Origin of the sequence: Nostoc sp. WHI (genome assembly GCF_015714725.1) — a bacterium.
GTDB lineage: Bacteria > Cyanobacteriota > Cyanobacteriia > Cyanobacteriales > Nostocaceae > Nostoc.
The window spans coordinates 1-56,552 of record NZ_WBKM01000193.1; the positions used below are offsets into that span (position 1 = coordinate 1).

Consider the following 56,552-nt stretch of genomic DNA (forward strand, 5'->3'; position numbering starts at 1 on the left):
CTCAGAACTCCGTTAACGAGTCTTTGATACTCATTCATCCACCTCAGAACTCCGTTAACGAGTCTTTGATATTCATTCATCCATCTCAGAACTCCGTTAACGAGTCTTTGATACTCGTTCATCCACCTCAGAACTCCGTTAACGAGTCTTTGATACTCGTTCATCCACCTTTAATACTCGTTCATCCACCTTTAATACTCGTTCATCCACCTCAGAACTCCATTAACGAGTCTTTGATACTCGTGAACAAGCATAAAAACTCTCCTCCCCTGTCTTTATTAAAAAGATGGCACTTTCACAAGCTTATTTTCGTGTGGATTTGCGAAAAATTAATGCTCCTGCTAGCCTCATCACCTACAAAACTGTAGCGGCTTCCCGTCCTTATGTCAGGTGGGCGATCGCTGACTAACACCATCAGGTTTAGTTTGTGACACCTCAATTAGGATAATATTTCCACCAAATTGCTGATTGACAAATTCTCTACTATCTTTGCCTGTCACAAATGCTTCTCTAGGTACTCATCACTCGGTTGCAAAACTTATTAAAATCAAACAAGAGCAATATGTTGATAAATTTAATTAATGACCGCAATCGAGTTCGACAATTTACCTAATACACAGCAACAGCAAAAAAGCACTCCACCGCACTTAGGGCTAGTTTGCATCACCCATGATAAACAAGTGCGCTTTCGGACGATGACGCGCACACGCTACTTAAAACTTACTCTTGAAGAACGTGAAAGCGCTCTCAGAGAACTTTATCTGCATAACTTATACCGTTTGCATGACGCTCTATCCTTTTGTCAGCAGAACAACATTAGGCTGTATCGGATGTCTTCTGCTTTGTTTCCCCTAAGTGATATAGAAGACGAAATCGGCGCAAATCTCTTAGAGGAAATGAGCGATAAACTAGCCAAAATTGGGGAACGTGCAGAAGCATTAAATATCAGAATGGTGCTGCACCCAGATCAATTTGTCGTGCTGAGTTCTGATTCCCCGGAAGTGGTGAAAACAAGTATCAAAATTCTCGAACGACACGCCCGCACCCTTGACTTATTAGGCTTACCCCAATCGCCTTGGTCATTAATGAACGTTCATGGTGGCAAATCTCAACGAACTGAGCAACTGGTAAAGGTAATCTTAGAATTACCAGAAGCAATTAAAAGTCGCTTGACTTTAGAAAATGATGAATACGCTTATAGTGCCAGTGAAATTTTAGCAGTGTGTCAGCAGGCAGGAATACCCTTGGTGTTCGATGCTCACCACCATATTTGTCACGAAAATCTAGACAGCTACGATCATCCGGGTGTAGCATCTATGTTGTATGCAGCACGAGAAACTTGGGCAAATCCAGATTGGCAATTAGTGCATATTTCCAATGGTGAAGAAGCTTTCAATGACAGAAAGCATAGCGATATGATTACAGCTATGCCCAGCGTTTACCACGAAGTACCTTGGATAGAAGTCGAAGCCAAACACAAGGAAGTAGCGATCGCCGATTTGCGTTCTTGGTGGCTAATGGAGAATAATCACAAATAAAGTAGCTTTGGTGTCTTGGCGGGAGATAGTAAATAAAATATGGCGATCGCAATCGATTTTGGTACTAGCAACACAGTCATTGCTCGTTGGAACCCTGTAACCCAGCAGCCAGAAACCTTGAATTTACCAGGTTTATCAATTAAACAAAGTCTCAATCCGCCACTGATTCCTAGTTTGGTTTATGTTGAAGACGCAAAACAAGGTAAAGTTTTAGTAGGTCAACAAGTACGCGATCGCGGTCTTGACCTTAAAGGCGAAACGCGATTTTTCCGCAGCTTCAAGCGAGGTATCGGTGCAGATATCCAAGGTTTCTTACCCGAATTAGATGGGCAAATTGTCACCTTTGAACAAGTAGGGCAATGGTTCCTCACCCAGGTAATTGAGCAACTAGCACCTTTGCAAGGTGGGTTAGATTCTCTGGTGTTAACCGTACCTGTAGATAGTTTTGAAGCTTATCGTCACTGGTTAGGAAAAGTTTGTCAAGCCCTCCCCGTCGAACAAGTGCGAATGCTGGATGAACCCACAGCCGCCGCCTTGGGTTATGGCTTGGCAGATCAAGAAATTCTCTTAGTAATTGACTTTGGTGGCGGTACTTTGGATTTGTCCCTTGTGCGGTTAGATCAAGGTGTGCAAGCAACCACAAAGCCATTAGGATTTCTCCTCAAATGGGGTAATAAGTCATTAGCTGAAGATTCAAAACAAAAAGTCAAAACTGCCCGTGTCCTGGCGAAAGCTGGGCAAAATTTGGGCGGTACTGATATTGATAATTGGTTAGTAGATTACTTTGCGAAAAATCAAGGGCTGGCGGTAAGTCCCTTGACAACAAGATTGGCAGAACGGGTGAAAATTCAGCTATCAACCCAGAACCAAGCTAGTGAAGTTTACTTTGACGATGAGACATTTGAAAGCTACGAACTGGAAATAAACCGCGACACTTTTGAAAATGTCCTCAAAGAACACGCATTTTTTGAGTTGCTGGATCAGTCGATGACGACACTGTTGCAGCAAGCAAAACGCCAAGGAATAGAACTTGCAGATATTAATGCAGTTTTGTTAGTTGGTGGTACAGTGCAATTGCCAGCAGTGCAAACATGGATCAAACAGTATTTTGAGCCAGAAAAAATCCGTTGCGAACGTCCCTTTGAAGCGATCGCTCAAGGTGCATTACAGTTAGCACAAGGCGTACAAATTAAAGACTTTCTCTACCATAGTTATGGTATCCGCTACTGGGATCGCCGCAATCAGCGCCACAAATGGCATTCTCTGATTAAAGCTGGACAGGCATACCCCATGAGTCAGCCAGTGGAATTAGTCTTAGGCGCTTCTATGGAAAATCAGCCCAGCATTGAATTAATTATGGGAGAATTGGGAGCAGATACAGGCAATACCGAAGTTTATTTTGATGGCGATCGCTTAATTACTCGCCGTCTTGACGGTAGTGAAACCAACGTCAAACCCCTCAATGATCAAGAAGGCGCGAGAACAATTGCTCAACTGACACCAACCGGATATCCTGGAAGCGATCGGATCAAAATCCTCTTTCAAGTTGATGAACAACGCTTTTTGCGAATTACCGTTGAAGACTTGTTAACAAATAATACACTTTTGGAAAATCAACTTGTGGCACAATTGAGCTAGATATAGCCAAATACTTTTCAAACATCCTCTTAGGTATTGTTAATATCTCTCGTATTTAGCCAGGTACTATGCAAAAATTACCAGAATGCGAACGTTGCCTGTTTTGCATCCATGACCCAAAGATTGAACTTTTTCTGGAGAAATATCAATGACCATTTCAATGTATCAAGCTTCAATACCTGTGTCTATTCGGACTCTGAATAACCTTCTAAGTATTCTTGAAAAAGGTGCTAAATATGCAGAAACAAAAAAAATAGATCCTTCTGTATTGATCAATAGTCGTTTATCCCCCGATATGTTTCCCTTATCAAGACAAGTACAAATTGCCTCTGACGTGGCAAAATTAGGTGCCGCCCGACTAGCAGGGATAGAAGCACCCAAGTTTGAGGACATTGAAACTACATTCACCCAACTTACTGACCGCATTCAGAAAACTATCTCTTATTTAGAAACATTTAAACCTGAACAAATTGACGGTTCAGAGGAGAGAACAGTTACCTTACAGATGCCTAACAACACTCTATCTTTTCAAGGAATGTCATATCTCCTCTATTTTGTTTTACCAAACCTTTATTTCCATGTCACAACAGCATATGACATTCTGAGGCACTGCGGTGTAGAAGTTGGCAAACAAGACTTCCTTGGTAAGGCTTAATATGGCTTTAAGCTGTTGCGCCTTTAATTTGCATTAATATTTTTTCAATATGATTGTCGGGTGGGCATCTTGCCATTGGTGTCAACTTAAGCGCAAACCCGTTTAAAACCTCGTTTCTAGCCTCTGGCTAGAAATGCAAATCAAAAGCGGCTCTGCCGCAAGTCTTGAGGCGGAGCCTCTCGGAATACATTCCCAGTCGGAGACTGGGAACGAGACAATCTCTAAAAGCTTTGTCTGGACTGGTTTTTACGTTAAGTTTACACTCGTGGCATGTTGCCCGCCCTGATAATGCAAGTTGTATGAGGGTTAAGTGACAATTGAGTTTGATTTTTGGATTTTATAATCCTGCACGGTCACAAGTTGCCAACTAGAATCTTGTGAGAGTTCCAAAACCCATTGATGATAATTAAACAGACTCTCTCGATGTCCAACACTGATAAATGTTGTTTTAGTTTCTTGTAACTGTTGATATAAATTTCCTTCATTTTTCAAATCTAAAGCACTCGTTGCTTCATCTAATATAGTGAAACTAGGACGAGTAACTAATAATCGTGCGAAAGCAAGACGCTGTTGTTCTCCCAATGATAATATGTTCTCCCAAGGAACTTCTGTATCAAAACTATCAACTCGACTTAACAAGTTTTGCAGGTTAACTTGTTGCAAAACATCTTTAAGTTCTGCATCGGTCATTTGACGATTTGTATTAGGATATATTAACTGTTCACGCAAAGTTCCCAAGATGATATAAGGACGTTGGGGCAGAAATAAAACTTCTTCTAAAGGAGGTCGCACTAGACGGCCAGATCCGGCATTCCACAAACCAGCGATCGCTCTTAACAAAGAACTTTTTCCTCGTCCACTAGGCCCAACAATCAATAAACCTTCTCCTGGTTGAACAGACAATGATAAGTCTTCGACAATTACCTGCTCATAATTGGGTGTTTGTAGGGTAACATCCTCAAAAGCTAGACGGTTTTCTTCTATAGTTTTAATCGTACTTACGCTCTCTGGTTGTTTGGTAACAGCTTCTAAAGCATCCGAAAACTCAGCTAAACGCTCAACGTAACTCGAAAATCGTCCAGAAGTCCCAAATTCATCTATTAATGTTGCGACACCATTAGCAAACATACTGCAAGCGATAACTGCTTGGTTAACTTGTCCGAAATCAATTTCACCTTGAATATACGCAGGTACGAAGATTAAAAACGGAAATATTTGGATAACAGATCGATATCCTCTATTAAAAATATCTTTATTTCTCTCCCAATCAATCTTGCTTGTAGAAGTTTTTAGGACATTATCAAATCGGCGCTGAATTATATTTAATTCTTTGTTTTCTCCCTGAAAAAACGCTATCGATTCAGCATGATTCCGAACATGAGTCAGGCTATAAGTGTAATCGGCTTTAAATTCAAGTTCATCGTGAGTAATTTTATCTAATTCTTGACTTAAGTAAACAGCAATCAAATTACCTATGATCGTATAAGTCAGCAGAATAGCCACGGCTAGTTGGGAAATTGACCAAAGAATTACTAAAAAAGTCGTCATTTCCAGGATTTTTTCTAACAAAGTAGCTGAAAAATTGAGAGCAGTCCTGGCAATAGGTTCGATTTCTTGAGATAGACGTTGATCTGGATTATCAACATCGGAGCTAAAATTAATTTTATAATAAGCTCGATTACTTAAATATTTTTCTAAAATTTGATTATTCAGCCATTGATACCAATCAAGGGCGATTTTTTTTCTGACAAATTTAGAAAATCCTGTCAAGAGCGTGATCGAGAGCAGTCCAACACCGTAGATTGATAATATCCTGAAAAACTTAGAAAGGTCTTTATCTTGAACAATGACATCGATTAAATAGCGATCAACAAAGCTATTAAGGGCAGTTACGCCTACAAGCCCGATGATTAATAAGATCAGAAGAACCAGCATCCCCCATGAGCGAATCACGTCTGAGAATGGTCTTCCCTTTGGATCTGTTGGATACCAATAAGGTAGAGTGAGCGTTCGGAGATTATCCCAAAATCGAGTCAAATTTGAAGCAGCAGGAGTATTTGTTAAAGGGCGATCGCGAACAACTTGAGTTTGCATATTCAATCACTATAGTAGTAGTAACCTGATAATTTTTAGGATTCACTGTGGTAATTTAGGGGAAACTAGCTGTCATCCAATTTCTCCTAGATTCAATTATTTCATACAAAAGAGTTTATGGGCGATGGATAGAATTGTTTAGGTAGTTTTATATTTTCTAGGAGCAAACTAGAATTAGATGTGGTTTGCTCCAATAGCTGAAAAAAGTTTTGGGCGATAGTAGTCAAAGGATCGATCGCTTTTATGGAATCAATTTTATTTAGCTTTAGAGATTTCGTAAAAAGATGGAATTCTGTACAACCAGAAATATACGAACGAGTATTATATTTATGTAACAATTCTTGGATATCTACAAGAATTGTGAGTGGGTCTTGTCCTCTTTTCAGCACTCTATAGATCATCTCATGAATTAGGTGTTGGTCTTTTTCTGATAGAGAAATAATCCGATCGGCAGCAGAACAACCGTCGTGAAATAATTTTTTGTGGTAAGTGCCTGTACTTGCCAACAAAAGGGCTGGTTCATCATGTTCTTGAAGTTCTTGATCGACAATTTTAATTAAGGAAATTACTTTATTAGTAAGATGTTCTGGAATATGAGGTAGAGCATAATGAGATGTACAACACCCAATCACTATCCGGTCAACAAATTTACTCATATTTTCCAAATGCAGCTGAATAAAATCAATAAACTCTTGCTCATTGCCACTTTCAATTGAACTCGTGCGATCGGGTGCAGAAGGAAGTGAAAAAACAATGACATTAGGCGCTTCTTGTTCGTGATCAAGAAACTGATTATATTCGTAGATAGATTTGAGAAAATCGACTGTAACTACAGGCCCCATCCCGCCTAGAATTCCCAGTATTGGTGTTTTTTGATTCATAAAAATTCTCCAATTTGGTTTCTATGCTGAATTATTTGGCTCTAAAAATTGAAATTTTCTGCAAAAATGTTGGTATCTTCTTTGTCAAAACTTTCTATGTTAAAAGACAGGTTTATTAATGCTGTGTCAGGAGATTCTACTATCTCTTTTATAATAACTTCTAATAACTTTAGGATCAATGAAATCCGTTCGCTTGCAAACATATCTGTATTGTAGATTAGCTTCAGATATAGTTCTGTTTCGTCAACAAAAGTGAATTCTATATCAAATTTGGCAGTAACAATTTCTTGCTGAATAGGGTTAACAGTAATTCCATCTAGTGCTAGGTCTACATTTTGATTATTTTGCAGAACAACGACAGTATCAAATAGGGGATTCCGGCTAGGATCGCGCTGGAGATTCAAATCTGATACTAGTTTATCAAAGGGATATTCTTGGTTGTCATAAGCCTCTAGAGTTGTTGTTTTGACTTTAGCGAGTAAAGTTGTAAAACTATCGTCTGCTGCGATTTGACTGCGTAAAACTAAAGTATTAACATAAAAACCTATTTGTTCTTCTAAATCGGGATGATTGCGTCCGGCTATGGGAGAGCCTACTGTAATTTCATTTTGTTCAGTATATCGAAATAGAAAACTCTTGACTAAAGTCAGTAAACCCATAAACAAACTTGCTTCTTGAGTCTTGACTAATAACCTAAAACGCTTGATTAATTCTTGATTTGGGTTCCATATAACCGCAGAGCCTGGGAAACTTTGCAGCACTGGGCGCGGATAATCTAAAGGTAAGTTAAGACGTGTGGGAGCAGGAGTCAGTTTAGCCAGCCAGTAATCACGTTGTGCTTGTAGTTCAGATGTTTTTAATCGCTTTTCTTGCCAGGAAGTATAATCTTTATAATGAATCCTTAAAGGTGTGGGCAATTCCACATTTTGTTGTTTGTAGGCATGATAAAACGTAAGAAAATCTTTAATTAAAACTCCTGCTGACCAACCATCTGAAATGATATGGTGCATATTAAATAAAACTATATAGCTCTGTTGACTTAGTTTGAGTAAGTTAACTTTAAGTAAAGTTCCTACTTCTAAATTAAAAGTAGTTTTGGCATTGTTTTTAACAGCTTCATCGATAACTTTTTCTTGTTCCTCTGACTCTATCAAGTCTATCTGCTTCACTCCAAAATTCATTTGCTCATGGACGATTTGACGCGGTTCATTATCTATTAAGGTAAATGTAGTACGCAATATTTCGTGGCGTTTAATTAAATCTTGAAAGGCATTTTCAAAAGCCGCAATATTGAGATCACCGTTAAATTGATAAGCGCTCGGCATTCCATAGGTATTATGGTTATGATCAAGGAATTCTAAAGCCCACAAGCCGCGCTGCCCATGAGACATAGGATAAGATTTTTGCTGAGTTATTGCTGGTATAGGTTCTTGAATATTGTATCGTGTTTTAGATACTAAAACTGCTAATCCATTGATTGTGGGAGTTCTAAAGAAGTCAGCCAATTTTACCAATACATTTAATTCTTTATGAACATAAGTTACCACTCTTGAAAGCAGCAGTGAGTGTCCACCAATTTCAAAGAAGTTATCAAAGATACCGATGGGGTGTTTAGTGAGAATTTTTTCCCAAATATTTACCAGATTGGACTCTAAATTATTGCGCGGGGCAGTGTAAGCTACCTGTGTTAATTTACCTGTTTCCTGGATATCAGCAAGCGATCGCAAGTCAATTTTTCCATGTCTGGTAAGGGGAAATCGGTTTAAGAAGATAAAGGAAGTAGGAATCATGTAAACTGGCAAAGAGTTAGATAGAAATTTTCTGATTTCGGAAATTTCTATATCTTTATCAGTTTGACAATAGGCAGATAATTGGGTTTGATTATCTACATTGATCGATAATACAATCGCCCTGTCAATCTGAGGATGGCGACTGAGTTGGTATTCTATTTCTCCTGGATCTATGCGATAGCCATTCACCTTAACTTGATTATCTTTACGCCCAAGAAATTCAATCACACCTGGGGCAATTTGTTTACCTAAATCTCCAGTTCTAAAGAGAACTTTTCCCTCATTTATAAAGCTAGGTTTAAACTTTTCTGCGGTGATTTCAGGGAGATTGTGATAACCAGCTGCTAATGCTACACCTTCTACGCAAATTTCACCTACTACATGAAGAGGCACGGTGTTATCGAATTCATCAAGGACAAATAATCGATTGTTATGGAAAACTTGACCAAGAGGTACATCTATATTAAAGTTTTCGTCTATTGTATACTGAGCTACTCCGACACAAGTTTCTGTAGAACCGTAGACATTGCTGACGATATCAGCTTGGAAGCGTTTTCGTAAAGCGATCGCAGTTTCTCGATCTAATTTCTCTCCCCCTGAAGAGATATATTTTAAGCTGGGGATAGTTTCTTCAGTGTCGAGTACACCCAATATCTCCCGATAAATAGATGGCGTTGTGTGCAGTGCATTAATTTGATTTTCCTGTAAAAAGGAAACTAAATCCCCTATATGCTTTACTTCATACATATACAAAGCAGCACCGATTGTTAGCGGGAGAAAAATATTCCGCAAAGATGGATCATGGGTAATAGGTGCGGTAAAGATATAGCGCCATTCAGGATGTTTATCTAAATCAAAGGTAAGTCGTAAACTCCGAATTACATTCAAAATAGAGATGTGACAACCCATAACTCCTTTGGGGTTTCCTGTTGAGCCAGAAGTGTATAAAATATAGGCAATTTGGCTAGAGTCTGGTTTTATTTGAGGTTCAGTAGTATCGAATTCTGCCAGAACATCATCGATTTTATCCAAGCAAATTGCTTCTATATCTTGAGGTAATTGGGAGACAAAATTACTCTCTGTGAGACACACCTGAGAGGCACTATCTTTTAAGATGAAATCGATGCGGCTACTAGGATATTCTGAGTCTATCGGAACATAGGTAGCTCCAGTTTTAAAAGTAGCTAGAATGCCAATAATTAAGTTTTGATTACGTCCGAGAATTAGAGCGATCGCTTTCCCGGAGCCAATCTGATATTTCTCATATAAGTAATTCGTTAACCGGTTTACTTTTTCATTCAATTCTCGATAGCTGAGACTAGTTTGCCCAACAATTAATGCTGGTGCATTTGGTCTAGAGTTAACTTTAGCAATAAAGTCATCAATAATTGTCATCTTTTGGGGCAATTCTATTGTTGTCCCTATTAAATCTGCCAGTAATTTTTCTTCTTGCGAGTGTGTTAACAAAGGCAACTGAAAAAGTAAACTATTGGCATTATTAATTACGCCCTCCATCAGAATTTCAAAGCTTTCTAGAAACTGTTTGATAGTTTCTGGTTTAAACAGTTCTGTATTGTAGTTACAGTAGATAATCAGCGCGTCATTGATTTCGATTAAATTAAAGCCTAAATCGAAAGGAGTGTATCCAATTGGCTGTGGTGGCAGCAATACTTGTAATCCCTCAAACTCAGGTAGAGTTAAGCTAGGGTCCATATTGAAAGATACGGATATCAAGGGAGAACGGGAAAAATCTCGTTGTAATTGTAAAGCTGCTAATAACTCTTCTAAGGCGTGACTTTGGTGTTTAAAGGCGGCTATAAGTGTTTCTTTAGTATGACGAAGATGTTCAACAAAAGAATCAGTGATATTTGTTGAGATCCGAACTGGCAAAAATTGGGAACAAAAGCCAACTAATTCTTCACTCCCTTCAAATTGTCGTCCAGAAATGGGAATACCAATTACTAAATCATCATGACCAGAAATTCGACGCATAAAAGCTGTGTAAGCAGCGAACATTGTCATAAATAATGTTGCTTGGTTTTTGCGTCCCACAGTTTGCAAATCTCGCCACAGTTGAGGAGCAATAATTTTACTTTCTCGCCCTCCCGTGTAAGTTTTTACAGCAGGGCGGGGAAAGTCAGTAGGAAGCTCAAATACAGGGATTTCTCCCTCATAGGTTTTCAACCAAAAATCACGATGCTCTTGCATTTGTGGACTTTGGGCTTCTTGGTGTCGCAAAGCTAGATATTTGCGAAACTGCATTGGTGTCGCTAAATTGTCTGTAGCAACACCAATTTTTACTGAATAAAGTTTGCCTATTTCATTCAAAATTAGCCCTAGTGACCAACCATCCGCAACGATATGATGGGTTTTTAAAGATAGAAGATGGTGTTCAGGTGCTAAACGCATCAGCACAGCTGCAAATAAGGGAGCGATACCCAAGTCAAAAGGCTGTTGAGACAACTGAGTTCTTAATTTTAAAGCAGTTGCTTCGGGATTTTCCTCATCTATCAAATTGATGAACGGCAGGTCAATGTTGACACTATTGATAACTTGTTGTAATTCGCCTTGTTCTAATATTTTGGTTCGCAAAGCTTCGTGGCGATTGACTACTTGATTAATAGCCTGCTGTAAAGATGAAAACTCTAGAGAACCACGCAATTCTAAGGAAGTAGTAAGATTATATGATGCTGAAGCTGTTGGATCTAATTCTGCCAATAGCCAAAGCTGACGTTGCGCTTCATTGGTAGGAAATGTCTGGTTTAAATTACTCCTACCATCTTCATCGTCAGAGCGATCGCTTTCTTCTCTTTTCTTTGCTTGCGGTTGTTTAGCATTTTCAAAAAAACCCGCTTGCCGCAGTTCGATAATAGCTTCTTTGACAGCAATTATTACTTTATCTATATCTTCATTATTATGATATGTGGAGAGAAAACAAACTCGTTTTTCCCATGTATACACACCTTTGAGATTTAGCAAGTAATAAAAAAGCGGCAATTCGATTGGTTGCAGAAAAAGACTATAAGCTCCAAAAGGTTCAAAGCGAAACAGAGAACCAAAATTAACGATTCGGATGGGAATTCCTATTTCTTGAAAGAATTCATTAACTTCTGTTGCTAATCGATTGGTTAATTGATTTACTCGTTCTTGAAGTGTTGCACCTTGTTCACGTAAATGTAGCAGCACTGCACGACAAGCAGCTAGAGCCAAAGGATGACGACAGAAAGTGCCACCATAACCAGTTAATTCTGTTTGCGGATGGGAATTATCTCCATAACTCCAGAAACCGCCGTCAATTGTATCCAAGAAATCGGCTTTACCGCAGATCAGACCGATAGGTAAACCACCGCCAATGGCCTTACCGTAAATTACTATATCTGCCTCAACATCAAACCATTCCTGCGCTCCTCTGGGAGCGATCCGAAATCCAGTAATAATTTCATCAAAAATTAGTGCAATCTCTTTTTGACGAGTTAATTTCCGTAATTTTTGCAGAAACTCTTTAGGCTGTAAATCGGGTTTACGACTTTGCACAGGCTCTACCAACACTGCTGCTAAATCATCAGCTTGAGCAGCAATTATTTCTAGACTTTCTTCAGAACCATAGGTAAGAACTATTACGTCTTCAACCATTCCTAATGGTGTGCCAAGACTCAATGGTTGAGCTGTTCCTGGTTCCTCTCCAACTCGCGCTAAAATACCATCAAAAGTACCATGATAAGAACCAGAAAATAAAACAATTTTTTGGCGTTTTGTCCGAGAACGAGCAATACGAACTCCGGCCATAACTGCTTCTGTTCCAGTATTGCTAAAAGCAACCCGTTCTACACCAGTTATTTCACTAATTAAAGCAGCCGTTTCTGCCGCAATATTCGACTGCATTCCTAAGCCAATTCCGTGTTGCATTTGCTGTTGAACTGCTTCTATCACGAAATCAGGACTGTGGCCAAAAAAGTTAACACCAAACCCCATTGCTAAGTCGATGTAATCATTGCCGTCAATATCCCGAAAATATGCACCTTGGGCTAATTCTGAAACAATGGGATATTGAAATTCTTTTAAAGCCATACGGAAGTCAATGGTAGGTTTGACATCAACCATTGTTTTACGGCTATTTTGTGAATATGCCTTGGATTTCGCAGTTTTTTGATTATAAATAATCTCTAAATTGCTGATAAAAGCTTGCTGCTTTGCCGATAAAGATTCATTCTCATTCAGCTTTAAGGCAAGTGGGTTTAAACTTGGAGAGCTAGTTTTTTTAGGTGAATCAGTTTTAATTTTCTGGGGGGGAGATGCAGTTTCTATTTTTGCTTTTTGAGCAGGAGCAACGGTTTCTATCTGATGAATTAATCCTTCTGATATCGGTACAACAGATGCAGATTGAAGTATTTCTAATTGCTTGATAATGGTTTTTTCATGGATATCTTTAAGGTCTTTCAAAGATTGCAGTTGAGCCATCATCAAAGCTTCTTTACCTGAGCTTTGTATTGATATAGGTACTGTTTTCGCTTGGCTAACAATAGCACTTTCAGCAACAGGCGACAGTTCAGCAGAGGCGGAAGCAATAATTAACTCTTGCCCATTATAGATACTGATATTGTTCTGTTTAGAAAAACTATTCGCAGTAGCAAAACCACAGCGTTTTAAAACAGAACACCAAGTTTCTCCACTTAACAAAGGAGTATCTAAACGTAACTCTTTATCTTGAAAGCGCCACCATCCTGGTGTGAGTCCAAAGGTTAAATCTAGCCAGGAATTATTTTCTACTGTTTCTAGTAGTACCAAGTAACCACCGGGTAGTAACAATTCTCGGATATGATTGAGTGTTTCTGTAATATTTCGGGTACTGTGAAGCACATTAGCAGCAACAACTATGTGATAAGAATGTGCTGGTAGTCCTTGAGAAACTGGTGATTTTTCAATATCTAGTTGATGGAAGTTGAGATTATCTTTGTATTTAAATTTTTGACGAGCTTTATTTAGTAAAACAGGAGAGAGTTCGGTAAAAGAATAAGTTATGTTATTGAGATTTAAGTCATTAAGAATTGCTTCCGAAGTCGCACCTGTACCACCTCCGACTTCGATAATTTGGTAATGGCGATCGCGGCTAGAAAAACTTTTTAAAATTAGGTTAATTTCTTGGGCTACTCGTTGATTCATCAAACGAGATACAGGAGAATTACCATATATGCTTTCGGCATGAATTATTGAACCTGCTGGGAAAATTAACTCCAGAGGATCTATATTTCCTTTCAGGACTTCTGCTAAGTTTTCTCCACAGCGTTGCAGCATTTCCAACTCAGGTTTCGCTGCGGGACTAGTTTTTTGCAGGTTTTCTAGTACTTCTGGTAAATCAAAAGGCGCAGGTAAGTTTTGTACTGTCCAAACATTACCTTGATTTTGAATAATTCCAGCTTGCTCTAAAGTTTTTAAATAACGAGTGACTAAAACATGATATTTTGGGGCAATAGGCAAAGTTTGCAATAAAGTTTCTGTTGTCCAGGTTTCTGTTTTATTTAGTCTCTTGCCTAATGCTTCTAAAGCTTTGAGAATATAAGCAACAGCAATCGGTTGTAATTGGGAAATTACCAACAGGTAATTATTTAATATATTATCTACTAATATTTGCTCTGATGTCTCTAATGGTTCTTGTTCAATATAATTAGACAGATAATTAGCTATATCAGCAATTGTTTGCAAATCGGTAAATAATTGATCTATCTTGACTTTTGCACCAAACTTTTCTTCAACTTTACGAGCAAAGTCGGTCAAAATGATAGAATCTGCTCCTAGATTTAATAAGGTTTCATCCTCTCTAATGTCAGTTTCATTTTCTTTGAGAAGCAGAGCTAAAATAGACTTTAACTTGTTGCGGATTTCCTGCTGATGTATTTGGCTTTTTGAAACTTTTGCTACGGTCATTTTAGTTTGCTCTCTTTCTATATACTCTTCGTTAATTTGGCTAGATTCAACTAAAACAGTGGGCTGAAATTGGAAACGTTTTCTTTGAAAGGGATAGGTGGGTAATTGGACATTTCTGTAGCCGTAATCTTCATTAAATTTTTCGGCATTAAAACTAACTCCATTAATGTAGAGTTGGGCTAGTGTGGAGAGCATTGTATGCCAGTTATCCAAACCTCTATTTAGAGAACTCAGCCAGATAACTTCATCGTTATAACGGCGACCTTGATCTGATAGTATTGGTCTTGAACCTACTTCTAAAAACAGGTTATATCCTTTATTTAATGCCGTAATGATACTCTGCAAGAATTGCACAGGTTGACGGCATTGTTGTCTCCAATAACTGGCATCGGGCGGATTTTCTAAAGGTTTTCCGTCAATTCCTGAAATTAGCAGAATTTGAGGATGATTGTAGGAAATATTATGAGCAGCATCTTCAAATTCATCTAAAATTGGCTCCATTAATGGAGAATGAAAAGCACCCGCAACTGAGAGGAATTGAGCAGTAATATTTTGGGTTTTGCAGTTGGTAATTATCTCATCAATGCTATTGCTTTCTCCAGAAATTACAATTTGTTGAGGATGATTAATAGCTGCAATTGAAACTGTATCACTGTAATTTTTGATCAGAGAAAGTACAGTTGCTTCATCTGCAAAAACTGAAGCCATTTTTCCTATGGGCGCAGTTTGCATTAATTGCCCACGTTTAACAACTAATTGTAGACCTGCTTCTAAATTAAATACCCCTGCAATACAAGCTGCTACATACTCACCAACGCTATGACCAATTAGTAAGCTAGGTTCGATTCCCCAAGATTGCCACAGCATGGCAAGAGAATATTCTAGAGCAAATATAGCTGGTTGAGCGTATGCAGTTTGATTGAGTAAATCTGTTTGATTACCAAACAATATATCTTGTAATGGATGCTCTAAATGATTCGCTAATATTTCGGCACATTTATCAATATATTTGCGAAATCTAGGTTGGGTTTGGTAGAGTTTATGACCCATACCTGCATAACAAGCTCCTTGACCAGTGAAGAGAAAAACGATTTTCGGCTGTTTTTCTCCTGCGAAGCGTTGATAAAAAGTTAGATTATCAATATTGTTTTCGTCGGCAAAAGCTGCTAATCTTTGTTGCAATTCTGGTAATGTATCTGCAACGATCGCTAAACGTTCAGGTAAGGGCGATCTACCAATAGCTGCACTATAAGAAATATCTCCGATTTCTGGATGAGATTTTAAATGGGTGTGAAAACGTCGAGCTAGTTCTTTGAGAGCAGTTTCGTTATGAGCAGAAATAGTTAACAGATAACTAGGAAGTTTTAGCTTAATTTCTGTTGTTTTTGCAACAGGCGCTTGTTCAACAATTACATGGGAATTGGTTCCAGAAAAACCGAAGGAACTAACTCCAGCTATGCGGACTTCGCCATTGTTAGACCAGGGTATCGTTTGACTAGGAATTTTGATCGGATATCCTTGCCAATTAATCAGGGGATTTGGCTGCTGAAAGTGAAGATGAGGCGGGATCTCACCATGCTGGAGGGCGAGAATTGCCTTGATCATTCCCGCTAAACCTGCGGCGGCTTCGAGATGTCCGATATTAGTTTTAACTGAACCGACATAAAGAGGTTGCGATCGCTCTCCATAAACAGCCGCGATCGCATTCATCTCTATTGGATCTCCTAAAGAAGTTCCAGTGCCATGTGCTTCTATATACCCGACTTTCTGGGGTGCGACTCTGGCATCAGCTAAGGCTTGACGGAGTAAATCTTGTTGTGCAGGGCCACTGGGAACTGTTAAACCGGCGGCTGCACCATTATGATTGACCGCAGATCCTCGTAATACAGCGAGGATGCGATCGCCCTTTTTCTGAGCCACAGATAAGCGTTTCAGCACTAAAACCCCACACCCTTCGCCCCGTACATAACCATTTGCAGCCGCATCAAAGGTCTTGCAGCGACCATCTGGAGACATCATCCCCGACTGGGAAAGGTTGATTGTAATTGCTGGATTTAAGATGAGATTTACCCCAGCTACCAAAGCCAGTTCGCACTCATTATTTCTTAAACTGCGAATAGCTTGGTGAACGGCTACCAGTGAAGAAGCACAAGCCGCATCAATAGACATGGAAGGGCCGCGGAGGTTTAAAAAATAAGATAACCTACCTGCTGCTGCACTCAGGGCGTTTCCTGTGCCAAAAAAAGAGTCGATTTCATCATAATTGCTTTTGTAGACCATCATGGCGTGGTCAACACTAGTGATACCAACAAACACACCAACGCGATCGCCTGCTAAATTAGTCGGTGGTATATTGGCATTTTCTAAAGCTTCCCATGTTACCTCAAGTAGTAACCTTTGTTGGGGGTCCATTGAGGTTGCTTCACGGGAAGATATAGAGAAGAAACGGGCATCAAATTCTGCAATATCTTCTTGAAGAAACCCTCCATAACGAGTATTCATTTTGCCGGGAGTGGGTTCTTCAGCATAAAATTTTGAGATATCCCAACGGCTTTTAGGGACTTCTACAATCGCATCAAGCCCTGCTTTACAAAAATTCCAATAAGCTTCAGGAGAATTTATTCCTCCAGGAAAACGACATCCCATCCCAACAACAGCAATTGGCTCACTTTGTCTCGTTTCTAATTCGGTAATGCGAGCCTGCATTGCCTCCATTTTTGTTAAGGTTGATGCTATTAATTTTTTATAATCTGTATTTTGAACCATAGAATTTATTTTTTAACGCAGAGGAACGCGGAGGTTTACGCAAAGGGACGCAAAGTTTGATTTGAGAAAGTTGAGATGACATTTATCTTGTTTGCGTGAAGTAATTTAATTCTTAAATATTCACTCTCCATATTTATCAAGCTCCGCTAACTTTTGATTAAGTAATATTGTAAGTTCATCTTCATCAAGGCTGTCATAAGGATTTATAGTATCTGTTTGTGAGTTTGTTTTTACCTCAAATTGTATATTATCAGCTAATATTTCTTCGCGCAGATAATTACTAAGACTTTCAAGATTAGGGTAATCAAATATTACAGATGAAGATAAAGTGCAAGCTAAATTACCTTCTAGCCTATTTTTAAATTCTAGTACCATTAGCGAGTTTAAGCCTAACTCTAAAAAGGAGGTTTGTTGAGGAATCACGCTAGTTACAGGTAAACCAGTCACTTCGCGGAATAGTTGCTCAATTCCTTGGGATAAAGTTGTGGCTCGCTCATCCACAGGTACAGACATTAACCGTTCCAACAATTTTGCATAACTCTCTTGGCTGTTTCCTTTTGGACTTCTTACTTCTGCAAAGAATGGTTGATTAATGTTAAAAGCTTGATTAAAAGTAGACCAATCAATATCAATAATCGCTCCTTGGGAAACTTTGCCTAAAATTAATTGACTGAGATATTTAAGGGCGGTATCAGAAGACATACTTTCAATACCCCAATTAGCAAAACGTTGTTTGTCAATTTCATTTCCTGTATCCCATGCTCCCCAATTGATGCTGATACCTGGTAGTCCTAAACTTTGTCGTTGCTGCATTAAAGCATCCATAAAAGCATTAGCAGCAGCGTAACTACTTTGACCAGGTGAACCGAGGATTACAGCCGCAGAAGAAAAGGCAATGAAAAAGTCTAAAGAGAGGTTGCGGGTGTAGCGGTCTAATAATAAAGTACCTTCTACTTTGGGACGCATGACATTTTGATATCTTTCCCAATTTTGATTGCTTAAAAGTCCATCATCCAAGACACCAGCCGCGTGAATTACTCCTCGTAAGGGGGGTAATTCTGTGCCAAAACGGGAGAAGATTTGTTCCATATCTGCTGCTGAGGTAATATCAGCGCTGATAACTGTAATTTGTGTACCATTTTTAGTTAATGATGCGATCGCTTCTAGTTTAGATTTGATCTGACGGCTACACAAAACTAAATGACTAGCCCCCATTTCTGATAGCCATTCAGCCACCAGCAAGCCAATTTTACCCAAGCCTCCAGTAATTAAATAAGCTCCTTCTTGGCTAACTAGCTGCTGCTTTTGTGCTGTGGGAATTGTTGCAGATACTAACCTTGCTCCATAGCGGTTTCCTTTGCGTAAAGCTAGACGTAACTCGCTGTTTGGAGTATGAAATTCGTTAAACAAAAACTTAGCTTCATCTGGCTCTCCAGTAGGTGATAAATCCAAACATACACAACGAATTTGGGGATATTCGTTATTAATTACTGCTCCTAATCCCCACAATGAAGACTGTTTAGGTTGCAAGGAAGTCTCAGCTAGCACTTGATTTGCACCGCGAGTTACTAACCATAAATCAGGTAATTTTTTCCAGTGAGCGGTGATGGTTTGGATTAAGTGCAATACCGCATTACAACTTTTGTAAACTGCATCTGCATCTTCTGTAACAGGTGCAGTTTCCCAAGCAAAAATCACCCCTGTGGGAAATTCTCCCGATGGATATGCTTCTTGATATAAATGCTGAAAATCAGATTTTTGAGATGGATTGATCACAAAATTATCTTGATTACAATATTCATAATCATCACCCAGTTCCACAGTAATAACTCGTTCTCCAGCTTTTTTAAATAAATTTATCAACTGCTTCAACGCTGTACCAGGATGAACAAACACTAACCAAGAATTTCGAGAGTCTCCTGCAACATCGGGAATTGAATTTAGCTTTTTCCATTGAACTTGGTAAAACCAATCTTTTTCAGTATCCTGCCATAAACGCTGTAAAACTACCGGATTAGTTCGCCGTGCTACTAAGTCTGTAAACCGAGCGCAAAGCTGTTCTTGTTCATCATAAACATCTACATCTACAGATATTTCACCGTTAGTATCAGATTTAATATAAACTCGTGTCCAAGCTTGATAACCAGGATTTCCAAAGAACTCCAATGAAGAAAAACCATAGGGTAAATGTAATTCCTTACCGTGAATTTCTGGGAAAGCCGCGCCAATACTTTGTAAGCAAGCATCTAAAAGCACAGGATGCAAACAATAGCGCTGATCTGCTAAACTGCGATCGATACTAATTCGAGCCTGGGAACCATTTCCTAAATAACGTAATTCTTGAATAGCTTGAAATCTCTCCCCATAGCTAATTCTCATCTGCTGATAAAGCTCATAAAATCTGAATATATCAACAGATTCTCCTCTGTCTTCCTCTGCGTCTCTGCGCCTCTGCGTGAGATTTTCATATCCATTTTTAGCTTTAATCTCACCACTGACATGAAGAATCCAATTATCTTGTGATGAATTACTACTAAATATCTCAAAACCATAGCCAGATGATTTTTTCGGCTTAAAAATCATTTGTAATATAGTTTGAGATTGAGATAATAACAACCCCTGATGAATTGACACATTTTGTATAATTACCAAATTATCAGCAAATATTTTCTGGCTGGCTGCTAAAATTGCTTCAATGAACCCCGTCGCTGGAAATAGGATTTTTTCAAATACCTTGTGTTCTTCAAGATATCCAGGATTATCGGCTTTTATATCTCCCTCAAAGATAATTTCTCCTGTAGCTAGTTTTTTGAAATCACTGATAAAAGGATGCAACTTAGTTTTTATTTCAGCTAGAGAAAATTCTGAGTTTGCCAACCAGTAGCGTTCTCGTTGAAATGGATAAGTAGGTAAAGAAATCCGCTTTCCTTGCCTAAATACCTCCGCCCATTCTATTGAGTAACCATTAACAAAAAGTCTCGCCAAACTTCTGTACATCTGGGCTTGTTCATCTTGTCCAGGTACGATGCTGGGTAGCCATAATGTTTCTTGGAGTTGAGAACTTAATCGCGCCATACTTAGTAACACAGGCTTCGGCCCCAATTCCAGAAAACAGCGATAACCACTGTCAATTAAGAATTGAAATCCTTTACCAAAATGCACAGTGCTGCGAAGATGGTGTAACCAATAATCAGCAGTGGCGATTTCTTTACCAATTGGTTTGCCTGTGACATTGCTAATAATAGTCAAGCTTGGTTCATGGAAAGAAATTCTATTTAAAACTTCAGCAAACTCATCAATAATTGGTTCCATTAAAGCAGAATGAAAAGCATGAGATACTGCCAAGCGTTTAGTTTTATAACCTTGTTCTATAAAAAGTTTCTCTTGTTGATCGATAATTTCATTAAAGCCAGAAATTACAGTAATTGAACCGTTGGCTGCGGCAATATTAACTTGACTGCTATAGGTTTTTACTGTTTCATAATCAGCATAAATTGCTGCCATAGCTCCATTTTGCGGCAGTTCTCCCATTAAGTGACCGCGTTGGGTAACTAATTGCAAGGCATCTTCTAAAGAAAAGACTCCAGCTAAACAAGCTGCAACATATTCACCAATGCTATGTCCTAAAAGTGCCGAGGGTTGTATTCCCCAGGATTGCCATAATTTAGCAAGTGCATATTCAAGCGAAAAAAGCGCTGGCTGTGTGATTTGAGTCTGTTCGAGCAAATCGCTATTTTGCAATTGGAAGATTAAATCTAATAGCGATTTTCCTAAAATAGGTTGCAGGATTTTGTCACAAATATCTAGAGTATTTTTAAAGACAGGTTCTTTGTTGTAAAGAGTTTGCCCCATCCCTGAATATTGAGAACCTTGTCCTGAAAATAGGAAAGCTATATTTGATTGATTCTCTGATGCAATTGGCGTAATTACATTATCAGAATTATTACCTTCTTCAAAATCAGCAAGTGCTTTCTCTGCTGTAGTGATTGAGTCAGCTACAATACACAATCGATGGCGGAAAATAGCTCTTCCTGTACTTGCAGTAAAACAAGCATCGGCTAAATTTCCAGATTCATTTAAAGCGGATTGATAGTTTTTTGCTAACTCTTGGAGTGATTTTTCGGAACGAGCCGAAAGAGGTAGAAGATAAAGCTGATTATCAGATTGCTGGGGAGAAGTAGATGCAATTTCTCCAACAATAATATGGGCATTCGTACCACTAAATCCAAAGGAGCTAACTCCCGCAATTCGTTCTCGTTCACTAGGATGCCAGTTTTTTCCATGTACTGGAACTTCAAAAATATGAGAACTCCAATCAAAACGGGGATTGGGCTGCTCAAAGTGAAGATGGGGAGGAATTTTATTGTTTTGTAAGGCTAAAACAGTTTTAATTAACCCAGCAATTCCGGCTGCCCCTTCTAAATGTCCTAAATTTGTTTTGACAGAACCAATAATTAAAGGTCGATTTTGGGGGCGATCGCTAAACACCGCAGCCATACTTTCTAATTCAATCGGATCACCGATCGCAGTACCGGTACCATGAGCTTCGATAAAGTCTATTTGCTCTGGTTTAAGTTTCGCTGCATTCAGTGCTTGATGTAACAATTTTTCCTGAGCATCACCATTAGGCACTGTCAGTCCACTACTTGGGCCATCGTGATTAACTGCTGTACCATAAACTCTAGCTAAAATGCGATCGCCATTCTTAACTGCTTGACTCAACCGTTTGAGAACAATCATCCCGCAACCTTCGCCCCGTACCATGCCATTGGCACTGGCATCAAAAGTTTTGCAACGTCCATCAGGTGCAAGCATGTGAGCGCGACTTTCAATTAAGGAAATTACCGGGGTTAAAATTACGTTGACACCACCCGCAAGGGCAATGTCACACTCACCATTACGTAAGGCATTGCAAGCTAAATGTACTGCTACCAATGAAGAAGAACAAGCAGTATCAATTGTCATTGATGGCCCTTGCAAGCCAAAGACATAAGATAGACGACCGGCTGCTACACTTACAGAAGTCCCAGAACCGGTGTAGGCATTGATTGCTTCTGGGGCATAACTCAATTGTGCATAGTCTTGAGTCATCGCCCCAACAAAAACGCCAGTTTGACTATTGCGTAACTGCTGAGGATTTTGTCCCGCAGATTCTAAAGCTTGCCAAGTAGTTTCTAGCAGCAAACGTTGCTGAGGATCTATAGCGATAGCCTCACGGGGGAGAATTCCAAAAAATTCGGCATCAAACTGATCTATTTGCTCTAGAAATGCTCCGTAAGAAGAAGATATTTTTCCTGGTGTATCTGGATCGGGATGATACCATGCTTGAATATCCCAGCGATCGCCTGGAATTTCTCTCACCGCATCTTTCCCCTGTTCTAAAAGTTCCCAGAAAGATTTTAGATCATTTGCACCGCCAGGAAATCGGCAAGCCATGCCTACAATGACAATAGGATCTTCTTCTTGTTGTGGTTTTTCTGAGGGGATGTTTAAAAAGTCATCAAGTTTACCGAAGAACCCCTCTCCAAACCTCTCCCCCACTGGGAGAGAGGCTTTGAAATCCCCATTCCCTTGTAGGGAAGGAGGTTTATTAGGATTTAGCTTTTGTCCAGGAATTTCCACCTCGGAGATAGTTAAAACTTCCCGCAGTAGATAATCTGTTAAAGTTTCCACGTTGGGAAAACGAAAAGTAATTGTTGTGGCTAAAGAACAGTTAAAATCGGTTTGTAGAAGATTGCGAAGTTCTGTTGAGGTAAGCGAGTCCATCCCCAAATCAAAAAAGCCTTGTTGGGGAGAAACTACTTCATCGGTTGATAGTCCTAATACAGTGGAGACACGGAAACTAAGGTGACGAATTAGTAAATCACGACGCTGTTTTACAGGTATGGTTTGCCACTGCTCTAAAATATTTGATGTATTTTGAGATTTAGTTTCTACTAAGGGTAAGAAGTTTTGATAAAAGCTTTGGTTAATGTAGGGGAAACGTTGCCAATCAATTGCAATTACACCAGCACGGACAATCTTATTAAACAAGATTTTTTCTAGAGTATTTAGTGCTAAATCAGGTGCGATCGCATCATAACCTTTAGTTGCTAATCTCTCTAAGACATTGCGATCGACTGCTGCACCAATTTCACTCCACGGCCCCCAATTGATGACTGTGGCAGGCAAATTATGTGCATGACGAAAATAGGCAAAGGCATCCTCAAAGGCATTAGCAGCAGCAGCATTAGCTTGTCCAGCCGAGCCAATCAGCGACACAGCAGAGGTATAACAAACAAAGAAATCTAAAGGATCGTTGAGTGTTAATTGATGAAGTAACCAAGTTCCTTTCACCTTGGGCGCTAGAACATGGTTAAAACGTTCTGGTGTGAGTCGCAATAATGTTGTATCGTCTAAAGTGCCGGCGATGTGGAAAATCCCCCGCACAGGATACTGGGAACGACATTCTTCTAGTAAGGTGTGAAGTTTCTCGGCATCTGTGACATCAACATCTTTGATTTGGATGTCTGCGTTAAGGGATTGCAGATTTGTAAGAATTTCGGGAGTGATAGCTTTGGCACCACTGCGACTGCACAATACTAAATGACGAGCGCCACATTCTATCATCCATCGGGCAGTGGCTAAACCTAATCCGCCTGTACCACCGGAAATTAAATAAAAGCCATCTTGATGGAAATTGATGTTTCCTTCTTCTAGTTTTTTCTCTACCAAACGCGGAGAAAAGCGTTGATCTCCGCGCAAGGCTACGCGGTTTTCCTGTGTATCGCTGTAGAGTTCTCGGAATAATTTTTCTCCTAAATCTTGTCCGTTAGGATCTAAATCTATGGCTCTAAAATTTAATTCAGGATGTTCTAGTACTAGGCTTAAAGCGATTCCTAATAATGAAGATTGGGCTGGAGATGTGAGGGTTGTAACTTGTTTGGCTGGTACGGAACCTTGGGTGACAAGAATAAGTGCGGGGGGATTTTCTTGTTGTAATAATGCCTGAATTAAAAATAGGAATCGTTTACAATGAATTTCTACTTTTTGATAAATTTCGCCTTCTATTTCTTGTAATGGCCAGAGGTAGATGATTTCACGAGTTTCTGGTGTTAAGAGGTTTTGTAATAGTAAGAGATAATCTTCGGGGTTGTCAGGATTAATTTGTTGAGGTGAGATGAGTGAATAAGTAATGCCTCGCTGTTGTAATGGGATGATTAAATTTTGGGCTATTCCTTTTGTATCGGCAAAGATTATTTCACGCAGAGGCGCGGAGGCGCGGAGAGGAGGAGGGTTGCTTTTGGCGATGATGACGCTTTGTTTTAATAGGTTGTGTGTCTCTGGGTTGGTTGGTTCGATGACGTTAATTTCTGTAAAATGATGATTGGCGAGTAAATTTTGCCAATGTTTTGTATTTAGTAAAGGATAGCTATTGCGGTGGGGATCTTTACTGCATAGCCACCATCCTTCTGTTAAGCCAAAGGTTAAATCTATCCAACGACGTGCACCAGTACTTTCTAATAGTATTAGTAGGGCGTTAGGAGCGATTAGGGAATGTACGTGCTGGAGTGTTTTGTCAATATCTGCTGTTGCATGGAGGACGTTGGCGGCGATAATTATATCAAAACTTCCTGGGAGAAAACCTTGAGTTAAGGGATTCTTTTCTATATCTAATAATTGATATTTTATGAAGGGATAATGGCTAAAATTTTCTTTGGCTCTGGTTAAGAATCTAGAGGAAATATCAGTAAATACGTATTCAATTTGACCACTATTTAAATGCGGTAAAATTGCAGTGGTGGCTGATCCTGTTCCGCTTCCAATTTCAAGAATTCGTAGCTGACGATTTGTTGGTAAATTTGCTACTGCACATTTAATAGTTTCTGCAACTAATTCATTCATCAACTTAGCCCCAGCCGCATCAGAATACACAGATGCGATCGCATTTAAATCGCCTTGGGGAAATAGCAATTCTAACGGCTCAATTTGACGACGCATCACAGCAGCCAAAGCTGAACCACAACGTTCTATGAGATTAATTTCTGCAAGATAATCGGGAAATTCGCTGCGTAGGTGTTGAATTTGCAATTGGGATGAAGATGTTTTTGGTTCTTTTGCTAATAACCATCCATTTTGTTGTTGAGTAACAATTCCTTCCTCGGCTAGAATTGCTAAACACCGCGATAATAAGGGACGATAAAAATCAACAATTCCACCTTGAGCGGCAATTTTTTCTTCTTGATAAGTTTGATTTAATTGAGGTTGCCAGTTAAGCTTTTTTAAACCTTCCCATATATAACTTACGCTTAAACTTTCCATCTCACTAAGCAAGCGTTCATATTGGCGCAATTTCTCCGCCAATTGCTGTTCTAATTGCTGTGGTTTAACTTGAATCTTAATTACATCAGGAGTAAGTAAGGAATCTCTACCATCGGGTAAAAAAGGCGTTAGGGGAATCCATTCTTCTAGATAGGATTGAGCTTGGCTTTTATGGCGGATAATTTCTTGGCGTTGAACAGATTTTAGTTCAAATCCGGTAATTGCTACTAGTAACTCACCTGATTCTGAATAAATATCAATATCAGAGACAATCAAATTAGGAGAACTTTTGATTAGTTTAACTACACTGATGACGCTATCACCTGGAGAGCGGAAAAACTGGAATTTAGCAATGCGGATTGGTACATAAGTTACAAATGACTCTTGCTGAAATAAAATAGCTGCGATCGCCTGAAAACAAGCGTCAAGCATGGCAGGATGAAATTGGTAATTTCTGGCTTCTAAACGCAGAGTATCGGTTAACTTTATTTCAGCGATCGCGCTATTTTTACCACGGTGAAGTTTCTGAATTAACTGAAAGCTATTACCATAATTAACTCCAGATTTTTGGTATGTTTGATAAAATGACTTAATCTCAAGCTGTTCTGGACAGTCAGCTTTTATTTGTTCCAGATTGTGGTTAGTTGAATCAATTAATTTTAGTTTTTTAATTTCTCCCGAAACGAGCAAATCCCAATTATTGCCAGCTTTATTATAGATGTGAAAAAGTTCTTTACTGTCGGCTTTTGGCTCAATAATTAATTGTAAAGTATTTTCTATATCTCGAAGCAACAAGGCTTTATTAAATTCAATATTTTCTAATCTAACGGTGTTACCTTCTACCGCAGCTAACGCCATCTCAATAAATGCCGCCCCTGGAAAGATAGGTTGATCAAAAACTTGATGTTCTGCCAAAAACGCTGGGTTGTTCTGACTAATGCTAGCTCGATATTGAATAGAAGATAGAGGGGAAGGCAGGCGATCGCCTAGTAATGGGTGTCCATAATTATGAGATTTGCTAACTAAATCTTGTTTCTCATTAACAGGAGTTACCCAATAGCGTTTGCGGATAAAAGGAGAATTTGGTAAACTAATTTTCTGCCCTGATCGATGGAATTCTTTCCAATTAATATTTGCTCCTCTTACATATAGTTCTGCTAAGACAGTTTGCACTTGCTGATAATTGCTGACATCTTTAGCTAAACTACACAACCAAAGGATTTCGCTACCAGGCAAATTTTGACGGACAATATTAATTAGTGTGGGCTGAGTTCCAATTTCTAGAAAGATTTGATAGCCCATCTGATGTAGAGTGGCAATTCCCTTATCACTATTATCTGATTGACGAACCTGTTGCACCCAGTAAGCGGCAGTTTTAACAGAACTACTAACAACTTCACCATTAACATTAGAAATTAAAGTGAGTTGCGGATTATGATAAGAAACTTCTTCAGCTACCTTTTGAAAAGCTAAAAATCTGTTTTCCCCAAGTTTTTGGCTGAATAAACGAGCGCGACTTGCAACCAACTTAACTGCATCTTCAACAGAAAAAACTCCAGCTTGTTGAGCAGCGACATACTCACCCAAACCATAGCCTAAAATCGCAGAAGGCCGAATTCCCCAAGATTTCCAGAGTTCACAAAGAGCATATTGCAGCGCAAATAAAGCTGGCTGCACATACAAAGGATCGTAGTGCTGTTGAGCTTGATCAAATAACTTTTCTATAGAAAAACTTAAATAACTTTGGAATAGGCGATCGCACCGAATAAACGCCTCACGAAATACAGGCTCTTCCCCTACACCAGGAGATATCACTCCCTCATCATTACAAAGAAAAGCAACCTTAGTATTTCCTTGCGCCTCCCCACAAATAACCCCACTTCCTACCTTTGCGCCTTTGCGCCTTTGCGCGAAACTACTAAGTCCCTCTCGAAAAGCGTCAACACTAGAAACCAACAAAGCTAGTCGTTGTTTATGATGAAAACGGCCTGTATTTAAAGAAAAGGCAATATCATTTAAATTTAAATCATCATCAACATAGTCAATAAAACGATCCGCCAACAGATGTAAACGCTCTTCATCTTTAGCAGAGAGGGTAATTAGTACGGGGAATGTTGTTTTAACCGGGGACTGTACTTGAGGAGGTTCACTCAAGATAACATGAGCATTAGTTCCCGATGCTCCAAAAGAACTAACTCCAGCCGCTTTTATCTTCTCATTGCTAACATTCCAGGGACGAATTTGTGTCACCACATCAAGCGGTAAGCTGTCCCAATTAATATGAGGATTTGGTTTTTGGAAATTCAAATGAGCCGGAATTTCCGAATGATATATAGATAATACAGTCTTAATTAAACCAGAAATCCCCGCCGCCGCCGCCAAATGACCGAGATTTGTCTTGATAGAACCCACTAACAAAGGTTGGGATTTAGAGCGATTGACACATAAAGCATCAGCGATCGCTTTAATTTCAATGGGATCTCCCAAAGCCGTACCAGTACCGTGAGCTTCAACATAATCAATGACATCAGCACTCAAATGCGCGTCATTAAGAGCCTCACGAATTAAATCTGTCTGCACAGGGCCGTTAGGAACTGTAAAGCCACCACTTGCACCATCGTTATTTACAGCTGTTCCCCGAATTAATGCCCAAATGCGATCGCCATCTTTTAAGGCTTCACTCAACCTTTTTAAAACGACGACTCCACAACCCTCGCCAATGCCAAACCCATCAGCGGTGGCATCAAAAGTTTTGCATCTACCATCAGTAGCTAACATCTGATTTCTGCACAACGCGATCGGCACTTCCGGCGTCAGAATCAGGCTTACACCCCCCACCAAAGCTTGTCTGCATTCCTGCGATCGCAAAGAACGACACGCCAAATGAACAGCCACCAGCGAAGAAGAACAAGCTGTATCTACAGCCAAACTAGGGCCGTTAAGATTCAAAATATAAGAGATGCGTCCAGCAGCAGCATTTAGATGATTTCCAGATATATGATAAGCACCAACTGCGCTATAATCATCCCTTGGTGCAATCAGACGAGTATAATCATTGTTTGTAATCCCAATAAAAACCCCAGTTTTGCCAATTCTAGAAGTAGGCGCAGCCATAGCAGCATTTTCCAACGCCTCATAAGCAACCTCTAACAGTAGTCGCTGCTGAGGATCAATATGCAAAGCTTCTCTCGGTGCAATCCCGAAAAATTGCGCGTCAAACATCGAAACATCATCGAGAAAACCGCCTTGAGATACATAGATTCTACCGGCTTTCCCACGCTCTGAGTCATAAAAATCAGAAGTATTCCAGCGATCGCGCGGTATATCTCTGAGCGTACTACCACCAGCCTTAAGAAAAGACCAAAATGCCTCAGGGGTAGAAATATCATTACCAAAACGACAACCCAAACCAACAACTGCGATCGGTTCGCTTTGTTTAGCTTCAACAGCCTTTAATCTCTCGTTCGCTTCATTCAGCGCCTTAAACACCCTAGCTTGGACAGACTTATCCTTATCTGATATATCCACTTTTCTCCTTCCCTCCTTACTCTGCGCCTCTGCGTCTCTGCGTGAGCTAAAAAAAATCAAGAATTACCAAGAAAAGCCTCCAAATCCGCAAGCTGCTGCAAAATTAGATCCTCACTAACCTCTTGCTGAACCTCCGCAACATCAGCAGATACATTAACCTGCCAACCAAAAACTTGTTCCACCAAATAATCAACCAATCTTGTAATATTAGGAAAATCAAATATCAAAGAAGCAGGCAAAGAAACCTCCAATCCTTTTTCTAACCGATTTTTTAACTCAATAGAAAGCAGAGAATCAATCCCCATTTCTAAAAATCCTTGATTGGGGTCAGGCATCTGCTTAATTCCTAAAATAGTAGCTACTTGCTTCCCAACATATTCAAACAAATGTTCTCGACGTTCCCCTGGCGGCACCTCTTCTAGAAAACGGCGTGATGAACTTGATTCTTTAATAGATTTAACAGCAACTTCGGGCAACCCCAATTTCTCTAAAAGAGGTTTTTTCCCATAAAATTGATAAATATTTTTGAACCGAACCCAATCGACATCAGCCAATAAAACTTGCGTTTTACCAGATGTCATAATAGCATTCATAGCTTGAAAAGCATTATCTAAAGGAATTTCCTTCATGCCAATCTGTTTGAGCCAATCTTCATATTCTTCAGAAACTATACCATTCCCAGCTAATAAAGCCCAATTCAAAGTAGTAGCTGGTAATCCTTGAAGACGACGTAAATGAGCTAAAGCATCCATCAAATGACTAGCAGCATCGTATAAACCTTGCTCCTTAGCTCCCCAAATTGCACCTGCGGAAGAGAAAAATACAAAGTAGTCCAATTGTGTCTCTAAAGATAACTGATGTAAATTCCAGGAACCCCGAACTTTGGCTTGAAAAACCTCTTCAAGATCATCCAATGTACATTCACTCAATCGCACTTTGCGTCCTGACACTCCAGCCAGATGAAAAACACCCCGTAGCGGATACAATGTTTTTTGGATGTTAGCAAAGATGCCAGACATTTGCTGAAAATCTCCCACATCTGCTTGACAAATTTCTACAGATGCACCTTTATCTTCTAAAGTAATGAGATTTTGAATAATTGCGGAAAATTCTCCTTGTGACCCCCACTCAGATCGTGGCGGAAATTGACGACGTGTAGTCAAAATAAGGTTTTTTGCACCCAAATCAATTAAATGGTGAGCAAGTTGCAACCCTAAATGACCAATACCTCCTGTAATCAAATAGGTCGCCTGAGTTTGGATAATAACTGGCTTTGCAGATAAAGATTCCTGTGGAACCAGACGCGCCACATAAGCTTGAGCGTTGCGGAAGAGAAGATGATCCTCTCCAACGGAGTTTGTCAATCCTGAGAATAAAGCGGCAAGATTTTGAGCAATATCAGCGTGGGGGTCAAGGTCAATCATCCCTCCCCATAATTCGGGTTCTTCCAGTGCAATAACGCGTCCCAAAGCCCAAAGGGGAGACTGAGTAACAAAGGATGGCTGATCTAATTCAAAAGGTTGACCGCCTTGGGTGACGAGGAATAATTTCGGAGGTAATGATATCTTTTTAATTGCCTGGAGAAGATTTAAAAAATAGCTACAGCGATTAAATAAAATCGACTCAGATTCATTGTTGCGATCGCCATCTACAAGATAAATTATCCCACGCAAAGATCGAGAAGTTGTTTCTAGCTCCAAGCTATGTTTTGGATTAGCGATCGCACAGGAGCCATGATGTTTTATAATTTGCTCTTGAATTGCTAAAGGTAAATTTTGATCACAATCTGTAACAATTAGCCAATCTCCAGAAAGATCATTCTCTGCATTTTGGGCAACAATTATACTTTGCTGAAATAACGGACTACCGATTTCTTCATCAGGAGAAACAAATTCAGCTTGAGCAAAGCCAGATTCTAAGAGGATAGATTTCCAAGTAGATGCCTCAATTATCGGATGCTCTAATCGTAAATTGCAATCGCTAAAACGCCACCAACCTTGAGCCACGCCAAATATCAAATCAATCCACCGAGATTCATTGGTCAATTCTAGGAGTAATAAATGTCCTCCGGGACGAAGCAAACCTCGAATGTGGGGTAAGGTTTCTCTTTGTAAATCCCGCGTGGAATGCAATACATTTGCTGCAATAATCAAATCATAAGAACCGGGTGAAAAGCTTTGAAGTTCCGGGTCTTTTTCTATATCCAAAACCTTATATTCTATAAAGGAAAACTGAGCAAAAGCATCTTTGGCAGTTTCAAGAAAGAATGGGGAGATATCAGTAAACGTGTAGGAAATCTGGTGAAAAGCACAAGCTTTGAGGACTTGATGGGTAGTGGCTCCAGTTCCCGCACCAATTTCTAAAATCCGAATTGGTTCTAATTGAGAATAATTTGCCAATAAAAGCTCAACTGTTTTAGAGATACCAAGATTAAGGACTTTTGCCCAAGATGTTTCTTGATAAAATTGTGCGGCTCCAATTTGCCCAGCTTGGGGAAATAAGATGGATAAAGGAGAAATATGTCCTGTAAGGATCGCGGCTAGATTGGATGCTACTCGCCTAAATAGTGTCAGTTCTATGCAAGCATTTGGGTACTGAACAATCAAATTCTCTACTGTTAAATCAGGGTGAAATTGTAGCGGTTCACTGATAATTTTCCAGTCAGAACCATACTTTTGTAAAATCCCTGTTTGTAGCAATATCTTCAAACAATGATTCCATAGTAATCTATGCTCCTCTTTAATACCAGCCTGACGAAAACTGTCTTCTGGAGAGAAAATAGTATTGATTTCAAATAATCCCAAATCTTTTAATGCTTTAACAATAAAATCTGCACTGAGTTCTTCCATCTCCCCAAAAGCTAGAGATACTCCTGTAATTTGTGCCGATTTTATTTGTTCTTCTAAATAAGAGTCTAAATCAGTCTGAATTTTTTCGAGATTCTGTAATTTTCTAGTTGATAAAGCATAAGGCAACCATTCAAACTGGTAAAGTAAGTTATCAAAAGTAGAATTATCAGTGTCTTGATGATGCAGCTTAATTAATTGCTGAACAATTGCCGATAAAGTTTGTTTTTCCCCTTCAGAATAATTGCCAGTTTCTAATAGAGTCTGCATCAAGCTTTTGGGATCTTTTTGAGACAGCATCTTGACGACGGCAGATTCTTGTGAAGAGGTTTGTAATTGAGTCTTTAAAGGAATCCAATGTCGGCGTTGCTGAAAAGGATAAGTTGGTAAAGGACATCTTCTAGGTTGATAATCTTTTTCGATGCCAAACCAATCTATATTTGCACCACGAACATAAAGCTTGCCAATACTTTTTAATAACATCTCCCAATCAGAAAAGCCTGAGCGGAGACTTGGTAATATCAAAGAGTTAGATATCGATGACTTTACGATTCCTAATAGAACAGGTTGGGGGCCAATTTCGATAAAAGTATCACACCCTAAAGATTGCAGAGACAAAACTCCTTGGTGAAATTGCACAGTGTGCAACAAATGCTGAATCCAATACTCAGGAGTAACAATGCTGTCATCAGCAACTTCTCCCGTCAGATTAGAGATAATGGTAATTTGGGGTTTGGCAAAGTTAATTTCCCGCAGAATACTTTTAAAGTCTTCGCATATAGGTTCTATTAATGGTGAGTGAAAAGCATGAGAAACCTTTAGTTGATGAACTTTAACTCCTTCGTTGGTAAAGTGTTCACAAAGGTGTTGAATAATTTTTTTCTCACCTGATATTACTGTATGTTGTTCTGCATTGATAGCTGCGATCGCTATTTTTATCCCTTGACTCTGGCAAACTTTACGAATAGAGTTTTCATCCAGAAAAATAGCCGCCATTGCTCCATTTTCTGCTGGCAATTCTCCAATTAGATTTGCGCGTTTTGTAACGAGTTTTAAACCACTTTCAATATCAAAAACTCCCGCAAAACAAGCAGCAGCATATTCACCTAAGCTATGCCCTAAAACCGCAGTAGGTTGAATACCCCAAGAATGCCACAATTGAGCTAGTGCTACTTCGACAACAAATAAAGCTGGTTGTGTATAAGATGTATAATTTAAAGCTGTATCTGAATTAGCAAATATGACTTGCAATAAAGATTTACCAGTTAATTCTTGATATATCGTTTCACATTGGTCTACAGTTTGCCGGAAAGTTGGCTGGGTTTGATAAAGTTGTTCAGCCATTCCCAGATATTGAGAACCCTGTCCTGTGAACAAAAAGGCAATTTTGGGAGGCTTCTTTTCATCAACTTGAGCGTGAATTACTGACTCTATATCTTGTTGGACAAACTGACGCAATGTGGTAACAAAATCACTAATTTTCGAGCCAGTTACAGCCAAACGATTTGAGAATTTAACTCGGCTAGTATTTGCTGTGAATACTATATTATGGATCTCACTTTCGGGAGAATTTTCGAGAAATTCTCCATAGCTTTTTGCCAAATCTATCAAAGCCTGTTCTGTTCTGGCAGAAAGTGTCAGTAAATGGTGGGGGCGCTCAATGTCATTCTGCTGGGGAATAATGGCAGGAGCTTCTTCTAATACAACATGGACATTCACACCACCAATTCCTAAAGAGTTCACCCCTGCTCGTCGCGGCAATTCTTTGCCATCTCGTTGCTTTGCAGTCCAGGGTAGGGCTTTGGTATTGACATAAAAAGGAGTCTTAGAAAAATCAATTTGGGGATTGGGAGTATTGAAATGCAGAGTCGGGGGAATAATTTGATGCTTGAGAGCCAGAGTAGTTTTGATCAAACCAACAATACCAGAAGCAATTTGTATATGTCCGATATTTGTCTTCACAGACCCCAAAGCACACTCTCCCTGTTGAGCAATGCTATATGCTCTAGCCAGCGCATCAACTTCTATGGGGTCTCCAAGTTTTGTCCCAGTGCCATGAGCTTCTATAAAGCCGATAGTATCAGCTTCAACGCCTGCAAAGGCTAGTGCTTCGGCTGCTACTGAAGTCTGACCTTCTCCTCCAGGTGCGGCGAATCCCAATTTTGTGCTGCCATCGTTATTCATGGCAGAGCCTTTAATCACGGCATAGATATTATCGTTATCTGCTAAAGCGTCTTTTAATCTTTTGAGCAGAACAACCCCGATTCCACTACCAAAAATAGTCCCATTCGCTTGGGCATCAAAGGCGCGACAATGCCCATCTGGAGAAATAATCGAACCTTCTTGATACAAATAACCGATCTTTTGAGGAGAGTTAACAGAAGCAGCACCAGCTAAAGCCATGTCACTTTCTCCACTCAAGAGACTCTGACAGGCGAGATGTACAGCTACTAAACCGGTGGAACAGGCCGTTTGGACATTGACACTGGGGCCGCGCAGATTTAGTTTATAGGAAATCCGCATCGTCAAATAGTCTTTGTCATTAGCCACCATAGTTTGGAACCCTCCCATCGAATCTAATGTAAAGGGTTGTAGTTCATCAGTGCTATCTAATTGACCGCGATTTGGATAACAGTTATTGATAAAATAAGTGTTCATACTTGCCCCAGCAAACATCGCGATCGCACCCTGGTATGAGTTAGAATTGTAACCGGCGTTTTCTAAACACTCCCAGGTACATTGAAGCAGTAAACGTTGCTGAGGATCGAGCAATTCTGCTTCTCGGTCTGTGTATCCAAAAAAGTCGCTATCAAAGCACTCTGCTTTGTCGATAATTGGTCTGGCTTTTACATAGTTAGGCTGATTGAACAGTTCAGGAGAAACCCCCGATTCTAATAATTCCTCTTCAGAAAAATAGGATATTGTTTCGACTCCGTTTTTGAGATTTTCCCAGAAAGTTTGAATATTGTTAGCTCCAGGAAATCGGCCAGCCATGCCAATAATGGCAATGTCATGAGTGTCATTACTGCGACGTGAACGTTTTTCGGCACGCTTGCGACTTTCTTCTTCTGTATTCTTTGTTGAATTTGATTCTTTAGTTAAGAAACTGGCTAATGTAGCAACTGTAGAATTTTTAAACATCTCAGCTAAAGGTAGCCGACGGTCAAAAAGTTTTTCTAGCAGGTTTTGGACACTAATTAAGTGGAGAGAATGACCTCCCAACTCAAAGAAGTTATCGTGTAAACCTACTGCCGATAGTTGCAATACTTCACACCAAACTGTTGCAATTTTGTGTTCATTTTCAGACTGTGGTAAACTTTGGGTTTTATTCCTATCTCTAACTAAATACTCATTAATTTCTTGGATACGATTTGCAAATAATCCTTGCTCAAAGTCTTTTTTTAATTTAGCTTTTTGAACTTTACCAATAGATGTTTTCGGAACGAGTTCGGACTCTAAAGGAATCACGTAAGCAGGTGCAATTGATACCTTCTGCGTCAGATGGCGGCGAATATCTCTAACTAATTTTACCGATTGCTCAAGATTACCTGATTCCGGGCTAAAAGTAATAACTAATAAATCTGTTTCTCTATTTTGATCAAAAACTGCAAAGGCAGCCGTATAAGAAATAGCTACACCATCTAATTCTTCTATAGCTGTTTCAATTTCATGAGCAAAGTAATTGATGCCGTTAATAATAATTTCTTGTTTTTCTCTACCAGTAATCACTAACTCACCATTGTGGAGATAGGCCAAATCTCCCGTAAGAAACCAACCGCCATCTTGAAAAACTTCTTGGTTGAGTTCAGGGTTATTATAATATCCTTCAGTAACAGAAAAGCCTTTTATCTGAAGTCGTCCAATTTCCTTTTCTGGCAAAACATTATTTTCTTGGTCAATAATCCGAATAGTAGCCCCAGGAATAGGCCGTCCTAGAGATACAAAACTATTCTCTTGCGTGAGTTCATCTTTACTTAAACCTGCTGACCAAGTAATTCCAGAACAAGATTCAGTCATCCCAAATGCTGGTTTAATTACTCTATCTTGCAGTTGATGTTTTTCGAGAATTTCTATAAATAAGCGAATAGTTTTGACCGAAACTTGCTCTCCGGCATTAACTAAAAACTTCATTGAGGAGAGGTCATAACAACACTGATTAAGTTCTTCGGCGTGTTGATTAATTAAGGAGAATGCAAAGTTGGGAGACCAAGAGATTGTAGCTTGATGCTTTTGAATCAAATCTAACCATTTCAGGGGTTGGCGCAAAATTAATTCAATTGGCACATGGATTTGATCACAAGCCAAATCCACAGCCATAATTCCTAAAAATACTATTGCCCCCACATGGTCTAAAGGCATCCAATTAAGTGTAACTTCTGCTGAAGTAAAATTATTCATCCGCACTGTACCGGCGGACATCGATAGTAGGTTACGATGATGCAGCATCACACCCTTGGGAAGACCGGTGCTACCAGAAGTAAATAGTAACAACGCCGGATCTAATGGTGCGAGATGAGGTAATTTATGGAATGATTCAGGAATTTCATCCGGCTGTTCGTTTGATAGAGATTGATTAGTTCGCAGATCATCTATGGATACCACTTGAAATCCATCTAAATGCGCTTGAGTAGCTACTTTTTCTATTTCAGTAATTAATTCACAATCTGATAAGACAATAGGCTTATCTAAAATCTGCCAGACATTGCAAAGTTTTTTAACTGCGGCATTTTCTATATCATAATCAGGAGCAGTGCTCAGAGGTGCAGGGATGATTCCGCCTAAAAAACAAGCCCAGAGTGCAGGGATAAAATCTTGATTTCGGCCAATTTGAAATATAACTTTATCTCCTAACTTTAGTCCGTGGTGATAAAGCCCATCTAAAATAGTTAAAGCGTCGTTATATAAATCTTTATAAGTCTGAAAATATTCGGTCTGGTCATTTCTAATGTATGTAATTCCTTTACTTTCGTGCTTGACAGCATCACCCAATACTTCTGATAAAGTCCGCAAATTATCTTCTAATTGCCCACCAAAACTGATTGATTTTTTAAATATTCCTTCTTGCTCATGCTCCTCAGGGAACTGTTCATGTGAATGAGTTTCGATTAATTGATTTATCTGATGTATATGCATATATATTTTATTTTTACAGTTTATAGATAATTACTTAACTAAATCAATGAGTTAGATTTTATTTTACTACTTTCATCGTGTAATTTTCCTGATGCTTAAATTTAAGTATAATCTCACGACTAAAGTAAATATGCAACACTAATAAATTATTTTTCCTTAACTGTCTTAACTGTCTTAACTGTCTTAACTGTCTTTGTTGATTAACAATACTTAGATATACTTTTGTGTAGATTGCAATTATCATAGTTAAAATTGCTGTTCAAAAATTGGTATGCATTGGTTTAAGAGCAAGAAGCCTGACGGCATGGCGATCGCTTACCACGTTAAAGTAGCTAGGGGTATCGCCTGAAATGTACGCCTGGCAAGACTTATACAAAATTGTTTAGTTTCCTGTGGGTGTAAATTAGCGATCGCACCCCCGCACAAAAAAAAGTTACAACGAAGTTAAATGGATAAAATTCTATTTATACAAGCGTTCTGGGGGTTACTTTCATCCGATAATGAAAAATAGATGAAATTTTTTCTTAATGATTTATTGTTTCCAAAACGCTTATAGTGTAAATTTAATCTGTATGGCTCTAGTAATTGCCACTGTTCAAACAGGACAGATCATCAACTATTTGACCAAATAATTAGGATACTCTATCTAATAAAACAGACAGTTAAATCAATGTGTGGCGATTTTAGCGATCGCTATAGTCTGTATAGTTTTTTGGTGTTGGCAATAAATGCCTTGGACTAAACCTGCTGAAAATCGAACGTTTCAGCAGTAGTAAAATTGAACAAAATCACACCAGTTTATTTATATTAATAGCTTTATAGAACTCATGGAAGCACATATTATTTCAATAGATTACCAAATTCGGCAACTGCGAGAAATCCAGCCAGTAACACCTTTATTTAATAACACAAGTCAGAATAAAAGAGAAGATAAAGATAAAATTGTTGATGCTATATCTAACAGTTTGCGTGACAAAGTATATAATTTAACAGCTAACTCTCCTGTTAATAAACTGGCTTTATATCTATCAGCTATCAAAGTTTTAATATTTAAATATACTGCTCAAGAAGAGTTTGTTGTGGCAACGGGAGCTTTAAACCTAGACAAAGCTGATAGCCTGATATTCTCCCGATGCAACAGAGGAAAAAGCATCACATTTAAAGATTTACTCAAAACAACCCGCAGTAATCTCCAAGAGGGATACCGCTACCAAAGCTATGATGTAGACGCTTTTATCGAAACGTTTCTTGCAAGAGGCGTTAATCCAGCAGCAATTTTTGATATTGCTTTGATACAAGATGGATTTTGCAGCCGCAGTTCTTTGTTAAACAAGTTTCAATTAGTTTTTGAAATTGACGCTAAAGATACTTCTGTTGCGATAACTTTTCTAAAAGATGCTTTTCATGCAGATTTTGTCCAGAGAATGCTGGGGCATTTTCGACAAATCCTGGAAACTGTGACGGCTAATCCTGATTGTGAATTATCAGAAATTGACATCCTAACACCAAAAGAACGTTACCAATTACTTCCAAAATGGAATGCTCCAGAAATTCAATATCCTCAAGACAAATGCATCCAGCAGCTATTTGAAGAGCAAGTAGAGCGTAGCCCCGATGCAGTAGCAGTGGTGTTTGAAAATCAACAATTAACTTATAAACAATTAAATGAACGAGCTAATCAGTTAGCTAATTATTTGCAAGCAAAAGGCGTAAAACCAGAGATATTAGTAGGTATTTGCGTCGAGCGATCGCTAGAGATGATAGTAGGATTATTAGGAATTCTCAAGGCGGGGGGCGCTTATGTACCTTTAGATGCGAGCTATCCGCAAGAACGTTTGGCATTTGTGATCCAAGATGCTGCGGTGCCAATTCTATTGACGCAAAGGCAACTTGTGGACAAAGTGCCAAAAAACCAAGCACTGATAATTTGCTTGGACACAGACTGGCCAGAAATTGCTAGCGAAAGTCATAAAAATCCTAATTGCTTGTTAAAACCGGACAACCTTGCTTATGTAATCTACACTTCTGGTTCTACTGGTAAACCAAAAGGCGTATTAATTACACACGCTAATGTAATTCGATTGTTTGCTGCGACAAAAGAGTGGTATCAATTTAACGAGCAAGACGTATTTACTTTATTCCATTCTTATGCTTTTGATTTCTCCGTGTGGGAAATTTGGGGCGCTTTATTTTACGGTGGCCGTTTGGTAGTAGTTCCCTATAATGTCAGTCGCTCACCAGATGCTTTTTATGATCTATTGTGTTCTGAAGGTGTGACTGTTCTGAATCAAACACCGAGAGCTTTTGGGCAATTAATTCAAGCAGAAGAGTTTAAAGGAGTTAATCAGGATCTTAAGCTGCGTTTGATTATTTTTGGTGGCGAGGCGCTGGAATTTCACAAATTGAAACCTTGGTTTGATCAACATGGAGATACTGCGCCCCAATTAGTTAATATGTACGGGATTACGGAAACGACGGTTCACGTCACCTATCGCCCCTTGACAATAGCAGATTTGAAGAGTTCTGCTAGTGCCATCGGTTGTGTTATTCCTGACTTGCAAGTTTATGTGCTAGATCAGGATCTCCACCCCGTACCTATTGGGGTGGTGGGTGAAATGTACGTTGGTGGCGCAGGTGTGGCCCGGGGTTATCTTAACCGTCCCGAATTAACTAAAGAAAGATTTATTCCTAACCCATTTAGCAACGATGCTAAGTCGCGTTTGTACAAAACAGGCGATTTAGCTCGTTATTTATCTTCAGGAGATTTGGAATATCTAGGGCGCATCGATCATCAGGTAAAAATTCGGGGTTTTCGGATTGAAACTGGCGAAATTGAGGCAGCGATCTCAGCTCACCCATCTGTCAAACAAACAGTAGTCATTGTGCGCGAAGATCAGCCGGGAGAAAAACGCTTATGCGCTTATCTTGTTGTCTCAGAAAAAATTTCAAATACGGAATTGCACTTGTTTTTGAAGCAGACTTTGCCTGAATACATGGTGCCTTCGGCTTTTGTAATTTTGCCGACTTTACCATTAACTTCCAACGGCAAAATAGACCGTCAAGCTCTGCCAATACCGACTCAGGCAAGACCAGAATTAGCAGCTAGTTTTATGGCTCCTCGGACTGAAGAAGAAGAAGTATTATTTAATATTTGGTCTGAGGTTCTCAAGATTGAATTGATTGGTATTGATGACAACTTTTTTGAGTTAGGGGGAGATTCTATCTTAGGAATTCAAGTTCTCTCAAAAGCCAAACAACTTGGGTTAAATTTTTCCCTCCAGCAACTTTTCCAATATCAGACAATCCATCAACTAGCTCAAGTTGTTCGTCGTGAAAACCATTGTTTATCTACACCAAGAATAGAGCCTTTTAGTCTAATTTCTCAGGAAGAAAGGCTTTATTTCTCTGAAGATATAGAAGACGCATATCCACTGACAAAGCTCCAAGCTGGAATGGTTTTTCACAGCGAATATAGCCTTGATACAGGAGTTTATCATGACATCTTCAGTTATCACCTGCGATCGCCCCTTGACCTTAATATCTTACAGTCAGCGATCGCAGATTTAATCAGCCGTCATCCGATATTACGCACGAGCTTTGCCATAGCTGAATTTCAGCAGCCATTACAACTAATTCATCACACAGTCAAGATTGCTTTGCCTTTAGATGATCTAACTCACCTAACAACGGTTGAACAAGAAGCAGTTATAGAAACTTGGATTGAACAGGAGAAAAAACGGTATTTTGATTGGAGTATTCCTCCTCTAGTCCGCTTTCATATTCATCGTCGCAGTTCTGAGACATTTAATTTTACTTTGAGCTTTCACCACGCTATTTTAGATGGGTGGAGCATAGCCTCTTTAATCTCAGAATTATTCCAACATTACTTATTTCTTCTCGGTCTGAAAGTACCTCCCATAAAACTAGCACCTTCCTTAACTTTTCGAGATTTTGTTGCTCTAGAACAAGAAACCATCGAATCACCAGAGGCTCAAAAGTACTGGAAACAAAAACTAGAAGAAATAACTATTACTAAACTTCCTCGTTGGTCTGAGTCCTATCTTTCCAGTAAGACGGGGCAAATAGTTCAGCAGGAAGTTACCATATCTCCTGAAGTTTCATCAGGTTTAAAACATCTGGCAAAAAAAGCCGGAGTTCCGATCAAAAGTGTTCTGTTAGCTGCTCATCTAAGAGTATTGAGCTTGCTAACTAACCAAACAGACATTCTCACAGGATTGGTATCTAATGGCAGACCAGAAGCAGAAGATGGAGAACGAATATTAGGATTATTTCTAAATACCCTACCCTTTCGTTTGCAGTTATCTGGAGGCACTTGGATTGATTTAGTTCAACAGACTTTTAAAAATGAGCGGGAATCTCTGCCCTTCCGACGCTATCCTCTAGCAGAATTGCAGAGTAATTTGAATACTAGACAATCATTATTCGAGATTTTATTCAACTTTGTTAATTTCCATGTTTACCAAAACCTCTCAGAAATTAAAGAAATAAAAGCATTGGGGGGCAAGTTTTTTGAGCAAACCAACTTCACCTTTACAGTTAACTTTAGTCTCAATGTCATTTCTTCCGAAGTAGAGCTTACCCTGAAATACGACCCCAGCCAGTTATGTGAAGAACAGATAAAAATGATTGGCGGATATTATCGTGAAGCTCTCACAGCAATGGCTAACCAACCATCAGAACGATATGAAAAGCATTGTTTACTCTCAGAAGTAGAACAACATCACTTGTTAGTAGAATGGAATTACAAAAAAATTACCTATCCTCAAGATAAATATATTCATCAATTATTTGAAGAACAAGTAGAGCGTACCCCTGATGCCGTAGCATTGATATTTGAAAATCAACAGTTAAGTTATAGACAATTAAATGAACGAGCCAATCAATTAGCTCACTACTTGCAAAAAAAAGGAGTAAAACCGGAAGTATTAGTTAGCATTTGCTTAGAGCGTTCTCTTGAAATGGTAGTAGGGCTGTTAGGCATTCTCAAAGCGGGTGGAGCATATGTACCGTTAGACCCCAAATATCCTAGAGAACGCCTGAGTTATATACTTCAAGATGCACAGGTATCTGTGTTGCTAACCCAGCAGTCCCTCGTTGAATCTTTACCAGAGCATTCAGCGCAAGTCGTGCGTTTGGATGCAGACTGGCAAAAGATTGCCCAACAAAGTCCAGAGAATAGCACAAATGAGGTGAGAGGGGAGAATTTAGCTTACGTCATTTATACCTCTGGCTCAACAGGCAAACCCAAAGGCGTAGCCATTGAACATCACAGTAGTGTAGCTCTGCTGTGTTGGGCAAAAGAAGTTTTTAGTAGTGAGCAACTGGCTGGTGTTTTAGCTTCAACTTCTATCTGTTTTGATCTGTCAGTCTTCGAGTTATTTATGCCCTTGGCTTGGGGGGGTAAGGTAATTATTGCCGAGAACGCGTTAGATTTATCTAGTTTAAAAGCTGCTGAAGAGGTGACATTAATTAATACTGTACCGAGTGCGATCGCACAACTTCTAGAAATCAATGGTATACCTAATTCCGTGCGGACAATTAACCTCGCGGGTGAACCTTTATCAAATCAACTGGCACAGCAGCTTTACCAGCAAGAAAATATTTCCCAAGTATATAATCTCTACGGGCCATCGGAAGATACAACCTACTCTACATTTAGTTTGGTGGAGAAGGGGACAATTAAGCAACCGAGTATTGGTCGCCCAATTACTAATACCCAAATCTACATTCTCAACCAATATCTCCAACCTGTCCCCATCGGTACTATCGGGGAGTTATACATTGGTGGAGAAGGTTTAGCTCGTGGCTACCTCAACCAACCCGAATTAACAGCCCAAAAATTCATTTCTCATCCATTTGGTAATGGCAAATTGTATAAAACAGGTGATTTAGCTCGCTATTTACCTGATGGCGATATTGAATTTATCGGTCGGATCGATAACCAAGTTAAAATTCGTGGCTTCCGCATTGAATTAGGAGAAATCGAAGCAGTTCTAGCTACCTATTCCCAAGTCAAACAAGTAGTGGTTATCGCTAGAGAAGATATTCCTGGTAATAAACGGCTGGTAGCTTATTTAGTTATACAAAATCAATCTACAAATATTAGTGATTTGCGCCGTTTCTTATCTCAGAAATTGCCAGATTACATGATTCCTTCAACCTTTATGTTGTTAGAAGTTCTGCCATTAACTCCCAACGGTAAGGTAGACCGGAAAATGTTGCCTGTACCAGAAATAGAACTGACACGAGAACAAGAGTTTGTCCTGCCACAAACGCCTATTGAGCAGATTTTAGCGACTATTTGGCAAGATGTCTTGGGACTTAAACAAGTGAGTAGCCACGATAAATTCTTTGAAATCGGTGGTGACTCCATCCTCAGTATTCAAGTAGTCGCCCGCGCTCGTAAAGCAGGAATCAAAATTACTCCAAGGCAAATATTTCAATATCCCACCCTTACTGAACTAGCTGCTGTAGCTGATATTGCCACATCGGTATTAGCTCAACAGGATTTAGTTACAGGAGTTGTGCCGCTCACTCCAATTCAACATTGGTTCTTTGAGCAAAATCGGTCTGAGCTGCACCATTTCAACCAGTCAACATTGCTCCAAGTTCCCTCTCACCTGAAACCGGAGTTATTGTCCCAAGCTATTAGCAAATTATTAGAACATCATGATGCTTTGCGTTTGCGGTTTGTCTTTGAGGAAGGGAAATGGCAGCAAACAAGCGATCGCATTTCTGATATAGTACCTTTTCAAGTCCTCGACTTATCCCAAACTCCTCAGTCTCTACACGCACAAACCTTAGAGCAAATAGCAACTACCCAACAGGCTAGGCTGCATTTGTCAACAGGGCCGTTAATTAGAGTGGTGCTGTTTCAATTAGGCGATAACCATGATAGTCGATTACTCATCATCATCCATCACCTAGCTGTCGATGGAGTTTCGTGGCGAATTTTACTAGAAGATTTGTTCACAGCTTATCGGCAGCTAGAACAACAAGAAACTATCCAATTGCCACCTAAGACCTTGGCTTTTAAAGATTGGGCTATTCTTTTACAAGAATATGGAAAAACTGAGGTGGTGCGATCGCAATTAAATTATTGGTTAAAGCAGCCTTGGTTTAAAGTAAATTCTTTGCCAGTAGATTATCCAACAGGAAAACAAAATAATTCAGTAGCTAGTACTGCTGATATATCTGTTAATCTCAGTGAAAACCAAACTCGCGCCCTATTACAAAAAGTTCCCTCTGCCTACAATACTCAAATCAACGATGTGCTGCTGACAGCCTTGGTGCAAACTTTGGCACAATGGACAGGAAATTCTACAGTATTACTTGACCTAGAAGGACATGGACGGGAAGATTTGTTTGCAGATGCGGATGTATCTAGAACAGTCGGCTGGTTCACCAGCATATTCCCCGTACTATTGCAACTACAAAATCAAAATTATCCAGGAGAAGCTCTCAAGTCAATTAAAGAACAGTTGCGAACCATTCCCCAACGAGGCATTGGCTATGGAATTTTACGTTATCTGAGTCAGGATCAAGAAATTCGTTCTCAAATAGCAGCACTGCCTTTGAGGGAAATCAGTTTTAACTATTTGGGTCAATTCGATCAAGGACAAGTACTCGGAGTTGATTGGAAATTGGCTCCTGAGTCTAAAGGATCTAATTATAGTCTCGAAGGCGATCGCAGTCATCTATTAGATATTACTGCCAGAGTGGTAGAAGGGCAGTTGCAAGTTAACTGGAACTACAGTCGTCATGTCCATCAGAGTTCCACAGTGGAATCACTAGCTCAGAAGTATCTCGAAGCTTTGCTAAAACTGATTGACCATTGTTTGTCTCCTGAAGTTGGGGGATACACTCCCTCTGATTTTCCGGTGGCAAACTTAAATCAACAGGAACTAGACGAAATTCTGGCAGAAATTGACTAAGGAGTTATAGAGGCGCAATGGTAGCTGAAAAATCTCAACAAAGCAAAAACGTAGAGTCAATTTATCCTCTCTCCCCCATGCAGCATGGGATGCTTTTTCATAGTATTTATGCTCCAGACTCAGGGGTTTATTGCACCCAGACGCTGATTACCATATCAGCCCCAATCAACATTGTTGCTTTTAAACGGGCTTGGGAAAAAGTGGTAGAGCGGTACTCAGTATTGCGGACTCTTTTCCTTTGGGAGAAGCGTCAACAGCCTCTACAAGTAGTGCGAAAGCAGGTGGATTTGCCTTGGAACTATGAAGATTGGCGTAACCTCTCCCCTACAGAGCAACAAGAGTGTCTAGATTCATTGTTGCAAACAGAACGCCAAAAAGGGTTTCAACTCAACCAAGCCCCCTTGATGCGCTGTCATTTAATTCAGCTATCTGATCAAACCTATAAATTTCTCTGGAATCTGCACCACATCATATTAGATGGTTGGAGCTTACCCATTATTTACCAAGAAGTCTTGACCTTCTATACAGCTTACAATCAAGGTCAAAGCTGTTATCTTCCTACTCCTCCTCCCTACCAAGACTATATTGTTTGGTTAAAGCAGCAAGATTTGTCTGTGGCTGAAATTTTTTGGCGGCAAACCCTTGAGGGCTTTACTGCTCCTACCCCACTGATGGTAGACCGACCTCAGCTGCTTGGCTCTGGGGTAGAACCAACTTATCAACAACAGGAACTCCATTTATCCCGTGCCACCACTCAAGGATTGCAATCCTTGGGGTTGCAGTATGGTCTGACTTTATCAACTTTGATCCAAGCTGCTTGGGCGATCGCACTCAGTCGCTATAGTGGAGAGTCAGAAGTTTTATTTGGTGTGACGGTTTCCGGTCGTCCTGCCAGTTTGTCGGCGGTAGAAAACATGGTGGGGTTATTTATTAACACTTTACCACTGCGAGTATCTATCCCCAAGTCAGAATCAATTTTACCTTGGCTACAGCAGTTGCAGCAAAAGCAGGCGGAACTCCAGGAGTACTCTTATAGCACTTTGGCGGAAGTACAAAGGATGGGTGATATCCCGCCAGGAATTCCCTTATTTGAAAGTTTAGTGGTGTTTGAAAACTATCCTATGGATAGCTTATCAGAAGAGCCGGGTCAATTATTGCCAGTCAGCAAGGTGGAGAACTTTGAAGAGACAAACTATCCTTTAACTGTGGCAGCAATACCCAAAAAAGAGTTTCTCATAAAACTTAATTACGACACTAACCGTTTTGCTACTGACACAATTGTGCGGATGGCTGGTCATTTACAAACCTTGTTAGAAGCCATTGTAGCTAATCCCCAGCAAGAGGTGGGTCAATTGTCGCTGTTGACAGAAGTAGAAGAGCATCAGTTGTTAGTCGAGTGGAACGATACTCAGGTTAACTATCCTCAAGATAAATGTATTCATCAGCTATTTGAAGAACAAGTAAAACTTAATCCCGAAGCAGTTGCAGTCATATTTGAAGGTCAAAAATTGACCTACCAACAGTTAAATGAACGAGCTAATCAGTTAGCTCACTATTTACAAGAAAAAGGTGTAGACCGAGAAGTATTAGTCGGAATATTTGTAGAACGTTCGATTGAGATGATAGTAGGACTATTAGGAATTTTGAAGGCGGGAGGAGCTTATGTGCCTTTAGACCCTAGTTATCCAGCAGACCGTTTAGTTTATATGCTCTCGGATGCGACGGTGTCAATATTGCTCACCCAGCAATCCTTAGTAAATTCTTTACCAGAAAATCAAGCCGAGGTAGTGTGTTTAGATAGTGATTGGCAGGAAATTGCCAACTATAGCCAGCAGAATCCCATCAGCCAGGTGACATCGGAAAATTTAGTTTATGTCATTTATACCTCTGGCTCAACAGGCAAGCCAAAGGGAGTGATGAATCTTCATCGGGGTATTTGCAATAATTTATTGCGGACGATCGCTGCTTACCCACTTATAGCAGGCGATCGCATCCTGCAAATAGCTCCTTTTAGTTTTGATGCTTCAGTTTTGGAAATCTTCTGGTCTTTAACATCTGGAACAACTCTAGTAGTAGCTAAACCTGAAGGTCATAAAGATATTGCTTACTTAAGCAATTTAATTGGTCAGCAACAAGTTACCCAAATATTTTTTGTTCCCTCCATGTTGCGAGCTTTTCTGCAACAACCAAACTTAGAAAATTGTCGTTCTTTAAAGCGAGTTTTTTGTGGTGCAGAAGCACTATCCTATGAGCTTAGTCAACAATTCTTTGAGCAATTGAACTGTGAATTACATAATTTTTACGGGCCGACGGAAGCATCTATTGATGCCACTTGCTGGCAGTGTACACCAAAGTCTAATCATAAAATAATTCCCATTGGTCGCCCCATTGCCAATACCCAAATTTATATCCTTGATTCTCACCTACAACCAGTTCCCATTGGTATTGCTGGAGAACTGCATATTGGGGGTGTTCCTTTAGCTAGAGGTTATCTCAATCAACCAGAATTAACTGCTCAAAAATTCATTGACAATCCCTTTCGTAATGGCAAATTATATAAAACTGGGGATTTAGCTCGTTATCTATCGGATGGAAATATTGAATATCTTGGTCGGATTGATAACCAAGTCAAGCTGCGAGGGTTACGTATTGAGTTAGGCGAAATTGAATCGGTTTTAGACAATCATTATCAAGTAGAACAAGCAGTTGTGATTCTGCGAGAGGATACTACTGAAAACCAACGATTGGTAGCTTATGTGGTGAGAAAAGACCAGTCATTAACTCCTGGCAATCTACGCCGTTTCTTACAGCAGAAATTGCCAGCTTACATGATACCTTCAGCTTTTGTGATGTTGTCAGAACTGCCATTAAATTCTAATGGCAAGATAGACTATAAAAAATTACCAACATTTGATGAGTCATCCATAGTAGAATCACCCTATTTAGCCCCACGCAATCAAACAGAAAGCATACTAGTAAACATTTGGCAACAAATTTTAAAGATATCGAACATAGGAGTCAATGATAACTTCTTTGATTTGGGAGGACACAGCCTGAAAGCAATTTCTCTAGTCAGCCAAATTCAAGAAAAGCTAAGTCTTCCCTTTCAACTCAAACAAGTATTTTTGCACCCCACAATTGCAGAACAGGCAGAGTTATTAATCGCTTGTACGCCTATTGATGTACCCATAATTCCTCATCTAGCTGAACAAGAAACCTATGAAACATCTCATGCACAAAGACGCTTCTTTGTACTGCAACAGATGGATTTAAGCAATACGGCTTATCATATTGTTTCTACAATCAAGCTAGAAGGAGCTTTTGATCCTAGTGCTTTTGAAAAAGCGATGCAGGTTTTAATTACTCGCCATGAATCTCTACGGACATCGTTTGTATTAGTCAATGGTGAACCCAGGCAAAGAATACTTATAGATGCTCATTTTCATGTCGGATTTCAAGATTGGATTAATGAACCTAATGCTGAAAGCCGCATACTAGAAACTATTGAACAACAGAGAGAACCTTTCGATTTAGAAAATAGTCCTCTGTTACGGGCTAATATTTATAAATTGTCAGATAAGCAATATATTTTGTTCATGGAAATCCATCATATTATTTCTGATGGTTGGTCGATGGATTTATTATCTAAAGAATGCTTAAAATATTATGATTACTTTGTCAAAGGATTACAACCAAATCCAGATAAATTGCCCATACAATACAAAGATTATGCAGCGTGGCAAGCCAATATTTTGCGAAGTGAGGATAACAGAAAAAACTTAGATTACTGGCGGCAAAAACTGGATAATGGACAAATACCTCGCATTCACTTACCCACAGACTTTCTACGACCTCCTCTCAAGACTTACAATGGTTCTCATTTAAGCTGGACATTTAAACCAGCAATTGTCTCTGGGTTGCAAATGATTTGCAAACAAACGGAAAGCACCTTATTTATGGCACTGGTAGCAGCAGTAAAAGTATTACTGTATCGCTACAGTGGTCAGCATGACATTTCTATTGGTACAGAAATTGCCACACGCAATCATCCGCAACTGCAATCTTTAATCGGCTTATTTCTCAATACACTGGTCATCCGTGACGAACTAGACCCAAAACAAGGGTATAAAAATTTACTTGCGAAAATTCGTCAAACTGTCACCGAAGCATTTGAGCATTCTGATTACCCATTTGATGTTTTGGTAGAAGAACTAGCAATTTCGAGAGAACTTAACCGCACACCATTGTTTGATATTTTAGTGTTGCTGCAAAATTTTGGTCAAACTGTAATAGGAGAAGAAGTAAAAATAAAATCCCTGGATTCACTAACACCTACCAGCAAATTTGACCTATCTTTTGTGTTTAGCGAGCATAACGACCAACTCAAATTGGATTTAATTTACAATACAGACTTATTCCAAGCAGATAGGATGCAAAAATGTCTAATTCATTTGGATAAATTGCTCACGGAAATGCTAGTCAATCCTATGGAGCCAATCTGCCAAATTTCTCTTTTATCAGCAACAGAAACCTCTTTAATTGAAAGTTTTATCCAACCCATTCCTCGATTAGAAAAACGAACAGTCATTCATGACTTTAGTGACCAAGTAAAAGCCACACCTAACCAAACGTCTATTGTTTATTCTGGAGGACAATTCAGCTATCTTGAATTAGATACATTAACTAACTCTTGGGCTAATATCTTCAAAGATTTAGGAATTCAAAAAGATACTATTTGTGGCATAATCCTCCAAGGAGATTACCGTCAGGTGGTGGCAATGCTGGCTGTATTCAAAGCTGGAGGAGTTTATTTACCTCTGCGTTTGGATGAACCAGAAGAACGCTGGCAACGCATGATGTTCAAAACATCCCCCACCATCGTAGTCATAGCAATAGAAAATTTAGATACTGTCAAACCCAGACTAGCAAGATTACCAAAACCACCTCATATATTGGTAGTGACTGACGACGAAATTCAGCAATACTATCAGTGGGATGGCACAAATTATCAATGCTTATCTGTAGTCGCCAGCAATCAGGAAAAAGTTCTCCTCCCTGAAGCTGATGATTCTAACTATATTATGTTTACATCTGGGTCAACGGGTGAACCCAAAGCCATACTTGGTAGTCATGGTAGCTTGCGTCACTTCATCAATTGGGAAAAACTGGAATTTGGGATTAATCACAACTGTCGATGTCTGCAAATCTCGCAAATTAACTTTGATGCTTATTTGAGGGAAACTCTCGTCACCTTATGTTCGGGAGGAACTCTTTATATTCCTGATAGTACAGACCGCGAAGATTTGGAACGTTTGTTACTGCGCTTGGGAGAATGGCAGATTAACTTACTGCACACTGTACCTTCAGTGATGCGTCTATTTTTAAAGATTGGTCGTAATTTAGCTTATGCTGACCAGTTACTAAAAAATTTACAAGTTTTGGTTTTGGCAGGGGAACCTTTATTCGTCAAAGAACTTTGTGAATGGCATAAAGTTTTTGGTAAACAAACAGAATTTGTGAATATTTATGGAGCTACTGAAACAACTTTTGTCAAACATTTTTACCGGATTCCTGACCCGAATAAAATTACCTATGCCAGAGTTCCTGCGGGGAAAACATTGTCAGATACTGCGTTTGCAGTTATTGATGGCACTCGTGCCTGTGCTGTCGGAGAAGTTGGTGAAATCTTTGTAAAATCACCTTATTTAACTAAAGGTTATTACCAAGATCAAAAATTAACTAATTTGGCTTTTGTGCCTAATCCTTTGAATAATGGTAGTGATTTAGTTTATCGTACAGGAGATTTGGGGCGACTGCTACCGGATATGAATTTGGAAGTGATCGGACGCAGTGATAACCAAATTAAATTGAATGGGGTACGGATTGAATTGGGAGAAATTGAAGATGCAATTGATGCTATTGATGGTGTAGAAAAAACGCTGGTGGTTGCAGAGAAAAAGGAAGAATTGGTGACAGTAATTGCATATTATCAAGGAAATGACACTGCAAATGAGGAACACATTAGAAGAAAGATTAAACAAGTGTTGCCGATTTATATGCAGCCAACTTTTCTGATACGGTTGGAATATTTTCCTTTGTTAGCAAATGGAAAAGTTAATCGGATAGCACTACCAAAACCAGAAGAAAATATTGCACAAACCATTAATAAACTTACTAGCTTCACCGAACAAGAAGCTCTATTAGCTTCAGTTTGGAGTGAACTATTGGAGGTGGAGGTGAGTGACATTCACCAGTCATTCTTTGAACTAGGAGGAAATAGTTTAAAGGCAATGCGCTTAGTGTCGCACATCCGCAACCGCTTTGGCATATCGCTACGATTACGAGAAATTTTTACTCATAATACTTTACAAGAACAAGCTGTTTTGATTCAATCGCGGCAAGCAAAATGATAAATTCACAACGATGGGACGCTATTAAGCCAGTACCACAACAAAAATATTATGAAGTATCCCATGCTCAAAGACGGATGTGGATTCTGCACCATATAGATGAATATTCAAGCGCTTACAATATTAGGCTGGCAATGAGAATAAATGGCAGCTTAAATATTGCAGCGTTTGAAGAAGCTTTTCAACAACTTGTTAGCCGCCACGAAATTTTGCGAACTACTTTTACTAGTGTTGCAGGAAATATTCAGCAAATTGTTTATGAGGAAGTACCTAAAGAGCAATTACTAGTTTTTAGAGATTTAAGAGAACAAAATGATGCTGAAGTAGTAGCTGATACCTTGATTCAAGAGTCAGCAAACTCGCGTTTCGATTTAGAGAAATTGTCACTGATGCGAGTTTTGTTAGTGCAGATTAAGCCAGATGAATTTTTGTTTTGTTTGACTATACACCATATTATTGGTGATGCGCGATCGCTCGATATTCTTTTCCAAGAGTTCTGCACTTTTTACTCTGCCTGTACTCAACAAAAAACCGCTATCTTACCTCAACTGAGATTGCAATATAAAGATTATGCTGTATGGCAAAATAATTTGTTAGAAAGTGAGGAGGTAATAGAACAACATAATTATTGGTGCGATCGCTTTACTGGACAACTACCCATACTCAACTTACCAACCGACTTCCCTAGACCTAAATTTAAATCTTCTCAAGCAGCTTTATATACTTATCGTTTTAGTCAAAGTCTGGGTGAACAATTACGCACTTTGGCTACTAAGAATCATACAACTCTATTTATTACCCTGCTAACTTTATTTAAAATATTACTTTATCGTTATACCGAACAGCGTGATTTAGTTATTGGTGTACCGATTTCTGGACGCAATCATCCAGACTTAGAAAACCAAGTAGGATTTTATGTTAATACCCTAGCTTTAAGAACTTTGCTCCCAGAAAAGGGAACTTTTAAGGAAGCACTAACAGAAGTGACAAACACCTGTCTCGACGCTTATGAATATGCTGATTATCCTTTTGATAAATTAGTATCTACCCTCGATTTAGAACGTGATTTATCACGAAATCCGTTGTTTGATGTAATGTTTTCACTGCTAAGTCAAGAAAGCAAAGCAGTGATGAAAATTCCCGGACTTGATCATCAAGAATACCCGCTTGCACCCCGAACTGCCCAATTTGATTTGAGTTGGAGTTTCTTTGAAGATGCCAATGACTTAAGGTTGATTATAGAATACGAACCAGATATTTTTAGAGAAGAGGCGATCGCTAGAATGAGCGGCCATTTTTTACAAATAATTCAGGAAGTAGTCAAAAATCCTCATTGCCAACTATCACAAATTAATTTATTAACTCCTGAAGAACGCTATCAGTTACTAACAGAATGGAATAATACAGAAGTTTTATATCCTCAAGATAAATGTATTCATCAGCTATTTGAAAAACAAGTAAAACTTACCCCCGATGCACTAGCAGTCATATTTGAAGGTCAAAAATTGACCTACCAACAGTTAAATGAACGAGCTAATCAGTTAGCTCACTATTTACAAAAAAAAGGGGTAGACCGAGAAGTATTAGTGGGAATATTTGTTGAGCGTTCCCTGGAGATGATAGTAGGACTATTAGGAATTTTAAAGGCGGGAGGAGCTTATGTGCCTTTAGACCCTAGTTATCCAGCAGACCGTTTAGTTTATATGCTCTCGGATGCGGGGGTGTCAATATTGCTCACCCAGCAATCCTTAGTAAATTCTTTACCAGAAAATCAAGCTCAAGTGCTGTGTTTAGATAGTGATTGGCAGATAATTGCTCACTATAGCCAAGAGAATCCCATCAGCCAGGTGACATCGGAAAATTTAGCTTATGTCATTTATACCTCTGGTTCAACAGGCAAGCCGAAGGGAGTGATGAATCTTCATCGGGGTATTTGCAATAATTTATTGCGGACGATCGCTGCTTACCCACTTATAGCAGAAGACCGCATCCTGCAAATAACTCCTTTTAGTTTTGATGTTTCAGTTTGGGAAATCTTCTGGCCTTTAATAGCTGGCGCTACTTTAGTCGTGGCTAAACCTGAAGGTCATAAAGATACTGCTTACCTGATTAATTTAATCGCCCAGCAACAAGTTACCCAAATTAATTTTGTTCCCTCAATGTTGCGAGTTTTTCTGCAAGAACCAAACTTAGAAAATTGCCGTTGCTTGCAGCGCGTGTTTTGTGGGGGAGAAGCACTATCTTATGAACTTACTCAGCAATTTTTTGAGCGGTTGAATTGTGAATTGTACAATTTTTATGGGCCAACGGAAACAGCAGTTGATGCCACTTTTTGGCAGTGTACACCACAGTCTAATCATCAAATAATTCCCATTGGTCGTCCCATTGCTAATACCCAGATTTACATCCTAGATTCCCAGCTACAACCAGTTCCCATTGGCATTCCTGGAGAATTGCATATTGGGGGTGTTTCTTTAGCTAGAGGTTATCTCAATCAACCAGAATTAACTGCCCAGAAATTCATTTTCAACCCCTTTGGCAATGGCAAATTGTATAAAACTGGAGATTTAGCTCGTTATCTACCAGATGGGAATATTCAATATCTTGGTCGCATTGATAATCAAGTTAAGTTACGAGGCTTACGTATCGAATTAGGCGAAATCGAATCGGTTTTAGACACTCATCTCCAAGTAGAACAAACAGTTGCGATCGTCCGAGAAGATACTGCTGAGAACCAACGATTGGTAGCTTATGTAGTGAGAAAAGACCAGTCATTAATACCTAGCGATCTGCGTCGTTTCTTACAGGAGAAATTGCCCGCTTATATGATACCTTCAGCTTTCGTGATGTTGTCAGATTTTCCATTAAATCCTAATGGGAAGATAGACCAGAATAAATTGCCGAAACCTGATGAAGTATCCATAGTAGAATCACCGTATTTAGCTCCAACTAATCAAACAGAAAGTATCTTAGTCGAGATTTGGCAACAAGTTCTGCAAATATCGAAAATAGGAGTAGGTGACAACTTCTTTGATTTAGGTGGTCACTCATTACAAGCGATGAATCTCATGGCACTAATTTATCAGGAGCTTGAGATTGAAATTCCCTTATCGATAATTTATGAAAAACCTACTGTAATAGAATTGAGCCAGTATATCATCTACGCTAAAGAGATGAATATTCAACCTAAAGAACGTCCCTATGTAGTTTTCAATAAAGACCAAGAAAAAGCTGTTTTTCTATTTCCACCAGCCCTTGGTTTTGCCGCAGCTTATGCAAATCTAGCTGATTATTTTAGGGATCATGCTATCTATACTTTCAGATATATTGCGGATGAAGCAACTTTAGAAAAATATGCAGAATTGATAGACCACTTAACACCCAATCAAGATATAAAATTGATGGGACACTCAGCAGGTGGTTTTTTGGCAATGTTGATAGCTCAACAGTTAGAAAGGCGCGATCGCAGAGTTTCTGATGTCATTTTGCTAGATACTTATCGAGGAGGTCGTGAAGCTATTCAAGCTGAAATGTCAGAAATTAAAGAGGGTGTTGATACTTTCTTACTAAATCCCAAACGTCAGGAATTGAAACGTTACTTTATGGATAACCAAAAGTTGCGCGATCGCACCTACAATCAAGTGTGGGAATATTTTAATTTTCTCTGGCATTCAGACCTAAAAAACTTGCATATTCATGGGACTATTCATCTTATCCGTGCTGAGGAAAACTATGATTGTGAGGATGATTGGACACAAGCTACAAAAAGTAAACGAATTAATCATTATGCCTATGGCGCTCATCGTGAGATGATCGATCCCCCCTATCTAAATCAAAACGCCACTATTATTAATGCCATTCTCAGTCAAGAGAGTAGAAGTCTTTCCAAAACTGACAAGACTTTGGCTGATATACTTAACACCGATTAGCTAAAGCCAAATTCGCTTCATTATTGAAGAATAATTCAGAAGCCAAAATTTAGGATTCAGAATCAGTTATTGGGATTCTTAAACCCATTTATTCATTTATTAGTCGTACAAAATTCAGAATAAATTCTGACTCCTGGCTCCTAAATTCTGTTTTTATAAACCCTTTACACCTATTTCAATAACCTCGCTGCAACCAGAAGAAGGAACTTCGCTATGGCTTATCATACCTACAAATCTCCGCCCATGTTGTTAGCATCCATAGTCAAAGATAGCCGCGTGAGTGTTGGAGAGTATACTGCCTTTGATGACTCTATTACTCTTGCGTTGTGGTTTCCTGATGAGAGAATTGAGATTGGCAAGTTTTGCTCTCTAGCAAAAAATATTACCATCTTCGGTGGTGGAGAGCATCACATTACTAGGGCTACGACTTATCCGTTTCGCCTGTTCTTCTCCCACTCCCAAACCCAGTTTGCAGAGCGGCGTAACGAGGTACGTGACAAGGGGACTACTTCGATTGGGAATGACGTGTGGATTGGCTACGGTGCAACTATCTTGTCAGGGGTTACGATTGGCAACGGAGCTGTTATCGGATCTCAGGCAGTTGTTGCCAGTGATATCCCTGATTATGCGGTTGCTGTAGGCAATCCAGTCAAGGTCATCCGCTCTCGATTCAGACCTGAAACAGTTGAACGTCTGCTGAAACTGCGCTGGTGGGACTGGGATACCAAGAAAGTTATTGCAAACCTAGAATGGCTCTACCAAAATCCTGACGATTGGCCAGAAGATATCCAGTTTAATGAATCCACAGAAGGTTTACCAGATTTTCCAGCACCTGAACTTCTACAAGAAGATGTTAAAAATTAAAGTTATGATCTAATACGGTTCAGTTGAAGTCACAACTTTCCAAGACAGGACTTACGCACTCAAAACCTGAAACTTCGATCCCCCTAACCGCCCTTAAAAAGGGCTACGGTGTACACACAAGTCGAAAAAAGCTCGATTTTCCATTGTTCTCTCGTTCCCATGCTCTGCATGGGAATGTCTAATTAGGGGCTGCTGCCTCCAGTTAGACATTGAGCCAGAGACTCAATGAATGCATTCCCAGGCGGCAGCCCAGGAACGAGGAAAGCCTTATCAAGTTAGGTTTTTAGGACTTGTGTGTACAC

At 39.4% G+C, this 56,552-nt stretch carries 12 protein-coding genes and 1 pseudogene; 8 read left to right on the top strand and 5 right to left on the bottom strand.

Annotated features, from left to right (window positions below; translation table 11 throughout):
• The 4 genes and pseudogenes from F8S12_RS40750 to F8S12_RS19510 all read left to right on the top strand — a co-directional run.
• Positions 1 to 368: pseudogene (locus F8S12_RS40750) on the top strand (hypothetical protein); the annotation flags it as partial.
• 213 nt (positions 369 to 581) lie between these two features.
• The gene (uvsE, locus tag F8S12_RS19500; RefSeq protein ID WP_196517746.1) at positions 582 to 1,538 is read left to right on the top strand and encodes a UV DNA damage repair endonuclease UvsE; all 957 of its coding nucleotides are present in this window, start codon (positions 582 to 584) and stop codon (positions 1,536 to 1,538) included.
• A 39-nt stretch (positions 1,539 to 1,577) separates the two neighbouring features.
• On the top strand, positions 1,578 to 3,176 hold the full coding sequence (locus tag F8S12_RS19505) for an Hsp70 family protein (RefSeq protein WP_196517747.1): 1,599 nt from the start codon (positions 1,578 to 1,580) through the stop codon (positions 3,174 to 3,176).
• Positions 3,177 to 3,324: 148 nt separating this feature from the next.
• Positions 3,325 to 3,831, top strand: a complete 507-nt coding sequence (locus tag F8S12_RS19510; RefSeq protein WP_196517748.1) for a DUF1993 domain-containing protein — start codon at positions 3,325 to 3,327, stop codon at positions 3,829 to 3,831.
• Between the two features lie 306 nt (positions 3,832 to 4,137).
• On the opposite strand, the gene F8S12_RS19515 is transcribed toward F8S12_RS19510, so the two are convergent.
• The 5 genes from F8S12_RS19515 to F8S12_RS19535 form a co-directional block, all read right to left on the bottom strand.
• Positions 4,138 to 5,925: an ABC transporter ATP-binding protein/permease gene (locus F8S12_RS19515; protein WP_196517749.1), complete on the bottom strand. Its 1,788-nt coding sequence runs from the start codon at positions 5,923 to 5,925 to the stop codon at positions 4,138 to 4,140.
• A gap of 101 nt (positions 5,926 to 6,026) precedes the next feature.
• Entirely contained in the window at positions 6,027 to 6,806 is a 780-nt protein-coding gene (locus F8S12_RS19520) for an aspartate/glutamate racemase family protein (RefSeq protein WP_196517750.1), read from the bottom strand.
• A 41-nt stretch (positions 6,807 to 6,847) separates the two neighbouring features.
• On the bottom strand, positions 6,848 to 17,284 hold the full coding sequence (locus F8S12_RS19525) for a non-ribosomal peptide synthetase/type I polyketide synthase (RefSeq protein WP_196517751.1): 10,437 nt from the start codon (positions 17,282 to 17,284) through the stop codon (positions 6,848 to 6,850).
• Positions 17,285 to 17,404: 120 nt separating this feature from the next.
• A complete protein-coding gene (locus F8S12_RS19530; protein ID WP_331001412.1) occupies positions 17,405 to 29,113 on the bottom strand; it encodes an SDR family NAD(P)-dependent oxidoreductase in 11,709 nt (3,902 codons plus the stop codon).
• A gap of 56 nt (positions 29,114 to 29,169) precedes the next feature.
• Positions 29,170 to 37,092 (bottom strand): type I polyketide synthase, encoded by a 7,923-nt coding sequence (locus F8S12_RS19535; protein WP_196517752.1) that lies wholly within the window; start codon positions 37,090 to 37,092, stop codon positions 29,170 to 29,172.
• Positions 37,093 to 37,919: 827 nt separating this feature from the next.
• On the opposite strand from F8S12_RS19535, the gene F8S12_RS19540 reads away from it, so the two are divergent.
• From F8S12_RS19540 to F8S12_RS19555, 4 genes are all read left to right on the top strand, one after another.
• On the top strand, positions 37,920 to 45,047 hold the full coding sequence (locus tag F8S12_RS19540) for a non-ribosomal peptide synthetase (protein ID WP_230968118.1): 7,128 nt from the start codon (positions 37,920 to 37,922) through the stop codon (positions 45,045 to 45,047).
• Positions 45,048 to 45,064: 17 nt separating this feature from the next.
• Positions 45,065 to 51,457 (top strand): non-ribosomal peptide synthetase, encoded by a 6,393-nt coding sequence (locus F8S12_RS19545; RefSeq protein ID WP_196517753.1) that lies wholly within the window; start codon positions 45,065 to 45,067, stop codon positions 51,455 to 51,457.
• On the top strand, positions 51,454 to 55,386 hold the full coding sequence (locus F8S12_RS19550) for a non-ribosomal peptide synthetase (RefSeq protein ID WP_196517754.1): 3,933 nt from the start codon (positions 51,454 to 51,456) through the stop codon (positions 55,384 to 55,386). The genes F8S12_RS19545 and F8S12_RS19550 overlap by 4 nt, the downstream gene beginning before the upstream one ends.
• A 213-nt stretch (positions 55,387 to 55,599) precedes the next feature.
• A complete protein-coding gene (locus F8S12_RS19555; RefSeq protein WP_196517755.1) occupies positions 55,600 to 56,250 on the top strand; it encodes a CatB-related O-acetyltransferase in 651 nt (216 codons plus the stop codon).
• The last annotated feature ends 302 nt before the right edge of the window (positions 56,251 to 56,552 follow it).

Bases quoted from the DNA above. Each gene is read 5' to 3' on its own strand.
- uvsE (WP_196517746.1), top strand. From the start codon at position 582: ATGACCGCAATCGAGTTCGACAATTTACCTAATACACAGCAACAGCAA.
- F8S12_RS19505 (WP_196517747.1), top strand. From the start codon at position 1,578: ATGGCGATCGCAATCGATTTTGGTACTAGCAACACAGTCATTGCTCGT.
- F8S12_RS19510 (WP_196517748.1), top strand. From the start codon at position 3,325: ATGACCATTTCAATGTATCAAGCTTCAATACCTGTGTCTATTCGGACT.
- F8S12_RS19515 (WP_196517749.1), bottom strand. From the start codon at position 5,925: ATGCAAACTCAAGTTGTTCGCGATCGCCCTTTAACAAATACTCCTGCT.
- F8S12_RS19520 (WP_196517750.1), bottom strand. From the start codon at position 6,806: ATGAATCAAAAAACACCAATACTGGGAATTCTAGGCGGGATGGGGCCT.
- F8S12_RS19525 (WP_196517751.1), bottom strand. From the start codon at position 17,284: ATGGTTCAAAATACAGATTATAAAAAATTAATAGCATCAACCTTAACA.
- F8S12_RS19535 (WP_196517752.1), bottom strand. From the start codon at position 37,092: ATGCATATACATCAGATAAATCAATTAATCGAAACTCATTCACATGAA.
- F8S12_RS19540 (WP_230968118.1), top strand. From the start codon at position 37,920: ATGGAAGCACATATTATTTCAATAGATTACCAAATTCGGCAACTGCGA.
- F8S12_RS19545 (WP_196517753.1), top strand. From the start codon at position 45,065: ATGGTAGCTGAAAAATCTCAACAAAGCAAAAACGTAGAGTCAATTTAT.
- F8S12_RS19550 (WP_196517754.1), top strand. From the start codon at position 51,454: ATGATAAATTCACAACGATGGGACGCTATTAAGCCAGTACCACAACAA.
- F8S12_RS19555 (WP_196517755.1), top strand. From the start codon at position 55,600: ATGGCTTATCATACCTACAAATCTCCGCCCATGTTGTTAGCATCCATA.